Annotated in this window: 56 protein-coding genes and 1 riboswitch (2 of these 57 cut by a window edge); of the genes, 36 read left to right on the forward strand and 20 right to left on the reverse strand. The window is 67.5% G+C overall.

The window, feature by feature from the left end; genetic code table 11:
- On the forward strand, positions 1–811 hold the 3' end of the coding sequence (locus AC3ITW_RS02110; RefSeq protein ID WP_489390035.1) for a gluconolaconase. Its footprint begins 1,271 nt before the window's first position; the window shows 811 of its 2,082 coding nt (coding positions 1,272–2,082); its start codon lies beyond the left edge, outside the window; it ends in the stop codon at positions 809–811.
- Here AC3ITW_RS02110 and AC3ITW_RS02115 read toward each other — a convergent pair.
- Both AC3ITW_RS02115 and AC3ITW_RS02120 read right to left on the reverse strand, forming a co-directional pair.
- Positions 789–1,196, reverse strand: a complete 408-nt coding sequence (locus AC3ITW_RS02115) for a YciI family protein (protein ID WP_100437764.1) — start codon at positions 1,194–1,196, stop codon at positions 789–791. The two genes, AC3ITW_RS02110 and AC3ITW_RS02115, sit on opposite strands and share 23 nt — an antisense overlap.
- Before the next feature lie 208 nt (positions 1,197–1,404).
- Positions 1,405–1,632, reverse strand: a complete 228-nt coding sequence (locus AC3ITW_RS02120; RefSeq protein WP_350259815.1) for a hypothetical protein — start codon at positions 1,630–1,632, stop codon at positions 1,405–1,407.
- Positions 1,633–1,927: 295 nt separating this feature from the next.
- Here AC3ITW_RS02120 and AC3ITW_RS02125 point away from each other — a divergent pair, with 295 nt between their 5' ends.
- The 13 genes from AC3ITW_RS02125 to AC3ITW_RS02185 all read left to right on the forward strand — a co-directional run bounded on the left by AC3ITW_RS02125 (position 1,928) and on the right by AC3ITW_RS02185 (position 14,486).
- Complete coding sequence (locus AC3ITW_RS02125) at positions 1,928–2,341, forward strand: YciI family protein (protein WP_049424778.1); 414 nt, start codon at positions 1,928–1,930, stop codon at positions 2,339–2,341.
- A 68-nt stretch (positions 2,342–2,409) separates the two neighbouring features.
- Positions 2,410–2,832, forward strand: coding sequence for a VOC family protein (locus AC3ITW_RS02130; protein WP_005407887.1), 423 nt, complete (start codon positions 2,410–2,412; stop codon positions 2,830–2,832).
- 34 nt (positions 2,833–2,866) lie between these two features.
- Entirely contained in the window at positions 2,867–3,277 is a 411-nt protein-coding gene (locus tag AC3ITW_RS02135; RefSeq protein ID WP_489390036.1) for a VOC family protein, read from the forward strand.
- A gap of 24 nt (positions 3,278–3,301) precedes the next feature.
- Positions 3,302–3,658 carry a DUF1428 domain-containing protein gene (locus tag AC3ITW_RS02140; RefSeq protein WP_032128771.1) on the forward strand — a complete coding sequence of 119 codons (357 nt, stop codon included), beginning with the start codon at positions 3,302–3,304 and terminating at the stop codon, positions 3,656–3,658.
- Positions 3,659–3,703: 45 nt separating this feature from the next.
- On the forward strand, positions 3,704–4,966 hold the full coding sequence (locus AC3ITW_RS02145) for an RNA polymerase sigma factor (RefSeq protein WP_489390037.1): 1,263 nt from the start codon (positions 3,704–3,706) through the stop codon (positions 4,964–4,966).
- A 107-nt stretch (positions 4,967–5,073) separates the two neighbouring features.
- The gene (locus AC3ITW_RS02150; RefSeq protein WP_489390038.1) at positions 5,074–6,270 is read left to right on the forward strand and encodes a hypothetical protein; all 1,197 of its coding nucleotides are present in this window, start codon (positions 5,074–5,076) and stop codon (positions 6,268–6,270) included.
- Entirely contained in the window at positions 6,261–7,361 is a 1,101-nt protein-coding gene (locus tag AC3ITW_RS02155) for a hypothetical protein (RefSeq protein ID WP_489390039.1), read from the forward strand. Before AC3ITW_RS02150 ends, AC3ITW_RS02155 begins: the two co-directional genes overlap by 10 nt.
- A gap of 134 nt (positions 7,362–7,495) precedes the next feature.
- Complete coding sequence (locus AC3ITW_RS02160; protein ID WP_004140043.1) at positions 7,496–8,173, forward strand: hypothetical protein; 678 nt, start codon at positions 7,496–7,498, stop codon at positions 8,171–8,173.
- 16 nt (positions 8,174–8,189) lie between these two features.
- Positions 8,190–9,845, forward strand: coding sequence for a CsgG/HfaB family protein (locus AC3ITW_RS02165; RefSeq protein WP_004140044.1), 1,656 nt, complete (start codon positions 8,190–8,192; stop codon positions 9,843–9,845).
- A gap of 381 nt (positions 9,846–10,226) precedes the next feature.
- Positions 10,227–11,876, forward strand: coding sequence for a M28 family metallopeptidase (locus AC3ITW_RS02170; protein WP_012509917.1), 1,650 nt, complete (start codon positions 10,227–10,229; stop codon positions 11,874–11,876).
- Between the two features lie 212 nt (positions 11,877–12,088).
- The gene (locus AC3ITW_RS02175; protein ID WP_012509918.1) at positions 12,089–13,348 is read left to right on the forward strand and encodes a sensor histidine kinase; all 1,260 of its coding nucleotides are present in this window, start codon (positions 12,089–12,091) and stop codon (positions 13,346–13,348) included.
- On the forward strand, positions 13,338–14,108 hold the full coding sequence (locus tag AC3ITW_RS02180) for a LytR/AlgR family response regulator transcription factor (RefSeq protein ID WP_100433966.1): 771 nt from the start codon (positions 13,338–13,340) through the stop codon (positions 14,106–14,108). The genes AC3ITW_RS02175 and AC3ITW_RS02180 overlap by 11 nt, the downstream gene beginning before the upstream one ends.
- Before the next feature lie 33 nt (positions 14,109–14,141).
- Positions 14,142–14,486 (forward strand): hypothetical protein, encoded by a 345-nt coding sequence (locus tag AC3ITW_RS02185; protein WP_004140111.1) that lies wholly within the window; start codon positions 14,142–14,144, stop codon positions 14,484–14,486.
- 39 nt (positions 14,487–14,525) lie between these two features.
- On the opposite strand, the gene AC3ITW_RS02190 is transcribed toward AC3ITW_RS02185, so the two are convergent.
- On the reverse strand, positions 14,526–15,140 hold the full coding sequence (locus AC3ITW_RS02190) for a hypothetical protein (protein ID WP_489390040.1): 615 nt from the start codon (positions 15,138–15,140) through the stop codon (positions 14,526–14,528).
- 309 nt (positions 15,141–15,449) lie between these two features.
- Here AC3ITW_RS02190 and AC3ITW_RS02195 point away from each other — a divergent pair, with 309 nt between their 5' ends.
- A complete protein-coding gene (locus AC3ITW_RS02195; protein WP_100433967.1) occupies positions 15,450–16,379 on the forward strand; it encodes an oxygenase MpaB family protein in 930 nt (309 codons plus the stop codon).
- 143 nt (positions 16,380–16,522) lie between these two features.
- Here AC3ITW_RS02195 and AC3ITW_RS02200 read toward each other — a convergent pair whose 3' ends face one another.
- Complete coding sequence (locus AC3ITW_RS02200; protein WP_100433968.1) at positions 16,523–17,110, reverse strand: TetR/AcrR family transcriptional regulator; 588 nt, start codon at positions 17,108–17,110, stop codon at positions 16,523–16,525.
- Between the two features lie 133 nt (positions 17,111–17,243).
- Between AC3ITW_RS02200 and AC3ITW_RS02205 the strand changes: the two genes are divergently transcribed.
- Positions 17,244–18,458, forward strand: a complete 1,215-nt coding sequence (locus tag AC3ITW_RS02205; protein ID WP_065724770.1) for an MFS transporter — start codon at positions 17,244–17,246, stop codon at positions 18,456–18,458.
- On the forward strand, positions 18,455–19,627 hold the full coding sequence (locus AC3ITW_RS02210) for an MFS transporter (protein ID WP_100433969.1): 1,173 nt from the start codon (positions 18,455–18,457) through the stop codon (positions 19,625–19,627). Before AC3ITW_RS02205 ends, AC3ITW_RS02210 begins: the two co-directional genes overlap by 4 nt.
- A 132-nt stretch (positions 19,628–19,759) precedes the next feature.
- Here the strand turns inward: AC3ITW_RS02210 and AC3ITW_RS02215 are convergent, their stop codons facing one another.
- Positions 19,760–21,871 (reverse strand): M13 family metallopeptidase, encoded by a 2,112-nt coding sequence (locus tag AC3ITW_RS02215; protein WP_004140275.1) that lies wholly within the window; start codon positions 21,869–21,871, stop codon positions 19,760–19,762.
- 176 nt (positions 21,872–22,047) lie between these two features.
- On the opposite strand from AC3ITW_RS02215, the gene AC3ITW_RS02220 reads away from it, so the two are divergent.
- Positions 22,048–25,110 (forward strand): bifunctional diguanylate cyclase/phosphodiesterase, encoded by a 3,063-nt coding sequence (locus tag AC3ITW_RS02220; RefSeq protein WP_100433976.1) that lies wholly within the window; start codon positions 22,048–22,050, stop codon positions 25,108–25,110.
- An 87-nt stretch (positions 25,111–25,197) separates the two neighbouring features.
- Here AC3ITW_RS02220 and AC3ITW_RS02225 read toward each other — a convergent pair whose 3' ends face one another.
- Complete coding sequence (locus tag AC3ITW_RS02225) at positions 25,198–26,079, reverse strand: LysR family transcriptional regulator (protein WP_100433970.1); 882 nt, start codon at positions 26,077–26,079, stop codon at positions 25,198–25,200.
- 97 nt (positions 26,080–26,176) lie between these two features.
- Between AC3ITW_RS02225 and AC3ITW_RS02230 the strand changes: the two genes are divergently transcribed.
- The 3 genes from AC3ITW_RS02230 to AC3ITW_RS02240 all read left to right on the forward strand — a co-directional run bounded on the left by AC3ITW_RS02230 (position 26,177) and on the right by AC3ITW_RS02240 (position 29,175).
- On the forward strand, positions 26,177–26,587 hold the full coding sequence (locus tag AC3ITW_RS02230; protein ID WP_100433971.1) for a DoxX family protein: 411 nt from the start codon (positions 26,177–26,179) through the stop codon (positions 26,585–26,587).
- 31 nt (positions 26,588–26,618) lie between these two features.
- Complete coding sequence (locus AC3ITW_RS02235) at positions 26,619–27,407, forward strand: dioxygenase family protein (RefSeq protein ID WP_100433972.1); 789 nt, start codon at positions 26,619–26,621, stop codon at positions 27,405–27,407.
- A 118-nt stretch (positions 27,408–27,525) separates the two neighbouring features.
- Positions 27,526–29,175 (forward strand): Na+/H+ antiporter, encoded by a 1,650-nt coding sequence (locus AC3ITW_RS02240; protein ID WP_012509929.1) that lies wholly within the window; start codon positions 27,526–27,528, stop codon positions 29,173–29,175.
- A 67-nt stretch (positions 29,176–29,242) separates the two neighbouring features.
- Here the strand turns inward: AC3ITW_RS02240 and AC3ITW_RS02245 are convergent, their stop codons facing one another.
- Positions 29,243–29,491 (reverse strand): DUF3297 family protein, encoded by a 249-nt coding sequence (locus tag AC3ITW_RS02245; protein WP_012509930.1) that lies wholly within the window; start codon positions 29,489–29,491, stop codon positions 29,243–29,245.
- A gap of 89 nt (positions 29,492–29,580) precedes the next feature.
- On the opposite strand from AC3ITW_RS02245, the gene AC3ITW_RS02250 reads away from it, so the two are divergent.
- On the forward strand, positions 29,581–30,123 hold the full coding sequence (locus tag AC3ITW_RS02250) for a DUF6630 family protein (RefSeq protein ID WP_489390041.1): 543 nt from the start codon (positions 29,581–29,583) through the stop codon (positions 30,121–30,123).
- Positions 30,124–30,204: 81 nt separating this feature from the next.
- Here the strand turns inward: AC3ITW_RS02250 and AC3ITW_RS02255 are convergent, their stop codons facing one another.
- The 5 genes from AC3ITW_RS02255 to msrB all read right to left on the reverse strand — a co-directional run bounded on the left by AC3ITW_RS02255 (position 30,205) and on the right by msrB (position 33,511).
- Positions 30,205–30,480, reverse strand: coding sequence for a DUF4031 domain-containing protein (locus AC3ITW_RS02255; RefSeq protein ID WP_004140462.1), 276 nt, complete (start codon positions 30,478–30,480; stop codon positions 30,205–30,207).
- A 13-nt stretch (positions 30,481–30,493) separates the two neighbouring features.
- Complete coding sequence (locus AC3ITW_RS02260) at positions 30,494–31,006, reverse strand: hypothetical protein (RefSeq protein WP_004140466.1); 513 nt, start codon at positions 31,004–31,006, stop codon at positions 30,494–30,496.
- A 131-nt stretch (positions 31,007–31,137) separates the two neighbouring features.
- The gene (gene motB / locus AC3ITW_RS02265; RefSeq protein WP_004140525.1) at positions 31,138–32,094 is read right to left on the reverse strand and encodes a flagellar motor protein MotB; all 957 of its coding nucleotides are present in this window, start codon (positions 32,092–32,094) and stop codon (positions 31,138–31,140) included.
- 3 nt (positions 32,095–32,097) lie between these two features.
- A complete protein-coding gene (gene motA / locus AC3ITW_RS02270; protein ID WP_012509934.1) occupies positions 32,098–32,952 on the reverse strand; it encodes a flagellar motor stator protein MotA in 855 nt (284 codons plus the stop codon).
- Between the two features lie 91 nt (positions 32,953–33,043).
- Positions 33,044–33,511: a peptide-methionine (R)-S-oxide reductase MsrB gene (msrB, locus tag AC3ITW_RS02275; RefSeq protein WP_100433973.1), complete on the reverse strand. Its 468-nt coding sequence runs from the start codon at positions 33,509–33,511 to the stop codon at positions 33,044–33,046.
- Positions 33,512–33,651: 140 nt separating this feature from the next.
- Between msrB and AC3ITW_RS02280 the strand changes: the two genes are divergently transcribed.
- Positions 33,652–34,020 (forward strand): hypothetical protein, encoded by a 369-nt coding sequence (locus tag AC3ITW_RS02280; RefSeq protein WP_004140555.1) that lies wholly within the window; start codon positions 33,652–33,654, stop codon positions 34,018–34,020.
- A gap of 187 nt (positions 34,021–34,207) precedes the next feature.
- Entirely contained in the window at positions 34,208–34,360 is a 153-nt protein-coding gene (locus tag AC3ITW_RS02285) for a hypothetical protein (RefSeq protein ID WP_005407918.1), read from the forward strand.
- Positions 34,361–34,471: 111 nt separating this feature from the next.
- Here AC3ITW_RS02285 and AC3ITW_RS02290 read toward each other — a convergent pair whose 3' ends face one another.
- Positions 34,472–34,951, reverse strand: coding sequence for an Lrp/AsnC ligand binding domain-containing protein (locus tag AC3ITW_RS02290; protein WP_004140558.1), 480 nt, complete (start codon positions 34,949–34,951; stop codon positions 34,472–34,474).
- Positions 34,952–35,100: 149 nt separating this feature from the next.
- Between AC3ITW_RS02290 and AC3ITW_RS02295 the strand changes: the two genes are divergently transcribed.
- Positions 35,101–36,405, forward strand: coding sequence for a D-amino acid dehydrogenase (locus AC3ITW_RS02295; protein WP_004140565.1), 1,305 nt, complete (start codon positions 35,101–35,103; stop codon positions 36,403–36,405).
- On the forward strand, positions 36,384–37,451 hold the full coding sequence (gene alr / locus AC3ITW_RS02300; RefSeq protein WP_100433974.1) for an alanine racemase: 1,068 nt from the start codon (positions 36,384–36,386) through the stop codon (positions 37,449–37,451). Before AC3ITW_RS02295 ends, alr begins: the two co-directional genes overlap by 22 nt.
- Before the next feature lie 102 nt (positions 37,452–37,553).
- Here the strand turns inward: alr and AC3ITW_RS02305 are convergent, their stop codons facing one another.
- Positions 37,554–38,117: a DUF3016 domain-containing protein gene (locus AC3ITW_RS02305; RefSeq protein ID WP_012509937.1), complete on the reverse strand. Its 564-nt coding sequence runs from the start codon at positions 38,115–38,117 to the stop codon at positions 37,554–37,556.
- 244 nt (positions 38,118–38,361) lie between these two features.
- On the opposite strand from AC3ITW_RS02305, the gene AC3ITW_RS02310 reads away from it, so the two are divergent.
- Entirely contained in the window at positions 38,362–40,350 is a 1,989-nt protein-coding gene (locus AC3ITW_RS02310) for a hybrid sensor histidine kinase/response regulator (protein WP_153674967.1), read from the forward strand.
- Positions 40,351–40,393: 43 nt separating this feature from the next.
- Positions 40,394–40,687, forward strand: a complete 294-nt coding sequence (locus AC3ITW_RS02315) for a DUF3247 family protein (RefSeq protein ID WP_004140576.1) — start codon at positions 40,394–40,396, stop codon at positions 40,685–40,687.
- A 258-nt stretch (positions 40,688–40,945) separates the two neighbouring features.
- On the opposite strand, the gene AC3ITW_RS02320 is transcribed toward AC3ITW_RS02315, so the two are convergent.
- Positions 40,946–41,209, reverse strand: coding sequence for a hypothetical protein (locus AC3ITW_RS02320; protein WP_005407925.1), 264 nt, complete (start codon positions 41,207–41,209; stop codon positions 40,946–40,948).
- A 158-nt stretch (positions 41,210–41,367) separates the two neighbouring features.
- Here AC3ITW_RS02320 and AC3ITW_RS02325 point away from each other — a divergent pair, with 158 nt between their 5' ends.
- From AC3ITW_RS02325 to AC3ITW_RS02335, 3 genes are read left to right on the forward strand one after another with little or no spacing between them, the layout of a single operon-like run.
- Complete coding sequence (locus tag AC3ITW_RS02325; protein ID WP_032968446.1) at positions 41,368–42,438, forward strand: class I SAM-dependent methyltransferase; 1,071 nt, start codon at positions 41,368–41,370, stop codon at positions 42,436–42,438.
- On the forward strand, positions 42,435–43,136 hold the full coding sequence (locus tag AC3ITW_RS02330; RefSeq protein ID WP_004140604.1) for a pseudouridine synthase: 702 nt from the start codon (positions 42,435–42,437) through the stop codon (positions 43,134–43,136). Before AC3ITW_RS02325 ends, AC3ITW_RS02330 begins: the two co-directional genes overlap by 4 nt.
- Positions 43,133–43,816, forward strand: a complete 684-nt coding sequence (locus AC3ITW_RS02335; RefSeq protein WP_032968447.1) for an HAD family hydrolase — start codon at positions 43,133–43,135, stop codon at positions 43,814–43,816. The genes AC3ITW_RS02330 and AC3ITW_RS02335 overlap by 4 nt, the downstream gene beginning before the upstream one ends.
- Before the next feature lie 127 nt (positions 43,817–43,943).
- On the opposite strand, the gene fabB is transcribed toward AC3ITW_RS02335, so the two are convergent.
- The gene (fabB, locus tag AC3ITW_RS02340) at positions 43,944–45,152 is read right to left on the reverse strand and encodes a beta-ketoacyl-ACP synthase I (RefSeq protein ID WP_004140658.1); all 1,209 of its coding nucleotides are present in this window, start codon (positions 45,150–45,152) and stop codon (positions 43,944–43,946) included.
- Positions 45,152–45,667: a 3-hydroxyacyl-[acyl-carrier-protein] dehydratase FabA gene (gene fabA / locus AC3ITW_RS02345; protein WP_004140661.1), complete on the reverse strand. Its 516-nt coding sequence runs from the start codon at positions 45,665–45,667 to the stop codon at positions 45,152–45,154. Before fabA ends, fabB begins: the two co-directional genes overlap by 1 nt.
- Positions 45,668–45,857: 190 nt before the next feature.
- Between fabA and dinB the strand changes: the two genes are divergently transcribed.
- Complete coding sequence (dinB, locus tag AC3ITW_RS02350; protein WP_489390042.1) at positions 45,858–46,928, forward strand: DNA polymerase IV; 1,071 nt, start codon at positions 45,858–45,860, stop codon at positions 46,926–46,928.
- Positions 46,929–47,209: 281 nt separating this feature from the next.
- On the opposite strand, the gene AC3ITW_RS02355 is transcribed toward dinB, so the two are convergent.
- Together AC3ITW_RS02355 and AC3ITW_RS02360 are read right to left on the reverse strand one after the other, a co-directional pair.
- Positions 47,210–48,121, reverse strand: a complete 912-nt coding sequence (locus tag AC3ITW_RS02355; protein ID WP_448122521.1) for an MBL fold metallo-hydrolase — start codon at positions 48,119–48,121, stop codon at positions 47,210–47,212.
- Positions 48,122–48,206: 85 nt separating this feature from the next.
- The gene (locus AC3ITW_RS02360) at positions 48,207–48,845 is read right to left on the reverse strand and encodes an NAD(P)-dependent oxidoreductase (protein ID WP_012509942.1); all 639 of its coding nucleotides are present in this window, start codon (positions 48,843–48,845) and stop codon (positions 48,207–48,209) included.
- Positions 48,846–48,953: 108 nt separating this feature from the next.
- Between AC3ITW_RS02360 and AC3ITW_RS02365 the strand changes: the two genes are divergently transcribed.
- From AC3ITW_RS02365 to gph, 3 genes are all read left to right on the forward strand, one after another.
- On the forward strand, positions 48,954–49,883 hold the full coding sequence (locus AC3ITW_RS02365; protein WP_012509943.1) for a LysR family transcriptional regulator: 930 nt from the start codon (positions 48,954–48,956) through the stop codon (positions 49,881–49,883).
- Positions 49,880–50,671: a class I SAM-dependent methyltransferase gene (locus AC3ITW_RS02370; protein WP_019338001.1), complete on the forward strand. Its 792-nt coding sequence runs from the start codon at positions 49,880–49,882 to the stop codon at positions 50,669–50,671. The genes AC3ITW_RS02365 and AC3ITW_RS02370 overlap by 4 nt, the downstream gene beginning before the upstream one ends.
- 64 nt (positions 50,672–50,735) lie before the next feature.
- A complete protein-coding gene (gph, locus tag AC3ITW_RS02375) occupies positions 50,736–51,392 on the forward strand; it encodes a phosphoglycolate phosphatase (protein ID WP_153674970.1) in 657 nt (218 codons plus the stop codon).
- Positions 51,393–51,533: 141 nt separating this feature from the next.
- On the opposite strand, the gene btuB is transcribed toward gph, so the two are convergent.
- Complete coding sequence (gene btuB, locus AC3ITW_RS02380; RefSeq protein ID WP_012509945.1) at positions 51,534–53,375, reverse strand: TonB-dependent vitamin B12 receptor; 1,842 nt, start codon at positions 53,373–53,375, stop codon at positions 51,534–51,536.
- A 117-nt stretch (positions 53,376–53,492) separates the two neighbouring features.
- Positions 53,493–53,715, reverse strand: a riboswitch (cobalamin riboswitch).
- 131 nt (positions 53,716–53,846) lie between these two features.
- On the opposite strand from btuB, the gene AC3ITW_RS02385 reads away from it, so the two are divergent.
- A protein-coding gene (locus AC3ITW_RS02385) for a histidine phosphatase family protein (RefSeq protein WP_004140776.1) crosses the window boundary here: on the forward strand, positions 53,847–54,099 show its beginning. The gene runs 326 nt beyond the window's last position; 253 of the gene's 579 nt are visible here — the first part of the coding sequence; it begins with the start codon at positions 53,847–53,849; its stop codon lies beyond the right edge, outside the window.

The raw sequence follows: 54,099 nt of genomic DNA on the forward strand, positions 1-54,099 counted from the left end.
GATCAGCAGCCCGGTAGCGGCGTGGAGCCTGGGTGGGCAGGCCGAGGGCCTGGCCGTGGACCGTCTCAAGTACATCCACATGCGGGTCGGCCGCACACCGCGCGACCAGCCGTTCGATGCGCGCTGGCAGGCGCTGTACGACGAACAGGGCAAGCTGGAGCGGATGCGTGTGCGTCGCGGCACGCGCATCCACGTCGGCGATCGCCTGGGCAGCATCAACAACCAGGCGCACGTGCACCTGGCGGTGGGCACCGGCGGCTTCGAAACCAACGCCGTGGCGCTGGGCTTCCACAACTACGCCGACCACTTCGCACCGCGCATCACCGATGTGGCGCTGCTGGACGACAACGACCAACCGCTGGCGGCCGGCAGCGACGGCGTGGTGATGCTGGCGCGGCAGGGACGTGGCGTGCAGATCGTGGTCGAGGCCTGGGACCAGGTCGACAACAACCTGCCGCGGCGCCGGCTGGGCATGTACCAGGTGGGCTACCAGATCCTCGATGCTGCCGGGCAGCCGCTGCAGGGCTATGAGCAGCCGCGCTGGAACATCGTGTTCAACCGCATGCCGCCGCAGACCGAAGCGGTGCGCGTGGCCTATGCGCCGGACAGCGGCATCACCGTGCATGGCAGTGCGGTGACCCGCTTCCGCTACCTGGCCACCAACACCGTGCGTGATGGCCTGATGGAAACCGGGCGCTGGCAGCCGGCGGCATTGCCACCGGGCGAGTACACCGTGCGCGCCAGCGTGCGCGACTACAGCGGCAACGAAGGCGTGGGCCCGCGCGAGATCAGGGTACGGTTGCTGCCATAGCCGCAGCCGGGGCGCCGCAGCGTTCGCGCTCGGCGTCCATGTCTTCCAGCGGCCGCACCTCGATGCTGCCGAAGCGCGCCCACGGGAAATCGCGGGCGATGCGCATGGCTTCGTCGCGGTCGCGGGCGACGATCAGGTTGAAGCCGGCCAGCAGTTCGCGGGTTTCGGCGAACGGGCCATCCAATACACGGCTGTGGCCATCGCGTACGCGCAGGGTCTGCGCGGTGTCGACCGGCTGCAGCTTCTGCGCGGCCAGCAGCGTGCCTTCCGCCTGCAGTTTGTCGGCGTGGGCGAGGCAGTCGCGCATCAGCGCGTTGAATTCTTCGGTGGGCAGCGCCTGCAGCAGGGCAGGCTCGATGTAGATCAGAAGCAGGTACTGCTGCATGGCACGGTCCTGGCGGGGGCGGGGTGTCCATGATGGCGCAGGTTTGCCTGCCGGCATGCTGCAGCGCGAAAAGCCGCCTGCGGCGGGCGATCGGCGAACGGCGGAGCCCCTCCGTGGTGGGGTTGGGTTGGTCGCTGAAAGCTGGGTTTCAGAGGGTGGGTCGGGCGGGTGGGATTGGCGGGGACGCCGTGAATCCGTCCCTGGAGGCTTAGCCGCGCCATCCATGGCGCGGATACCCCGCCAATCCCACCCGCCCGACCCCTGACAGATTCCGGTCGCCGAACCACCACGGGAAATCAACAACAAGAGCGAAAGCGGGTCGCTTCGCTCGCAAAGCCGAGGCCGCCAGCCAACCGCCGTTGCTGTTGCTTTTGCTTTTGCTTTTGCTTTTTTTCTTGATCTTCCCGTGGTGGAACGGAGACAGGAACTTGTCCAAGGCCGGGTGGGTAGGCGGGGCGGGGGTGTCCGCGGCATGGATGCCGCGGCCAAGCCCCCAGGGACGGGTTTACGGCGTCCCCCGACCCGCCTACCCACCCGGCCAAACCCATGAACCCGAGCTTTTCAGCGACCAACCCAACCCCACCACGGAGGGGCTCCGCCGTTCGCCGACTCCCGCCGAAGGCGCGCTTTCCACGGAAGAAATAATTTTCAAAAGACGTGTCGATTCCCAGCCCCCTGGATCGTTGTACCCAGTGAAGGGCACGTACCACGCGTCCCCACGGGAGACCGCAATGAAAGTGATGGTGATCGTGAAGGCCAACGCCGACTCCGAAGCCGGCCGCATGCCCAGCGAACAGGAATTGTCCGAAATGGGCGCCTTCAACGAACAACTGGTGGCCGCCGGCATCATGCTGGCCGGTGAAGGCCTGCACGCCACCCAGCGCGGTCGCCGCATTCATTTCGGCAGTGGCGCGCCCAAGGTCGAGGCCGGTCCGTTTGGCCCCGCCAGCGAACAGATCGCCGGCTTCTGGCTGTGGGACGTGCGCTCGCTGGACGAGGCCGTTGAATGGGCCAGCCGCGCGCCGTTCAACAGTGGCGGCACGCTGGAGCTGCGCCCGCTGATTTCCGCCGAAGACTTCGGTGAAGCCTTCACCCCCGAATTACAGCAGCAGGAACAGCGTCTGCGTGCACAGCTGGAAGGTTGACCCGATTCATTTCCCCCGCCGGGCATGGCCCGGCGCCACCACCCTGAAACCCACGACGGAGCATTGCCATGAAATTGATTCCCTTCCTCGGCTTCAGCGGCCAGGCCCATGAGGCGATGGCGTTCTACGCCAAGGCACTCGGTGGCCAGGTCACCTCGGAAATGAAATACCGCGACATGCCGCCCTCCGATGGCTCGCCGGGCTGCAACGAGATGCCGCCGGAAACCCTGGACCACGTCGCGCACAGCCAGCTGGAAATCGGTAGCGCCATCGTGATGGCGGCCGACGGTCCCGGCGGCGGCGAGGGTGGCTCGACCACCATCAATGTCGACGTCGACAGCATCGAAGAAGCCGAACGCGTGTTCGCTGCACTGGCCGAGGGTGGCCAGGTGCAGATGCCGATTGCCGAAACGTTCTGGGCCCACCGCTGGGGCATGCTGATCGACCGCTACGGCAAGCCGTGGATGGTCAACTGCATGAAGCAGCCCTGATCCCTCTTCGTTTCATCCACAAGGAGCTTCACCGATGAGTACACCGCAACCGCAGATGATCTTCGTCAACCTGCCCGTGCAGGATCTGGAGAAGTCGAAGGCGTTCTTCACCGCGTTGGGCTACAGCTTCAATCCCACCTACACCAATGACGATGCGGCTGGCATGGTCATCAGCGAGAGCATCTACGTGATGCTGCTGACCCAACCTTTTTTCCAGCAGTTCACCAACAAGCCGATTGCCGATGCACACACTCACACGGAAGTGATCAATGCGCTCTCGGCCCCCAGTCGCAAGGCAGTTGACGAGTTGGTGGACAAGGCACTGGCTGCAGGTGCCAGCGAACCGCAGCCGGCGCGCGACTACGGCTTCATGTACCAGCGCGGCTTCCAGGACCTGGATGGCCATCTCTGGGAAATCGCACACATGGACGGCGAGCCGGGCTGATGGCCGCCGCAAGGGAGAACCCTCATGGCTTACGTGGATGCTTACGTGCTGCCGTGCCCACAGGACAAGGTGGCGGCCTACCGCCGCCTTGCCCGCAAGGCCGGTGCGGTGTGGAAGGACCATGGCGCGCTGCAGTACATGGAATGCGTGGCTGACGATGTGGAACCGGGAAAGAGCACGTCCTTCCCGCGTGCGGTCAAGGCAAAACCGGGCGAAACGGTGATCGTCGCCTTCGTGGTGTTCCGTTCACGCGCGGCGCGCGACCGTATCAACGCGAAAGTGATGGCGGACCCGCGGCTGGCGTCGCTGGGCCCGAAGGACATGCCGTTCGACACCAAACGCATGTTCTGGGGCGGCTTCAAGCCGATTGTTGAAGCATGAGCCACGGCGCTTGTGCGGGCCGGGCGTGCGTGCTGTGATCGGCGCATGCTCGAGCCCGCACTGACGCAGCGTCTGGAAACCCTCTGGCGGATGGAGTCGCCGGTGTTGATCGCGCGCCTGGCGCGGCTGCTCGGGGGCGATGTCGGCCGTGCCGAGGAGCTGGCCCAGGACACCTGGCTGGCCGCGCTGGAGCGCTGGCCGGAGCAGGGCATCCCGGACAACCCCGGAGCCTGGCTGATGACCACTGCGCGCAACCGTGCCATTGATGTGCTGCGCCAGCACCAGCGGGTGGCGCAGCAGCATGCGCAGTGGGGCGAGGAACTGCATCCGGCACCCTTGCCGGCACCGGATGACAGCCAGGCGCTGGAAGATGATCTGGGTGACGACCTGCTGCGGCTGATGTTCGTGGCCTGCCATCCGGTGTTGCCGGCCGATGCACGGGTGGCGTTGACCCTGCGCCTGCTTGGTGGCCTGACCACCGTGGAGATCGCACGCGCGTTCCTGCAGCCCGAGCCGACCATTGCGCAGCGCATCGTTCGTGCCAAGCGCACGCTGGCGCAGAAGCAGGTGCCCTATGAAGTGCCGCACGCGGAGGCGATGCCCGAGCGGCTGGGGTCGGTGCTGGAGGCGATCTATCTGGTATTCAACGAGGGCTATGCGGCCAGTGCCGGTGACGACTGGATGCGTCCGGCGCTGTGCGAGGAGGCACTGCGGCTTTCGCGCATTTTGGCGCATCGGCTGCCGGTGCCGCCGGTGCTGGGCCTGCTGGCGCTGATGGAGCTGCAGGCCTCGCGTGCTGCAGCGCGGACCGATGCGCAGGGCATGCCGGTGCTGCTGGATCAGCAGAACCGTGCGCGCTGGGACTGGCTGCAGATCGAGCGCGGACAGCAGGTGCTGGCGCGCGCGCTGGCCGCCGGTGGCGGCGATGATCCCTACGTGCTGCAAGCACGCATCGCGGCGTGCCATGCGGCTGCGCGCCGCGCCGAAGCCACTGATTGGCCGCGCATCGTGTCGCTCTATACACAGTTGCTGCAGGTGCAGCCTTCGCCAGTTGTCGCACTGAACCGGGTAGTGGCGGTGCTGCGCAGCGAAGGTGCCTTCGCTGCATGGGCACAGCTGCAGCCGTTGCTGGACGATGCGCGCTTGCGCGATTACGCGCCGTTGCAGGTAGTGCGGGGCGAGGTACTACAGACGTTGGGGCGAGAGCAGGACGCACGTCACGCTTTTGCCGAAGCCGCCAGGCTCAGCCAGAACCAGGCGGAGCGTGGCCTGCTGCGGCAACGGGCCGGTCTGCCCCCTTTGGAGTGACCCCGACGAAGGCAGCACTTGTCGGCGGGCCCGCGAGCCGTTATGTTTCGCGCCCAGTGGACGCATGCGCGTCTGCTTTCCGTGCGTATTGACCGAGGAGCGGTTGGATGTATTCAAGGACGAAGAGCGCATCGCGCGCTTTTGCGCGCCTGCTCGCCTGTGCCCTGTGCGTGGCCGTATGGCCGATGGCCGTGCAGGCCGCAGACAAATCGCAGCAGGCCTATTGGGCCGGGTTTGCCTACACCGCTGATGCCGCTGCCGTGCAGGCGACCACGCCGCATGCGCATGCGGTGCTGGAGAAGCGCGGCCTGATTCCGCTCAACCAGACCCTGGTGCAGGCGCTCAAGCGCCGTGCGCCGGCCCACCTGGAACTGATCGACCAGCCAGTGGCGATGCTTGACGGCACCACCAGTGCCACCGTGCTGGCTGCCGCGCTGGACCGCGAACTGGTGTCTGTCGAGCCGATCGGCAGCCAGTACAAGGTGCTGGTGGAAGTGGCGCTGCAGGCGCTGTTCTTCGACTTCCGCGAGCGCCAGGTGATCGCGTCCTATCCGCTGACCCTGCAGCGCATCGACGTGCAGGACTACCGTCCTGACAGCGACGATATCGACGCGATCGTCGCTGATCTGCTGTATGGCAACGCCAGCACCAGCCTGTCGCAGGTGCTGGCTGCCAGCCTCGCCCAGGCCAGGCTGCCCGATGCCGCCGTGCGTCGCCTGCAGGTCGGTGGCGTAACTCTGTCCGACGCGGTCCGCGCCAAGCTGCCCGACCCGAAGTGGGAAGCCCCGCTGCGCGCCACGCTGGCCCATGAGCTGTCCAAGACGCTGTCGTCCAATACCGGCGTCGGCCTGCTGCCGCCGGCCTCGGGCCAGGCGATCGGTGGTGCGATGGCGGCGCGCTTTGCCGACGGCAAGGTCTACCAGCTGAAGATTCCCGAGCCGGACTACGTCATCAACCTGCAGGTGGATGCGCTGAAGAACGGCGTGATCGAAGAAACCCCGGCGATGAAGACGATGCTGTTCGGCGCGTTCTTCACCGCCAAGGTGACCGAGCCGTTCTCCGGCAAGGTCTATTTCGAACAGCCGCTGCGCAAGGGTGCCACCAAGGTGGTGCCGGTCACGCAGTGGCAGGTCGACCAGTGGTCGGCCAGCTACGAAACCCTGCTGGCCGGCTTCGACGCCTTCGCCGGCGCCGCCGCCAAGCGCGCCGATTCGCGCGGCTGGCTGGACGAACAGAAGCCGGGCGGCCGCCCGTTGCAGCAGCAGACCCAAGCCCTCCAGGAGTTGATCAAGTCATGTCGTTGATGCGTACCATCCTGCTCATCCTCATCGCCCTGGTGGTGGCCTCCCCGGTCGCTGCGCAGACCGCCAGTTCGCGCGGTACCGGTTCGGCCAGCTACGGCCTGCGCCTGAGTGCCGACACCCGCGCCCAGGCCCTGAACAAGGCCAAGGTCAATGCACTGGAGGCGTACATCGCCGAAACCGGTGCGGCCAAGCTGCGCCTGTTCGAAGCGCGTCGCGCCGAGTTCATCGGCGAGATCGACCGCTACGTGCTCAGCGCCGTGCCGCTGTCGGACACCGAAGACAAGAAGGCCAAGACCTACACCGTCACCGTCCGCGCCGAGATCAACACCACGCTGCTGCAGACCAAGCTGGATGCCGGCTCGGCCGTGGCCGGTGCCACCGCCGCCCAGCGTTCGCTGCTGACCTTCCTGTTCATGGCGCGCTCGCAGGACACCGTGCAGTCGTTCCAGGACAAGGAATACCGCCGCGTCGACGCCAGCAGCAGCTACAGCGAGAATACCCGTGAAGGCGACAGCTTCCGCGGCAACTCGGTCAGCACCAACGGCAGCATCAACCAGAACGGTTCGATGTCGGTCACCAGCGGCGGCAGCACCACCCAGCGCAGCGACAACATCAGCTGGAAGGTGGCCAACGCCGCCGAAGTGAACACCGCGATGACCGGTGCCTTCAGCGCCGCCGGCTACGAAGTGGTTGAAGCCGAATACGTGGAAGGCGAATCGCGCGGCCTGCTCAGCATCGAGCGTATCCGCAAGGACTTCAGCACCGGCAACGACCTGTCTGCCGCCACCCTGCGCGATACCGCCAACGGCATCCGTGCGGCCAACATCCCCTACATCGCCGTCGGTACCCTCGACGTCGGCATGCGCGACCGCGATCCGGCCAGCGGCAACACCCGCGTGTTCGTCACGGTCACCGGCAAGGTGCTGGACGTGACCGGTCGCTTCCCGCGCACCGTGTCGTCGGTGGGCCCGGTGCAGTTCTCCGGTACCGGCCCGAACGAAACCGTCGCCCGTACCAACGCGCTGCAGCTGGCGGCTGAAAAGGCTGCCCAGCAGATGATCAACGAACTGAACGTCAAGGCGGTTCGTTGACGTTACCGCTGCGCTCGCCGGGCATGGCCCGGCGCTTCCGGCTCTGGTGGGTGCCGCGCTTGCTCGGCACTGACCCGCTGCCATACCCGATCTTGCGCGCCGCATCGCGGCCGTCTCTCCCAAAGGACTCTCACATGATCCGCAATACTGCTCTTGTCGTGGCCATCGCGGCCGCCACCCTGTCGATGCCGGCCCACGCCCAGTTCGGCAAGCTGAAGGACCTGGCTGGCGCCGCTACCGGCACCTCCAGCAGCAGCGCCTCCAGCGCCGCCGCTCCGGACGAAGCCGCGCAGGAAGCGCTGGTGCGTCGTTTCGTCAGCTCGCAGTCGCACTCTCTGCAGGCCCAGACCTCGTTCGCCCGCGCCTTCGGCCTGGCCGAGCAGGTGCAGCTGCTGGAAGCCGAGCGCCAGGCGCTGTCGTCCGGTTCGGTCAGCGTCGATGCCATGAAGAAGTCGGTGTCGGTCAGCGAAGCCGCCCAGGCGGCCATCAACGAGCGCCAGGCCGCACAGCCGGAACTGAACGCTGAATCCAAGCAGCACTACGCCGAAGGCCTGGTCTCGCTGCTGTCCTCGGCTGCCGAAGCGCAGAAGCTGGGCGGCGAAGCCAGCAGCTTCACCGCCGGCATGAAGAACCTGGGCGCGACCCAGCTGGCCACCGTCGGCCGCAAGCTGGCTGCCGGTGCGTGGGTGGCCAAGGAATCGCCGGGCTTCATCAAGGGCCTGTACGGTTCGACCAAGTCGGCCGTGACCTTTGCCAAGAAGAGCAAGGTGAAGGTGCCGTCCAACGCCGATTCGATGCTCGACTCGCTCTGATCCGAGGCGAATCTCCATGCGTATGACAACCCGTTTGATCGGCCTGGGCCTGGCCGCCGCGCTGCTCGCAGCCTGTGGCAAGCAGGACACCCCGGCTGCCGCGCCCACACCCGCCAAGGACAAGGCAACCAGTGCACTGGCCAGCAATGCGCCAGTGGAAGCAGCGCCCCTGCGTGGCACGCCGGATTTCGGCGGCACCACCCAGGTCGCGCGTGAAGCCGACGGTATCGGCAGCACCCCGGAACTGGCGGTGCTGGCGGCATTGCAGTCGGCGGTGGCGCAGGTCAACGGCGTACGCGTGGCCAGCCAGATGCAGAGCCTGCGTGCAGGCCTGCATGTGGATGTGGATGGCGAACACGTCGGCGATATCCGCGCCGACGCGTTCACCCAGCAGATGATCGCCGGCTCGCAGGGCGCGGTGCTGGGCTATGAAATCCTGTCGCAGGATGAAGTGCGTCAGCTTGACGAGGAAACCGTCGCCCGCGTGCGTGCCAGCGATGAAGGCTGGAGCTTCAAGGGCTCGGCCTCGGCCAGTGCCTCCGGCGAAGCATCGGCCAAGAGCGGTTCGGCCTCGGCCAGCGTCAGGGAAAGCTACGACGAGAAGGTCAACGTCGATGCCAAGCGTGGCGCAAGCTCGTTCGATTCCGATGTGACCCATCGCAGCATGCGCAGCTACTGGAAGGTGCGCGTGCGCGCGCAGATCGCCCAGTACCGGGCACCAGACGAGCAGGGCAAGCCGAAGATCGTGGTTGCCCTGCCGCGCACCAAGGCCGGCAGCTACGCCGTCGGCGACGGCCGCGTGGATGCCGATGAAGTGGCCGATGCGATCCGCGCACGCCTGTCCGACACGCTGACCCAGACCCAGCGCTTCATCGTGCTGGACCGCGAGTTCGGTGACGAACTGCAGGCCGAGATCGACCACATCAACAGTGGCAACGTGCGCCTGCAGGACACCGCACGCGTGGGCCAGCAGCTGGCTACCGACCTGATCCTGATCCCGACCATCGAACGCTTCGAGTACCCGCGCAGCGTGCGCAACCTGCGCATGTCCGACCGCCAGGTGACCTCGTACTCCGGTGGCGGCCGCATCACCCTGCGCCTGATCAACGCCACCACCGGCCAGGTGGTGATGTCCGACAGCTTCGACCACCAGCTGGCCTCGACCGGCCCGAGCACCCTGCCGCGCGTGGTCAATGGCCGCAACATGGCCGCGGCGATGATGGAATCGCTGTCCGGCCAGATCGGCACCACCATCGTCACCACGCTGTTCCCGGTGTCGGTGGTTTCGGTGGACGGAGACCAGGTGGTGCTGAGCCAGGGCGGTGACACCGTGCAGGCCGGCCAGCGCTGGCAGGCCGTGCGCCTGGGCGAAGAACTGAAGGACCCGCAGACCGGTCGCTCGCTGGGCCGCAGCGAACACCCGTGCTGCACCATCCGCATCGACCGCGTGGCCGCACAGACCTCTTACGGCACCATCGAAGACGGCGTCGACGCCATGCGCGGCGGCTTCCGTCCGGGCCAGATTGAACTGCGCCAGAAGCTGGGCAGCAAGCCGGCTGCCGCCGCTGCAGGCAGCGCGACTGCCTCGGCCGCACCCGCCGCCGCCGCGCGCCCAGCGGCCAAGCCGAAGCCCAAGCCCGCTGCCGCCCCGGCCGAAGACCCGAACTGGTAACACGCCAAGGCAGCACACAGATGGGGTCAGAGCCCTTTCCCACCGGGAAAGGGCTCTGACCCTTTCTTGTTTCCGTCCGTGTCGACCAAGGTCGACACCTACCAACAGCGGTGTGTCGACCAAGGTCGACACCCACCAACAGCAGCGGGAACCTGTCGAAGGCGGGGTGGGTCCGGTTGCGGGGGCGTGAGCCGCATGGATGCGGCGACCGAGCTTACATGGACGTACTTGCAGCGGCCCCCGCAACCGGACCCACCCCGCCATCCCACGGAATGCCGCTGTTGCTTCAGCTGTTGCTGTTGCCCTGGCTTCGGCAGGTGCAGGGCGCAGCCCTGCCGAATCCCATTACACTCCAGAAGGATTTCCCTGCTGGAGAGAGCGATGAAACGAGCAGTACTGGGCGTGCTGGCCCTGTCAGTGTCGAGCGCACTGATGGCGGCCACCCCGAAATTCGATGGCGCGCGGATCTCCGCCGACGTCAAGGAACTGGCCTCCGACGCCTACGAAGGCCGCTCCCCGGCCACCGCCGGCGAAGAGAAGACCGTCACCTATCTCAGCAAGCAGTTTGCCGACGCCGGCCTGCAGCCGGGCGGCGACCTCAAGGACGGCAAGCGCCTGTGGACCCAGGCCGTGCCGCTGCGCAAGGGCGACATCGTCGGCGCACCGCAGCTGGCGCTGCACCAGGGCGGGAAGACCGTCAGCCTCGAACAGGGCAAGCAGATTGCCGTGCGCGCCGCCATGAACGGCGCCAGCAACGTCGACATCAGCAAGGCCCCGCTGGTGTTCCTCGGCTACGGCGTCAAGGCACCGGAGCGCAACTGGGACGACTTCAAGGGCGTGGACCTGAAGGGCAAGATCGCCGTCGTGCTGATCAACGACCCGGATTTTGAAACCGGCCAGGGCGACTTCGACGGCAAGGGCATGACCTACTACGGCCGTTGGACTTACAAGTACGAAGAGGGCGCACGCCAGGGCGCGCTGGGTGTGCTGATCGTTCACGAGACCGCACCGGCCTCCTATGGCTGGGCCACCGTCGCCGGCTCCAACACCAACACCATGTTCGATGTGGTGCGTGACAACCCGGCCGAGAGCCATCCGCTGCTGGAAGGCTGGATCCAGCGCGACCTGGCCGTGGAGCTGTTCCGTTCGGCCGGGCAGGATTTCGAAGCGCTGAAGAAGAAGGCGCAGCAGCGTGACTTCACCCCGGTGCCGCTGACCGGTGCCAGCCTGGATGCGAAGTACGCGGTGAAGACCGAAGTGATCACCTCGCACAACGTGGCCGCGCGCCTGGAAGGCAGCAGCCACCCGGACGAGACTGTCATCTACAGTGCGCACTGGGACCACATCGGCGTGGGCGAGCCCGACGCACGCGGCGACCGCATCTTCAACGGCGCGCTGGACAACGCCAGCGGCACCGCATCGCTGATCGAACTTGCCCGCGGTTTCGCCAAGCAGAAGCGCCCGCAGCGCTCGGTGCTGTTCCTGGCGGTGACCGCCGAAGAGAAGGGCCTGCTGGGTTCGGAGTACTACGCCACCCATCCGCTGTATCCGCTGGAAAAGACCGTAGCGATGATCAACATGGACGGTATGGCGCCGTTCGGCCCGTCGCGTGACTTCGGCATCTACGGTGCCGCGCGCTTCGAACTGCTGGACCAGCTGAAGGACGTGGCCAAGGGCTGGGATATCCGCTACACGCCGGACCCGAAGCCGGAAGCCGGCCTGTTCTTCCGCTCCGATCACTTCCCGTTCGCCAAGCGCGGCGTGCCGGCGCTGTCGTGGTCGGCTGGCCAGGATTGGGTGGACGGCGGCGTGGCGGCAGGCAAAAAGGCCTCGGAGGACTACACCGCCAAGCGTTACCACCAGCAGGGCGACGAATGGCAGCCGGACTGGGTGTTCGCCGGTGCCGCCCGCGACCTGGAAGTGCTGTACACGCTGGGCAACCAGCTGGCCAACTCGCGCAGCTGGCCGAACTGGAGCAAGGACGAGTCGTTCCGCGCCGTGCGTGACGCCAGCGCCGACCAGCGCAAATAAGGCAACGCGCCGGGCTTGCCCGGCGCCTCCCTGGTAGTGCCGGCCGCTGGCCGGCAACCCTGTGATGCATGCGGAGATAATGGGGAACCGGCCAGCGGCCGGCACTACCAGATGGGCTTCCATCCCCGCTTTCCGGCCCTTCGTCGCAGGCCGCTTGCTTGCCGGATGGGCCGCCCTATGCTCGGCTCACCCCCTTCCACCAAGGCGCCGCCGTGATCGCCAGCCTCTCCCTCATCCTCCGTCACCTGCTGGCCTGGGCCGCGGCACTGTTCGTGGCCGGCATGGTCTGGAGCGGCATTTTCAGCGGCATGAACGACGGCCCCGGCTGGGTGTTCGGGCTGCTGGTGATGTTCCTGATGATCTCGGCGCTGGGCAGTGCGGTAACCCATGTGCGCCGGGTCTGGCTGGTGGCCGGCCGCCTCGATGGCGCCACCCTGTCCGGGCGCCAGCGTCGGCAGATCGAACTGCCGATGGATGCCGGCCACGCCTTCGCGGTGGTCGAGGCGGCGGTGGGCGAGCTGCCGCGGGTGGAGGAGGTGGAAAGCTCGGCGGGCAGCCTGCAGGTGCGCGCCTATGTACGCCGTGTCGATCTCTGGAACGGCCGCCAGCCGTCGCGCTGGAACCTGCCGGCACGGCTGGCGATCAAGCGCAACAGCGTGCTGGCCACGGTCACGCCGGGGCAGGGCACCAGCACCGTCACCCTGCTGTTCGAACCGGACGCAGGCTGGTGGGCCGACCTGTTGGCGCTGGATGAGGGCAGCAACTACGAGAATGCCGAAGCGGTCACTCGTGCGATCAGTCGACGCGTTGCCGACCAGCGTCGCGACGAGCAGGCCGCCGCCGAACAGACCCAGGTCGAGAAGGAGCTGTCGGTGGCGCGGCTGAACCTGCTGCATGCGCAGGTCGAACCGCATTTCCTGTACAACTCGCTGGCCAACGCACAGGTGCTGACCCGCACCGATCCTGCGCGCGCAGAACAGATGCTCGGCCATCTGATCCAGTACCTGCGCAGTTCGCTGCCGCAGGTGGACGAATCGGTATCCACCCTGGGTGTAGAGCTGGAGCGCACCCGCGCCTACCTGGAGATCCTGCGTATCCGCATGGGCGCGCGGCTGGCGGTGGAAGTGCAGGTGCCGACCGAACTGCATGAGGTGAAGCTGCCGGCGATGGCGCTGCAGACGCTGGTGGAAAACGCGATCAAGCACGGCCTGGAACCCAAGCCCGGCGGCGGCACGATCTGGATCCTGGCGCGTGGTTTCGATGACCATGTGACGGTGACGGTGGCCGACGACGGCCTCGGCTTCGGCCAGGGCACCAGTGGCACCGGCATCGGCCTGAAGAACCTGCGCGAGCGCCTGCGCCTGACCTGCGGCGAGCAGGCCGGTGTGGCGATCGTTGCCAACTTCCCCAGCGGCGTGGCCGCGACCATGACCCTGCCGCAGTCGGCCAAGGAACGCAGCCATGCCGCTTGAAGCGCTGATCGCCGAAGACGAAGAACTGCTGCGGCAGTCACTGGTGGAGCAGCTGGGCCGGCTGTGGCCGGAACTGAAACTGGTGGCCGAGTGCGAGGACGGCGCCAGTGCGCTGGAGCAGCTGGCCGAGAAGCAGCCGGATATCGCCTTCCTCGACATCCGCATGCCTGGCATCAGCGGCATCGAGGTGGCACGTTCGCTGTCCGAACTGAGCCCGCGTACCCAGGTGGTGTTCGTCACCGCCTATGACCAGTACGCCATCGATGCGTTCGAGCAGGGCGCAATGGATTATCTGCTGAAGCCGGTGAGCGACGAGCGCCTGCTGGCCACGCGCGAGCGCATCCTGTCGCGGCTGCCATCGGCGGGCCAGGACGACGCGGTGCTTGAACGCCTGCTGCAACGGCTGGGTCCATCGCAGGGCAGCGCCGATCACCCGCCGCTGGCCTGGATCACCGCCAGCAACGGCCGCGAGACGCAGCTGATCATGCTGGAGGACGTGGCCTACTTCCGCGCCGACAACAAGTACACCACGGTGGTCACCGCCGCCGGCGAAAGCCTGCTGCGCACGCCGCTGCGCGAGCTGCTGGAAGTACTCGACCCGCAGCACTTCCGCCAGATCCATCGTTCGACCATCGTCAACATGAAGGCGGTGGCGGCGGTGAGCCGCGACGATACAGGGCGCGGTGTACTGCGCCTGCGCCAGCGTGCGGAAACACTGGTGGTCAGCCAGCCCTTCATGAGTCTGTTCCGCGGCATGTAGCCGCGCCGCATCTTCCGATACCCGGAGCTTTCCATGCGTTCCTTCCTGCTTATGGGCCTCGCTGCTTTGGCGCTTGCCGGTTGCCAGAAGTCCACCGAGACCGCAATTACCCGCACCAACGCCAATGGCGTGGATACGCTGTACAGCAAGCGCACCGTGGTGGATGGGGTGGCACGCTTCGAGTGCATCGCCAGCCGCAGCGGCCAGTGCCACTACCTGGTGCTGGACCCGGCCTGCAGTCCCGATGCCGTCTGTGCGAAAGCGCCAATGCGGTCGTTCGCGGTGGCAGTGGGAGAGACGCGGGAGTTCAGTGACCTGCCGAAGGGCTTCAACCAATGCGTCAGCGAGGAACGGAAAGAACAATGCCACCGTGAGTGATCACGGTGGCATTGTGGGTCCCCCCGCTTCCCCGAAGGGTCAGTAGGCTGGCTGCAGCGTCAGTTCGTGGTGCTGCTCGGTTTCACCCACGTGGTTGAGGCGTCCCACCAGTTCCGAATGCTGCTTCATGCGCCCGATCTCGGTCATGATGCGGATGTCCTCATGGCGCAGTTCACGCCGGGCGGTGACCGCCTGCTTGTAGTCCAGCACTTCCGGATAATGCTCGGCCAGGTCCAGCGCCTCGGCCACGTGCTCGACGCTGTCGGCCTTGGAACTGATCCGCGCGCGGCTGTTGAACGCCTTCATCCAGCGCTCGAAACCGGCGGTACGGTCGAACATGTTGGCCATGAACCAGATTACGAACAGGATCGATACCCATGAGCCGAACACGATCACCACGCGGGTGAAGGTGATATGGAAATCGTCACGCCACAGGTAGTTGGCAATCAGGCCGAGGATCAGCAGCGACGCCGCCTGCCAGCCCACGATCGAGGCGATCAGCCATTGGCACTTGGCCTGGGCGAGCACAGCCACTTCGTCGCGGATCTGCTGCTCGCTGAGGTTGCGCCAGTGCGCGACCTGTTTATCGAACGGGCTGCTGTAGAGCTCGTTGTCGCGAAGCAGAATTCCCAAACCCTTGAACAAAGCAATCATGGCTGGCTCCTTGTGGAACGTGCGTCGATCAGCGTTGGACGGTGTGGCGGGTTCAGTTCTAGCACTTCCAGCGAGCCGTGCAATGGGGCCAAGGCCAAGCGGCGCAAGGCTTCTGTCTGAATGAGTGAATGTTGCTGCGTTGCAGCATCGCGGCTGCAGCCTGCGACAAGATGTCGCAGGGTGAAACGTGCTGCGGCCGCACATGAAACCGTGGCTGAGTGCGGAGACTCGCCGTTGGCGTCGTGATCGCCCAGAATCGGGGCCGACCGCGCAGCGCGCGGCCGTTCTTCCGCCTTTCCTGGACCTGTGATGCCGGCTCTGCTGCAGCGACTCTCCCGCCCCGTGACCGCGCCGATCCGGCGCTGGGTCCTGGAGGCCTTCCCGCGTGGCCAGAGCGGCATCGATTACGACCACCCACTGGGCGACCCGGGCTGGTTCGGCCCCGACAGCGTCACCTGGCGACTGCATGCCGAGTTCCCCTCGATGCTGGCCGGTGGCCTGTGTGCGCTGATGCTGCAGACCCTGCACCCGCGCGCGCTGGCCGGCGTGTACGACCACTCCAATTTCCGCCAGGACCTGGTGGGGCGCCTGCGCCGCACCACCGCCTTCGTTGCCGGCACCAGCTATGCGCCCAGCGGCGAGGTGGAGGCGCTGGTGGCCAAGGTACGCCGCATCCATGCGCAGATCCGCGGCCAGACCGCGCAGGGCGAGGGGTATGCCGCCGATGATCCGCAGTTGCTGACCTGGGTGCATGTGACCGAAGCATTCGGTTTCCTGCAGGGTTTCCGCCGCTACGGGCGCGAGGTGCCCGAACCCATTGCCGACCGCTATTACGACGAGTACCGCCGCGTGGCCGAAGCGCTGGGTGCGGTGGACGTACCGCGCAGCGAAGCGGAAGTGGCGGCGTACTTCTGTGCGCGGCAGCCGGAGCTGCGCGTGGACGAGCGCTCACGCGAGGTGCTGGAGGTGTTGTCCGGTGTGCGCCTGCCGGTACCGGTGCCGGGCCTGTCGCGCGAAGTGTTTCTGGGGGCCGGTGCCGCGCTGCTGCCGGACTGGGCCGAAGGCATGCTCGAGCGCAATGGCCGCCAACGGGCGCAGGCGGCGGCGTCGGCGAAATTGATGCGGGGCATGGCGCCGCTGTTCCGCCGCGCACTGCCCGATGGCCTGGCCAGCCGCGCCTGTACGCGCGTGGGCGTGCCGGTGGAAGTACTGCGCGAGTGGCCCACCGTTCCCAGGTAGGTGCCAACCTTGGTTGGCACGCGTTGCGCGCGGTGCCGCAGAAGCGCCAACCAAGGTTGGCATCTACCAAAGCGGGCCATGGGGTGGATCCATTCCATGCAAAACGGATTCCGCCGTAGATCCACGCCATGCGTGGATGGGCCTTACCCCGTCGACTTCAACCCACGCAACAGCATCTCCAGCGCCGCCGCCGCCTCACGAAACCGCGCGTCGCCCTGCTCGCCGTCGGCGATCCAGAACGCGGCCTCGGCCAGGCTGCCGTAGATCAGCGACGCCATCGCCTGCGCATCCACCGGCGCCACCGCACCCTCGGCAATCAGCTGCTCGATCAGGCGCTGCATCGAGTTCACGCAGTGCCGCTGCGATTCCGGTGAGGCGCCACCCAGCACCGCGCGCGCATCGCGCAGCACGATGCGCTGGATCTCCGGCTCCAGTGCCATCTCAAGATAGGCGCGGCAACGCTGCACGAAGCCGTCCCAGGCATCATCCGCGCCATCGCTGATCGCCTGCAGGCGCAGGTCGGTCTCGGCATCGAGCTGGGCGACGACAGCCGCCAGCAGACCCTTCTTGTCGCCGAAGTGGTGGTACAGCGCGCCGCGGGTCAGCCCGGCCTGGGCGGTCAGGTCGTCCATCGAGGTGGCGGCATAGCCGTGCTCGCTGAACACGCGGCGGGCGGTGGCCAGCAGGCTGGCGCGGGTTTCTTCCATCTCGGCGCGGGTGCGACGAACCATCCGGAGCTCCTTACATACACAGTGCATGATTATTTACATACGGCGCGTATGAATGTAGTCTCATATTCATACGCTCTGTATGTATTGTCGTGGCGCTTCCCGCGCCAGGCAAGTCGCTGCCTTGGAGAATGCGATGGCCACCCCTTACCGCGACCTGTTCGCCGCCCCCGGCACCGCCGGCCTTGCCCTGGCCGGGCTGCTGGCCCGCCTGCCGCTGCCAATGACCGGCATCGGCATCATCACCCTCCTGTCGCAGCTGCGCGGCAGCTATGCACTGGCCGGCACGGTGTCGGCCACCTTCGTGCTGACCTACGCGCTGCTGTCGCCACAGGTATCACGCTGGGTCGACCGCCATGGGCAGGGCAGGGTGCTGCCGTGGGCCACCGCGCTGAGCGCCAGCGGCCTGGTGGTGTTGTTGGCCTGCACCGTGCTGCAGGCACCGGACTGGACCCTGTTCGCCGCGGCGATGCTGGCCGGCTGCATGCCCAGCGTGTCGGCGATGGTGCGCGCGCGCTGGACCGCGATCCATCGCGGTCGCCCGCAACTGCAGACCGCCTACTCGCTGGAGACGGTGTTCGACGAGGTCACCTTCATTGCCGGGCCACCGTTGTCAGTCGGATTGTCGGTAGCGGCATGGCCACAGGCCGGCGTGCTGGCTGCAGCCCTGCTGCTGGTGCTCGGGGTGACCGCATTGGTTCTGCAGCGTGGTACCGAACCACCGCTGCAGCGATGCGAAGGCGCAACACCCTCGCGCTCGCTGCTGCGGCAACCGGAGATCCGCCTGCTGGCGTTGCTGATGCTGGCGATGGGAGTGATCGTCGGCACGGTCGACATCACCAGCGTGGCCTTCGCCGAACAGCGTGGCCAGCCCCTCGCAGCGAGCGTGGTGCTGTCGGCCTATGCGCTGGGCAGCTGTGCGGCAGGCCTGCTGTTCGGTGCGCTGAAGCTGCAGGTGCCGTTGCCGCGCCTGTTGCTGCTGGGCGCAGCGGCCACCGCGCTGACCACGTTGCCGTTGCTGTGGGTCGGCAACCTGCCTGCACTGGCCGTTGCCGTGCTGCTGGCCGGCGTGTTCTTCGCGCCGACGATGATCGTGGCGATGTCGCTGGTCGAACAGCGCGTGCCCGGAGCGCGGCTTACCGAGGGCATGACCTGGTTGCTGGCCGGGCTCAACATCGGCGTCGCGCTTGGCGCGGCGCTGTCCGGGCAGAGCGTCGATGCGGGGGGCGTGCGCAGTGGCTTCGTGGTCGCGCTGTGCGCGGGCGCCTTCGTGCTGCTGGTCGCCGTGTTCGTGCAGCGCGCGCTGCGTACCCCTTTCTCTTCCACCTCGCTTGAAGGAACCGTCCCATGAGCGCTTCTTCGCCTGCGCTTGCTGCACCTGCGGTCCGCTACCCGTGGTGGGCAGTGTCCGCCGTCGGCCTGGCCACGTTCTCGGTGGTCACCACTGAAATGCTGCCGGTCGGCCTGCTGACGCCGATCGCCGACAGCCTCGGTGCTTCCGAAGGCACCGCCGGCCTGATGATCTCGTTGCCGGCGCTGCTGGCGGCGTTGTTCGCGCCGCTGGTGGTGGTCGTCGCCGGTGGCATCGATCGCCGCCGCATCCTGTGTGGGCTGCTGGGCCTGTTGCTGGTGGCCAACATCGCCTCGGCTCTGGCACCCGGTATCGCCTGGCTGCTGGCCGCGCGCGTGCTGGTGGGGCTCTGCATGGGCGGCATCTGGGCCGTCGCCGGGGGCCTCGCGGCGCGCCTGGTGCCAGCACAGCGGATCGGACTGGCCACCTCGATCATCTTCGGTGGCGTGGCCGCCGCCTCGGTCCTTGGCGTGCCGCTGGGCGCGCTGATCGGCGATGCACTGGGCTGGCGCTGCGCATTCGCGGCAATGGCGCTGTTCAGTGCGGCGGTCCTGCTGCTGCATGTGGTGGTGGTTCCCGCGTTGCCGGTGGCAACGTCGGTGCGGCCGCGGCAGTTCGTGCAGCTGCTCGGCCATCGCGGCCTGCAGCGTGGCCTGTGCTTGACCCTGCTGCTGGTGGCCGGGCACTTCATCGCCTTCACCTACGTGCGGCCGCTGCTGACGACAGTGTCGGGCGTGGATGCGAAGTGGATCGGCGCCCTGCTGTTCGCCTATGGCCTGGCCGGCATCGCCGGCAACTTCATCGCCGGTCCGATGGCCGCACGGCATCCGCGTGGAATGCTGCTGGCGATTGCCTTGGGCCTGCTGCTGACGCCGCTGTTGCTGCTGTGGGTGGGCAGTACGCCGACCGGCGGCATTGCGGTGCTGCTGTTGTGGGGCCTGGCCTACGGCGGTGTGTCAGTGGGCCTGATGAGCTGGATGATGAAGGCGGTGCCGCGTGCGCTGGAGATCGCCACCGCGTTGTACGTGGGCGTGTTCAACATCGGCATCGCGCTCGGGGCGTGGGGCGGTGGACGGCTGCTGGACGGCATCGGGTTGCACGCCAACCTGTGGGCCGCGGTGGTGTTGGCTGCGAGCGCTCTGCTGATGGTTGCCACCAGCCGCAGGTAGATCCACGCGATGCGTGGATTCCCACCCCGTGCCGACCAAGGTTGGCACCCACCAAAGCGAGGGATGCGCCAACCAGGGTTGGCAGCTACCGGGAAATGAAACGGGCGCCTTGCGGCGCCCGTTCCAGTTACATCACCACACCTTGACCCGCTTGTCCGGGGCCAGGTACAGCTTCTGGCCTTCCTTCACTTCGAACGCCGGGTACCAGGCGTCGATGTTGCGCACGGTCAGTGCGCGGAACTGGCCCGGTGCATGCACATCGGTCAGCAGCGAGTTGCGCAGCGCCTGCTCGCGGCTCTTGCTGCGCCAGGCCTGGGCAAAGCCGAGGAAGAAGCGCTGGTCGGGTGTGAAGCCTTCCAGGGTCTGGCCCGGCTTGCCCTGCAGCGACAGCTGGTAGGCGTCATAGGCGGTGCCCAGGCCGGCCACGTCGGCGATGTTCTCGCCCAGGCTCAGCTTGCCGTTGACGTGCACGCCGGGGAACGGCTCATAGCTGCTGAACTGCGCGGCCAGCGCATCACCGGCGGCGTTGAACTGCTTGAGGTCCTCGGCGGTCCACCAGTTGTGCAGCTTGCCGGTTTCGTCGAACAGCGCACCGGCGTTGTCGAAGCCATGGCTGATCTCGTGGCCGATCACCGCGCCGATCGCACCGTAGTTCACCGCATCGTCGGCCGCACCGTCGAAGAACGGCGGCTGCAGGATCGCGGCCGGGAACACCAGGCGGTTCTCCAGCGGTACGTTCATCGCGTTGATGGTCTGCGGCAGCATCGCCCACTCGCTGTGGTCGACCGGCTTGCCCAGCTTGGCAATGTTGCGCTGGTACTCGAACAGTTCGGCGCGCTGCGCATTGCCCAGCGCATCATCGCGGCGGATCTCCAGGCCGCTGTAATCACGCCACTTCTCCGGGTAACCCATGCCCACGGTCAGGCCGGCGACCTTGGCCTTGGCGCTGGCCTTGGTCTGCGGTGACATCCAGGCCAGCGCATCGATGCGCTTGGCGAAGGCAGCGATGATGTTCTTCGCCATCTCGTCGGCACGTTCCTTGGTCTTCGCGTCGAAGTGCTTCTCGACGTAGCGCTTGCCAATGGCCTCGCCCACTGCGCGGTTGGCGTCATCCACTGCGCGCTTCCAGCGGTCGCTCTGCTGCGGGGTGCCGCTCAGCGCGGTGCCATGGAAGGCGAAGCGGGCATCGGCGAACTTCTTCGGCAGGTACGCCGCGGCACGGTCCAGCGCGTGGAAGGCCAGGTAGTCCTTCCAGGCGTCCAGCGGCTCGGTGGCGACCAGCTTGGACAGCCCGGCCACGGCCTTGGGCTGCCACACGATGAAGTCCTGCTGCTTGCCCAGCGCCGCTGCATCGAGGAAGGCGTTCCAGTCCATGCCCGGTGCCTTGGCATTGAAGTCGGCCTGGGTCCAGGGGTTGGCACCCTTGGTCACGTCGTTGGTTTCTTCCTGGGTGGCGTGTGCCTGCGCGATCTTTGTCTCCAGCGCGAGGATGCGCTGCGCCTTGCCGGCCGGGTCGGCAACGCCGGCCAGCTGCAGCATCTGTGCGATGTAGGCCTGGTACTGCTTGCGCAGTTCGGCCATGCGGCCACCCCCCAGGTAGAAATCGCGGTCGGGCATGCCCAGCCCGCCCTGCACCAGGTACGGCGCGGTGCGGTCCGGCTGCAGCATGTCCACCGACACCCACAGGCCGAACAGGCGGTCGGTGTAGAAGTTGGTGGCGTTGAGCAGGTCGACATCGGCGCGCATGTCGCCGCCGAGCGTGCGCGCCAGGCCGGCCTTGTCTGCGATGGCTTCGATCGCCTTCAGCTGCGGCTGCACCGGCGCGAGGCCGTGCTGCTCGATGCCGGCTTCATCCATGAAGGCGGCGTAGTAGTCGCCGATCAGCTTGTCGTCACCGTTGGCCTGGGCGTTGCCGGCAGCGCCTTCGAGGATGGCGCGGGTATCGGCCAGGGTCTTTTCGGCGATGACGTTGAAGCTGCCGAAGCGCGAGCGGTCGGCGGGGATCTCGGTGTTCTTGACCCAGGTGCCGTTGGCGAAGCCGAAGAAGTCGTCGCCGGCGGCAATGCTGCGGTCCATGCCGCTGGCATCGAAGCCGAAGCTGCCCAGCATCGGCTTGGCCGCTGCGGGTGCGGCATCGGCCGGCGCGGCGGTGCCGGCGGCCGGTTCGGCCGGGCGGTCGCAGGCGGCCAGGGACAGGCTGGCAACGATGGCCAGTGCCAGGGTGGGACGGCGCAGCTTGGACATGGACTTCTCTTGCAGCGGAAAACCCCAAGTCTAATCCGCCCCGGCCCGGCTGGCCGTTCCGTTGCACCGCAGCGCCTGTGCAGGATCTGGCTGAACGCGCGGATGCGATCTTCACGGCGCCAGCCGCGTGGTGCATGCTGGCCGCTGGAACCCTGCGCGGACACGGGGAGGTGGCCATGCGGGGCGGTGCCAGGCGTCAAGAATGGCGTCCGCCGGCCGTTGAGGTCGGGGACGTGGAGGATTCGTTCGCGCATGAAGCCAGCCGACTGCACAAGGAAGACCGACCGATGCCCGCGCTGAAGCGGGCGTTGGCTCGGCCGTTGCGCGCCATTACCTGGGGCGGCGTGCTGCTGGGCGTGTTGCTGGTGGCTGGCTTGACCACCATGCTGGCCAACGACCACCACCGCCGGCTGGAGGCTGCGCAGCGCCAGAGCCGCGCGCTGGCGGTGGGCAGCGAGCGCCTGCTGGCGCTGGAACTGCGCAACCTGGAACGGGCGATGTCCGGCGTCGCCGCCGACGCCGCCGAACTGTTCCGCCGCGTGCCGGTCCAGGCGCCGGCACTGCTGGATGCCGCCATCGGCGGCGTGCTGAGCCGCCATGCCGAGCTGCACAGCATCGTGGTGCTGGACCGCCACGGCCGCGCGATCACCGCCGGCAAGGGCGATCTGAACCTGCCGCTGTGGACCGACCCGCAGCGGCGCGGGCAGGGCAGCGCGCTGTACATCGGTCCGCCGCAGCAGGCCGGCGACGATGGATGGGTGGTGCCGCTGGCGCTGTCGATGGCCGACGATCGCTGGCTGCTGGCGCGGCTGCGCTGCGGCGAGCTGCAGCGCATCATCGGCGGGCTGGACGTGGGCCCGAACGGACTGGTCTCGATCAGCGATGCCGAGGGTTACATGCTGGCGCGGGTGCCGGATCCGCATGGCACGGTCGGCCGTCGCTTCGACCTGCCACGGCGTGACCTGCTCGGCAAGCAGGCGGTGGTCGAGCTGGGCAGCGTGCCGGGCGCGGTCGATGGCGTGCCACGGATCATCACCGTCAGCACGCTCGAGCGCAGCCCGCTGGCGGTGCAGGTCGGGTTGGCCGATGAGGACGTGCTGGCGCCCTGGTGGCCGTACCTGCAGGCGTCAGTGGCGATCGTGCTGGCTTACATCGGGGTGCTGCTGGTACTGCTGTACGCGGTGCGCCGCAGCACCCGCCGCCAGCAGTCGATGGCGGAGGAACTGAAGACCGGCCACGCCGAACTGCGGCTGGCGCACCAGGTGGGCCGTGTCTGCACCTGGTATGTGGACGAGGATGCGGCACTGCTGCGCTGGTCGCCGCTGGCCCGAGAGATTTTCGGGGTGCAGACCGATGCGCTGCCGGTGGCTGATTTCTTTGCGCGCGTGCACCGTGATGACGCCGCGCGCCTGCAGCACGCCTTCGACCAGGCGTTTGCCGGTAGTGCGGTGCTCGACCAGGTGTTCCGGCTGGTGCTGCCCGGTGGCGAGGTGCGCTGGGTCGGTGCGCGTGGCCAGCGGGTGGAGGTGGCTGACAGTGAGCGGCGCATGATCGGTGCACTGACCGACCTGAGCGAGCGCTACCAGGCGCGTGAGCAGATGGGCGAAGCGGAGCGTCGCTTCCGCCTGCTGTTCGACCGCAACCCGGCGCCGTTCTGGGTGTTCGATCCAGACACGCTGCGCTTCATCGAGGTCAACGACGCCGCTGTGCGCCAGTATGGCTACAGCCGCGAGGAATTCCTGGCGATGAGCATCCTCGACATCCGCCCGCGCGAAGGCTGGGACGAGGTGAAGGGCGCGATCGCCAAGGCCCGCGTCGGCGAGCTGCAGGACGCCACCGTGCGCCTGCACCGGCGCAAGGATGGCAGCGTGTTCGAAGTACGCGCACACCTGTCCCGGCTCGACTTCGATGGACAACCGGCGTGCCTGGTGCTGGCCGAGGACGTCAGTGAACGGCTGGCTTACGAGCGCGACCTGGCCTACCAGGCGCGGCACAACCCGGCCACCGGCCTGCTCAACGTGCGCGCGCTGACCGAACAGCTGGACGAGCACGATGCCGGCTACACCATTGCGTTCGTGCAGCTGCGCGGCCTGCAGCTGGTGGCCGATACGCTGGGACGCGAGATCGGCGATGCGGTGCTGCAGTCGATGGCCACCCGGCTGGGCGGGCTGGGCGCACGCTGCGGCACGCTGGCCTTCCAGCCGGCAGAGGATTTCGTGTTCGCCATCGGCGCCGGGCAGGATGTCCAGCGCGTGCTGGACGACCTGTTGCAGATCGTGTCGGCGCCGATGCGCGGCAAGGATTCGCTGCACCAGTTCGAGCCGCGTATCGGCGTGGCTACGCACGTGGCCGGTGACGGGCACAGCGCCGAGCAGGTGATCGGCATGGCGGCACAGGCCGCGCATGCAGCGCGCGCCGAGGGCAATGTGGTGGTCTGGTTCGACGCGTCGGTGACCACGCGGCTGGCCGACCGCCTGCGCCTGGCCGGGCGCATCCATGCAGCCATCGACAACGAATTCCAGCTGTACTTCCAGCCGATCCGGCACGCCGGCGATGGCAGCCCGGCAGCGCTGGAGGCGCTGCTGCGCTGGCCGCAGGCTGACGGTAGTTTCATTCCGCCCAACGAGTTCATCCCGTTGTGCGAAGACACCGGACTGATCCTGGCGCTGGGGCGCTGGGTGATCCGCGCGGCGGCGAAGGCGCAGCGGCGGCTGGTCGATGCCGGTTGGGGCGAGCTTCCGATCGCGGTCAACGTGTCGGCGGTGCAGTTCTTCAACAGTGACCTGGTAACCGAGTTCACGCGCGCGCAGCAGGACTTCGGCCTGGCCCGCGGCGCGCTGCACGTGGAGCTGACCGAGAGCAGCCTGATGCGCAAGCCGGCGCAGGCGATGCAGACCATGCAGCGCCTGCACGAGCAGGGCATCAGCGTGTCGCTGGATGATTTCGGTACCGGCTACTCGAGCATGTCCTACCTGCAGCACCTGCCGCTGGACATCCTGAAGATCGACCGCAGCTTCGTTGCCGACGTGGAAACCAACCCACGCAATGCCTCGATCTGCCGCGCGCTGCTGTCGCTGGGCCACAGCATGGGGCTGACCATCATCGCCGAGGGCGTGGAAACGCCGGGGCAGCTGGACTGGCTGGCCGCGCACGGCTGTGACCAGGTACAGGGCTATCTGCTGGGCCGGCCGGCGCCGCTGGAGCAGATCATTGATGCGCTGGACGAGGTTCCCGCCTGATCGGGTTTCGCATCTGCCGGTCAGCGGCCCGGCGCTACCCCGTGACGGACCTCTGGTAGCGCCGGGCCATGCCCGGCGGATGCGTCATCAGACTCCGACGTCCACCAGATGGTCGATGAAGCTGCGCACCTTTGGCGCCAGGTGGCTGCGGCTGGTGTAGACCGCGAAGATGCCGATCGGCGAGGCCTCCCATTCGGGCAGGATGCGCACCAGGCGGCCATCAGCCAGCGCGTCTTCCAGCAGGAAATCCGGTTGCAGGATCACGCCCATGCCGGCGATTGCTGCTTCGCGCAGCACGTCGCCGTTGTTGGCGTGCAGCAGGCTGCTTACTCCCACCTTCACTTCGCCACCGGGGCCCTGCAACGGCCAATGGTCGCCGGCGGACCAGTAGCTGTAGCTCAGGCATGCATGTGCCTGCAGCTCCTGCGGGGTCTTTGGCGCACCGTGCGCGGCCAGGTAGGAAGGTGCGGCGCACAGGCTCACCCGCGATTCGCCGAGGCGGCGCGCGATCAAGGTAGGGCTGGGCTCGCGGGTGATGCGAATGGCCACGTCGTAGCCTTCTTCGACCATGTCCACCAGGCGGTCGGACAGTGCCAGGTCCAGTTCCACCTGTGGAAAGCGCTCGCGGTAGCTGGCCAGTAGTGGCCCGAGGCGGGCGATGCCCCAGCTGACCGGCGCGTTGATCCGCAGCGTGCCCGAGGGCTCCAGCGCCTGCGCACCGATGCTGGCCTCCAGCGCATCGAACTCGGCCAGCAGGCGCACGCACTGGGCGTAGTAGGCGGCACCGGCACTGGTCGGGCTGACTCGGCGCGTGGTGCGGTGGAGCAGGCGCGTGGCCAGGCGCTTCTCCAGCGCGGCGACGTGGCGGGTGACGCCGGCGGTGGACAGGTCCAGGGCCTGCGCGGCAGCACTGAAGCCGTTGCGCTCGACCACTGCCACGAACACGCGCATCGCCTCGAGGGTGTCCATTGTTGCGCCTTTTGAAATAAATACGGTCGAAAGATCGTATTTATCGATTCGTGAAGGCGCAATAACCTGTGTCCACTCCCTTCAAGGTGTTTCCCCCATGCACACCACGACTGCTCCTGTTTCGCCGCTGGCCCCGTATGGCGCCACCCTGCTGCGCCTGGCCCTGGGCGTGCTGTTCCTGGTCCATGCGCTGACCAAGCTGCTGGTGTTCACCCCGGCCGGTACCGCCGCGTTCTTCGAATCGCTGGGCCTGCCCGGCGTGCTCGGTTACCTCACCATCGGCGTCGAGCTGGTGATCACCGCCGCATTGCTGCTGGGCATCTACGCACGCTGGGTGGGCCTGATCGGCGTGCCGCTGCTGCTGGGCACCATCGTCACCGTGCATGGCGCCAATGGCTTCGGTTTCGCCAACGCTGGCGGCGGCTGGGAATACCCGGCGTTCTGGGCACTGGCGCTGGTAGTGCTGTTCCTGGTCGGCGATGGCAAGTGGACCCTGCGTTCGCGCTGATCGCCGCCTGATCCTGCAACTGGAGAATTCCATGTCCCGCCTGCCTTCGCTGTACATCTCGCATGGTTCGCCGATGACCGCCCTGCATCCGGGCCAGGTCGGCGTGCGCCTGGCCGAGCTGGCGCGCGACCTGCCGGCGTCACGTGCCATCGTGATGGCCTCGGCGCACTGGCTGGGCCGGCAGCCGCTGGTCGGCGCGCACCCGCAGCCGCCGACCATCCATGACTTCGGCGGCTTCCCGCGCGCGCTGTTCGAACTGCAGTACCCGGCGCCGGGTGATCCGGCGCTGGCCGAAGAGGTGGCCGGCCGTATCGCCGCCGCTGGCCTGCCGGTGGCGCTCGACCCGCAACGTGGCCTCGACCACGGTGCGTGGGTGCCGCTGCGGCTGTTGCGCCCGCAGGCCGACATTCCGGTGGTGCCGCTGTCGATCCAGCCGCTGCTCGGGCCCGAGCACCAGTTCGCGCTGGGCCGTGCGCTGGCGCCGCTGCGCGATCAGGGCGTGCTGCTGGTCGGCTCGGGCAGCATCACCCACAACCTGCACGACTGGGGGGACTACCAGGACGGCAAGGAAGCGCCGTACGTGCGGCCCTTCATTGAGTGGGTGGAGCAGCGCCTGGCCGCCAATGACCGCCAGGCCCTGTTGGATTACCGCCGGCAGGCGCCATTCGCCGAACGCGCGCACCCGACCGACGAGCACCTGCTGCCGCTGTTCTTCGCGATGGGCGCGGCCGGCGAGGGCGGCTTCGGTGCACGCCGCATCGACGCTGGTATCGATGCCGGCTTCCTCGCCATGGATCTGTACCGCTTCGACGGGGCATGAGCCGGGGCTGACGCGCGGCGGCCGTGGTCGCCGCGGTCGTGGCCGCGTGTGGTAATTTTTTCCGGGTTTCCGGCGCTGGCCCCCCGTGCCTCCCCGCGCGCCGCTTCCTGGAAGAAGCATGCATACCATCGAAGTCGTCCTGGCGATGCTGGTGGCCGTTGTCGCCAGCGGCTACCTGGTTCGCGTCCTGCCGTTCTCATTGCCGCTGCCGCTGGTGCAGATCGGCCTGGGTGCGGTGATCGCCGGGGTGTTCAACCGCGGGCACGCGTTGGAGCCGGAAGTGTTCTTCCTGCTGTTCCTGCCGCCGCTGCTGTTCCTCGACGGCTGGCGCATCCCCAAGCAGGGCCTGTTCCGCGATAAAGGCGCGATCCTCGAGCTGGCGTTTGGCCTGGTGGTGTTCACCGTGATCGGTGCCGGCCTGCTGATCCACTGGATGATTCCGGTGATGCCGCTGGCGGTGTGCTTCGCGCTGGCGGCGATCGTGTCGCCGACCGACCCGGTGGCGGTCGGGGCGATCGCCTCCAAGGCGCCGATTCCCAAGCGCCTGATGCACATCCTGGAAGGTGAGTCGCTGCTCAACGATGCGTCCGGCCTGGTCTGCTTCCGCTTCGCGGTGGCGGCGGTGATGACCGGTACCTTTTCGCTGGCCACGGCCTCGCTGACCTTCCTGTGGGTGGCGGTGGCTGGCCTGGCGGTGGGCGTGGCGGTCACCCTCGGTGTTTCCACCTTCCAGCGCTGGCTGTGGCGCCGCTTCGGCGAGGAGCCGGGTGCGGCGATGCTGGTCAACCTGCTGATCCCGTTCGCGGCCTACCTGCTGGCCGAAGAGATCAATGCCTCGGGCATCCTGGCTGCGGTCGCGGCCGGCATCTCGATGAGCTACGTGGAAATGACCGGCCGTGTCTCCGGCAGCATGCGCGTGCAGCGTGCCGGGGTCTGGAACATGCTGCAGTTCAGCTTCAACGGCATCATGTTCGTGCTGCTGGGCGAGCAGCTGCCGGGCATTGTCGAACGTGCCACCACCACCATGAACGAAAGCGGCCACCAGAGCGCCTGGTGGTTGCTGGTCTACGTGCTGGTGATCAATGCCACGTTGATCACGCTGCGCCTGCTGTGGGTATGGCTGTCGCTGCGCTGGAACCTGCTGCGCGCGCGGCGTCGCGGGCTGGAGCGTGGCGAGGCACCGAACTGGCGCATCGTGGTGGCCACCTCGGTGGCCGGTGTGCGCGGTGCGATCACCCTGGCCGGCGTGCTGACGCTGCCGTTGTTCCTGCCTGATGGCAGTCCGTTCCCGGCGCGCGACCTGGTGATCTTCCTGGCCGCAGCGGTGATCCTGTTCTCGCTGGTCGGCGCCAGCGTGGCGCTGCCGCAGTTGCTGAAGGGCCTGCAGCTGCCGGCCGATTCGGGCGAACGCAAGGAAGAAGACCTGGCACGCAGGCTGTCATCGAAGGCCGCGCTGGCGGGGGTGGAGCGCATGCGCCAGCAGATGGTGATGAACCAGAACACCGAGAACGTGCAGCTTTACAACGACGCCGCCTCGCGGGTGAGCCTGCTGTACCAGCGGCACCTGGAGAAGGACAGCGACGGGCCCGACGTGGACCCGGAGAAGGTGCAGCGCATGGAACTGGGCTATCGCCAGCTGCGCAGCGCCGGCCTCAATGCCGAGCGCGAGGAACTGTTCCGGCTGACCCGGCGCGGGGTGATCTCCGACGAGATCTCGCGGCGCCTGATCCGCAACCTGGACCTGCTGGAATCGCGCAAGCGCGAATGACCCGGCCCCGGTAGCGCCGGGCCATGCCCGGCGGTCCCAGGTGGGTGCGGACCGTAGTCCGCACGCCTTATTCCGGCTTCGTTTCCAGGAAATACGCCTCGACCTTGCCCTTGACCTTGATCGTCATCGGGTTGCCACGGCGGTCGCGGGCCTTGCCGGCCTGCACGCGGATCCAGCCTTCGCTGACCGAATATTCTTCGACGTTGTCGCGCTCGACGTCGTTGAAACGCACGCCGACGCCGCGCTCCAGCGCCTGCGCATCATGGAAGGGGCTGGCCGGGTTGATCGCCAGGTGGTCGGGAGGGGTATCGCTCATCGCTTCATTCAGGGTGACGGCCACCAAGGCCGGCTTCAGCGCTACAGGATAAACCGTAGAATGCCCGCCTGCCCCAAGGAGTGCCCGCCATGCCCGACAACAGCGATTATTTCGACTTCGAAGAAGACGTCCAGGATTTCGACGAGGCCGATTTCGAGGCGCGTGTCTGGAACCTGCTGGTGCTGATCAATCCGGGTGATGACGAGCAGGCCCTGCAGCAGTTCAACCGCTGGCGCGAGCAGCTGGCCGAGCAGGGGCAGCCGCTGGAGGCTGACAGCGACTGGCTGCCGGCCCTGTTCACGGCCATCGCCTGGCAGTCGGGCTTCGAGGTGGAGCGCGACGACCTGGATTCGCTGCAGTCGGCGGTCAATGAGCTGTCGGCGCGCTTCAACGTACAGGTGGACTGGGGCGGCGACCTGGATGACGAGGACTTCGCCGAGGAGCTGGATGGTGTGCAGCTGATGTCCACCGCTTTTGATCGCCTGCGCGAACACAACTACACGCTGTGGAGCGTGGATGCCGGCAGCGATGGCTTCACCGGCGTGATGGCACTGACCCGCGATGACGACGCGATGCTGGCGCTGTGCTCGCTGCTGAACGTGGAAATCCGCCTGGGCAGCGACCCGTTCTGAGAGTGATCGGTAGCGCCGGGCCATGCCCGGCGGCTTCTCACCGCACTGCGCGCTCGCCGGGCATGGCCCGGCGCTACCCATCTACGGCCGGTACTGCGCCCTGGCGGTGGCGATCACGGCTTTTACCAGCGCGCGGTCGGTATGCCGGGAAATCGCCCGGGCACCCAGCGCGATTGCCTGCGCACGCAGGTCTGCAGTGACATCGTAATGCGCGCCACTGGCCTTGTTCTGGAAGGCCCGCGGTGGAATGCCGAGCTGCGCCGCCATCGCGTGCAGCTCGGTCAGGGTGTCGGCCATCAGGTGCGCCCAGCGCTGACCGCGCCAGGGATGCACCGCGTCATCGACGTAGACCGACACCGCCGCGGCCGGATCAGGCCTGCGGCTTGCCGTCGGCGTCGGCGGCCGGGGTGGCCTCGGCGTCGGCAGCGCCTTCGGCGCCGGTGGTCTCTGCAGCAGCGTCATCGGCAGCCGCTTCGCCTTCTGCGGCTGCGTCTTCGGCCTGCTCGCTGGCGAACTCGGCTACCAGCTTGTCCAGGTACTCCTCGGCGGTCTGGCCGGCTTCAGCGGCCAGGGTGTCCAGCAGCTTCTGCATCAGCTCGGAGTATTCCAGGGTGACCGTGCGGCCTTCTGCTTCCTGCATGTTCGACAGGTGCTTGAGCATGGCCAGCATCGGCACCGGGTTGTCGGCGTTGCCCATGGTCTGGCCACCGATGGCCAGCAGCCACTCACGGCCCTGCAGGCCGATGGCGGCCACGGCCTGGCCGTCTTCGCTGAGCAGCACGGCATGGTTCTGCACCTGCTCGCGCGCGTTCAGACGGAGGAACGGACGCTTGGCCTGCTGCTTCTTGCGCTTGTCGCGCTTGGCCTTGGAGTTCTGGGACATGGGGTGGAATCACCTGAAAAGGAAAGACCGCCATTGTAGCGGGTGCCGCGCAGCGCGCCCGCCGGCCATGGCCCGGCGCTACCCGGGTTCGTCGTCATCCGGTAGCGCCGGGCCATGCCCGGCGGCGGGCTTCAGGGGGTCACGGCCGAGGTTGCGGCCTCACCCTGCGCCGCCTGCACATCCGGGTCGGCGGTGGTGGCCGACAGCCCCACCTGCGGGCCGGCACCGGCCAGTGCGGCCTGCTCGGCGGCCTGGGTCATCACCACGATGCTGATGCGGCGGTTGATCGGGTTCTGCGGGTCGGCCTTGTCGAACAGCACCGACGAGGACAGGCCGACCACGCGGGTGATCTTGCTGTCTTCCAGGCCGCCATCGATCAGCGCACGTCGTGCGGCGTTGGCGCGGTCGGCACTCAGTTCCCAGTTGCCGTAGCCGCGCGCGGCCGAATAGGCGGTGATGTCGGTGTGGCCGGTCAGGCTGATCCGGTTCGGCACGTGGTTCAGGTATTCGGCCAGCTCGTGCAGGATCTGCTGGGTGTAGGGCTTCAGCGTGGCGCTGCCGAGGTCGAACATCGGCCGGTTCTGCTTGTCCACGATCTGGATGCGAAGGCCTTCCGGGGTCAGGTCCAGCAGCAGCTGGTCCTTGAACGGTTCCAGTGCCTGGCTCCGGCTGATCGCCTCCTGCAGCTCCTTCATCAGTGCTTCCAGCTGCTGCTTGTCGCGCTGCTGCTCATCCACCGGCTGTGGTACGGACTTCTGCTGGTTCTGGAAGGGATCGCTGCTGTTGCCACGCGAGATGTCGGTGGCACCACCGAGCTTGATCATCGACGTGCTGGCACCGCCCGGGCCGGCCATGCCCGGTGCGGGGGTGGCACTGGAACCGACCAAGGGGCTGGGGTTGCGGAAGTATTCGGAAATAGCTGCCCGTTCCGGCTTGCTGGTGCTGGCCATCAGCCACAGCACCAGGAAGAAGGCCATCATCGCGGTCACGAAGTCGGCGTAGGCGACCTTCCACGAACCGCCATGGTGGGCGGCGTGGCCGGCCTTCCTGACCCGGCGGACGATGACGGTGGGCTTGGTTTCGGCCATGGCTTACTTGACCGTCTTCAGGTGCTGCTCGAAATCGGAGAAGGCCGGGCGCACGTTCGACGGCAGCGTCTTGCGGGCGAATTCCAGCGCGATCTTCGGGTTGTAGCCACGCAGGCAGGCCAGCAGCGCGGTTTTCACCGACTCGTAGATGCGGCTGTCCTGCTCGGCGCGGGCTTCCATCGCCGAGGCCATCGGGCCGACGAAGCCATAGCCCAGCAGGATGCCGAGGAAGGTGCCGACCAGTGCGCCGGCCACGTGGCCGCCGACCTCGACGATGTCGCCGCCGATCGAGCCCATGGTGATGACGATGCCCAGCACCGCCGCGACGATGCCGAAACCGGGAAGTCCGTCGGCGACCTTGGTCAGAACCTGCGACGGCGCCATCGCCTCGGCGTGGTGCTTTTCCAGCTCCAGTTCCAGCAGCGGCTCCAGCTCGTGCGGCTCGATGTTGCTGCCGATCATCAGGCGCAGGCAATCGGTGATGAAGTCGATCAGGTGATGGTCGGCCTGCACCTTCGGGTAGTTGCCGAACAGCGCGCTTTCAGCCGGGCGCTCGACATGGTCTTCCAGCGCCATGAAGCCCTCGCGGCGGGCCTTGTTGAGCAGTTCGTACACCAGGCTGAGGACATCGATGTAGTCCTGCTGCTTGTAACGCGGGCCCTTGAACACGCCGACCATGGCCTGCAGGGTCTGCTTGACCGTCTTGGCCGGGGTGCCGACCAGGAACGCGCCCAGTGCGGCACCGCCGATGATGACCAGTTCGTAGGGCTGCCAGAGGGCACCCAGGCGTCCGTGGGCCCCGAGGTAGCCCCCGAGCACGCTGATGATGACGACCAGGAATCCAACGATGATGAGCATGGGGCGACGCAGGGAGGGGGGATATCTCCTTGTCGGCCCGTCGCCCGGATTTCTGAAGAGGGAATTCTGTGAAATCGGTCAGCGGGGTGTTTCAGCCCGCCACGCCGCTTTCCGCGCCGCCACGCTGCAACGGGTCGGGCCAGGGCTCGCCGTTGCCGGTGAACGAAAGTGAGACGGAGTTCAGGCAGTGGCGCTCGTAGGTCGGCGGCGGGCCGTCCGGGAACACATGGCCCAGATGGCTGCCGCAGCGCGCGCAGGTGATCTCGGTGCGGACCATGCCGTGGCTGGTATCGCGGATCTCGCGCACGTGCGCCGGGTCGAACGGCGCGAAGAAGCTGGGCCAGCCGGTGCCGGAATCGAACTTGGTGCTGGAGCGGAACAGCGGCAGCGCACACAGCCGGCAGCAGTAGACGCCCTCGCGCTTGTTGTCGAGGAACACACCGCAGAAGGGCGCTTCGGTGCCGTGCTGCAGCAGCACGCGGCGCTCCTCACTGCTGAGACCGGCAACCAGCGCTTCGGTCTGGGGGGGGGTCGGGGGCGTCAGGTCGAAGGCGGTCATGGCGGCGCTCCGTGGGGTCGATGGCCTGGGGATGCCGACAAACGTGGGGCTGCCGGCGCGACCTTGCAAGTGTGATGGCCGTTCATGGGCGGCACACAGGCGCAGGCGCAAGGTGAATGCGATCCATACCGGAGCGTGCCATGAAACTGTCCCTTTCCCTGCTGCTGGCCCTGCTGCCCGCGCTGGCGCTGGCCCAGGTGCCGACCGGTAATCCGACCGCCACCCGCAGCACCACCACCGTGGCCCCCCAGCCGGTGGTGCCGCCCGTGCAGCCAGCGCGCCCGCAGCCACAGGTGCTGCCTTCGCCGCAGCCAGTGCAGCCGATCAAGTCCACTGGTCCGGCCCAGGTTGCGCCGTTTCCGGCGCCGAAGCCATCCAGCAAGGTCTACGACCGCAACGGCCGCATCATCCCGGGTGTGCGTCCGGCCGGTCCGAACCGCGTGTTCGATTCGCGCACCGGCCGCTATTACGACAGCGTGCCCAGTGGTGACGGTCAGCAGATCCGGTAGCGCCGGGCCATGCCCGGCGGCCGGGCAGTACGGTGCCAACCCGGGTTGGCCGCTGCCTGGCCTGAACGCACGAAAACAACATCCTGCCGATCACTGCTTTTTCGCCTGCGATTAACCGTTCCGGGACCACCGTAGCCCTGCGTCGGCACTCCGCCGCCGCGTGTCCTTCGTCCACTGGATCGCGATCATGAAAAACCAGCAGAACCGTCATCCCGGCAAGGAACCGCAGGGCCGTAACCCGCAGCAACAACAGCAACAGCAGCAGATGGACCCGCAGCAGCCGCACAAGGGCGGAAAGCAGCAGGAGCAGCGCTCGCAGAAGCACCCGCAGCAGCGTTGACTGTTGCCATGACCGGGGTCAGAGCCCGCTGCGCGGGATCCGACCCCTTGCCGAATCCTGACCGGGGTCGGATCCCGCACCGCGGGCTCTGACCCCAACCGCAGCCGCGGCTCAATCCGGAATCGGCAGGCTCAGCGTCTCCTTCACCTCTTCCATCACGATGTAGCTCTTCGACTCACGTACGTGCGGCAGTGTCAGCAGCGTGCTGCCGAGCAGCTTGCGGTAGGACGCCATCTCGCTGATCCGCGCCTTCAGCAGGTAATCGAAGTCGCCCGATACCAGATGGCACTCCAGCACGTTGGGCAGCTTCAGGGCCGCGCGCCGGAACTCCTCGAAGATGTCGCCGGACTTGTAGGCCAGGCTGATCTCTACGAACACCAGCAGGCTGGCTTTCACCGCCGCCGGATCGAGGTGGGCGTGGTAGCCGGTGATCACTGCTTCGCGTTCGAGCCGACGCACCCGTTCGGTGCACGGGGTGGTCGACAGCCCGACCCGTTCCCCCAGTTCGGTGAAGGAGATACGGCCCTCGGCCTGCAGGATGCGCAGGATCTTGCGGTCTATCTTGTCCAGTTCACGGGTACGTGTGGCCATGGCCGTCAACCTTGGGGAATGAATTGCAGGAGAACATCCTGCCGGTTGATCGCAAATCAGGCAAATCAACTGGTATTGGCTGTCTATACTTCCCCAATTATGGTCCCGGCACGCTCCAGTGCAGGGAATGATCGGGTTGGAGAAGTCCCATGCGAGTCCTAGTCCTCGGCAGCGGCGTGATCGGCACCACCAGTGCCTGGTACCTGCGACAGGCCGGGTTTGAAGTCACGGTCATCGACCGTCAGCCCGGCCCGGCGCTGGAAACCAGCTTCGCCAATGCCGGCCAGCTGTCGTTCGGCTACACCTCGCCGTGGGCCGCCCCGGGCGTGCCGAAGAAGGCGATCGGCTGGCTGTTCGAAAAGCACGCGCCGCTGGCGATCAAGCCGGGCATGGACCTGGCCCAGTACCGCTGGCTGTGGCAGATGCTGCGCAACTGCACCCACGAGCGCTACGCGATCAACAAGGCGCGCATGGTGCGCATGTCCGAGTACAGCCGCGACTGCCTCAATGAGCTGCGCGCGCAGATCGGCATCGAATTCGAAGGCCGCGACCTGGGCACCACCCAGTTGTTCCGCACCCAGCAGCAGCTGGACGCCTCGGCGCAGGACATCGAGATCCTGGCCCAGTACGGCGTGCCGTACGAGGTACTGGACCGCGCCGGCATCATCCAGGCCGAACCGGCCCTGGCCCACGTCGACGGCCTGGTCGGCGCGCTGCGCCTGCCGCGTGACCAGACCGGTGACTGCCAGCTGTTCACCCGCCGCCTGGCGCAGATGTGCGTGGACGCCGGCGTCGAGTTCCGCTTCGACCAGGACATCACCGGCCTGGTCTCCGATGGCGAGCGCATCACCGGCGTGCACGTCAACGGCACCCTGGAAACCGCTGACCGCTTCGTGGTCGCGCTCGGCAGTTACTCGCCGGCGCTGGTCGCACCGCTGGGCATGCGCCTGCCGGTGTACCCGCTGAAGGGTTACTCGCTGACCCTGCCGATCACCGATCCGGCGATGGCACCGACCTCGACCATCCTCGATGAGAGCTACAAGGTGGCGGTCACCCGTTTCGACGACCGCATCCGCGTCGGTGGCATGGCCGAAGTGGCCGGCTTCGACCTGTCGCTGTCGCAGCGCCGCCGCGAGACCCTGGAACTGGTGGTCAGCGACCTGTACCCGAAGGGCGGCGACCTGTCGCGCGCGCAGTTCTGGACCGGCCTGCGCCCGGCCACGCCGGATGGCACGCCGGTGATCGGCGCCACGCCGTTCCGCAACCTGTACCTCAACACCGGCCACGGCACGCTGGGCTGGACCATGGCGTGCGGCTCGGGCCGCTACCTGGCCGACCTGATGAGCGCGCGCCAGCCGCAGATCAGCACCGAAGGCCTGGATGTTTTCCGCTATGGCCAGTACGGTCACGCCCCGCAACATGAGAACCGCACATGCGTCCTGCCCGCGCGCTGATTGATCTGGGCGCCCTGCGCAGCAACTACCGCCTCGCCCGCGAACTGGGCGGTGGCAAGGCCCTGGCGATCATCAAGGCCGATGCCTACGGCCATGGCGCCGTGCGCTGTGCGCAGGCACTGGAAGGCGAGGCCGATGGCTTCGGCGTGGCCACCATCGAAGAGGCGCTGGAACTGCGCCAGGCCGGCATCGGTGCGCCGATCCTGCTGCTGGAAGGCATCTTCGAAGCCAGTGACATGGCGCTGGTGGCCGAGCACGATTTCTGGTTCGCCGTCGGTTCGCCGTGGCAGCTGGAGGCGCTGGCCGCCTTCGACAGCCCGCGTCCGTTGACGGTGTGGCTGAAGCTGGACAGCGGCATGCATCGCCTCGGCCTGGACGTGGACAGCTTCCGCGCTGCGCATGCGCGCCTGTCGGCGTTGCCGCAGGTCGAACGCATCGTGCTGATGACCCATCTGGCACGTGCCGACGAGCTGGACAGCGAACGCACCCACGAGCAGGCGGCGACGTTCGCACGCGCCACTGATGGGCTGGAAGGCGAGACCAGTGTATGCAACTCGCCGGCGCTGCTGGGCTGGCCGGATGTACGCAGTGACTGGGTGCGCCCGGGCCTGATGCTGTACGGTGCCAACCCGCTTCCGGACAACACCGCACTGACCGAGCGCCTGCGCCCGGTGATGACGATGCAGTCCAAGGTGATTGCCGAGCGCTGGATCGAGTCGGGGGAGCCGGTGGGCTATGGCGCCCGCTTCGTTTCCAAGGCACGCACCCGCGTCGGCGTGGTCGCGCTGGGGTATGCCGATGGCTATCCGCAGTTCGCGCCGAACGGCACCCCGGTGCTGATCGATGGCCAGCCCGGCGCGCTGATCGGCCGCGTATCGATGGACATGCTGACCGTGGACCTGACTGCGCATCCGCAGGCGGGCGTTGGCAGCGTGGTGGAGCTGTGGGGCAATGCGCCGACGCTGTCCGAGCTGGCGCCGCGCTGTGGCGTGAGTGCGTACCAGCTGCCGTGTGGCGTCAAGCGCGTGGCCAGGGTGTACATGTAGAGCCGAGCCCATGCTCGGCGCTGTGAATGCGTGTCGACCAAGGTCGACACCTACCGATGGGCCTAACAGGCAGCGGTCGCCTGGTACGGGTCGCCGTGGGGCTTACCGCGCCGCGGTGGCCTGGCTGGTCAGCTGCCGCTTCACCCAGTCATCGATCAGGCGCTTCTCGTAGCGCAGCGGATCACTGTCGCTCTTCAGCCCCACGTTGTGCAGATAGCCGGTGTCGCTCAGGCGCGCATCGCCTTCGCTGATGATGCGGCCGCTGGCATCCTTCAGCGTGTACTGCAGGCTGATCCGCGGCGGGTAGATGTCACGCATGATCCGGATGTCGCGCCCACGCGGGCCGTGCCACGGCTCGTAATCACCGGCGCGCTTGACGTCGACCAGGGTCACATCGAGGGTCTGACCGGGCTGCAGCGGCTTGGCTGCCGTGGTCTGCAGGTAGCGCGCCAGCTGCTGCACCCAGTCGCCGCGCTCGGCTTCGAAGCGGTTGCTGCTCTGGCGGATCTCGGTGAACTTGGCCGGATCATCCCATTTCACGTTGACCGGGCCATCGGCCTGCAGGGTGCGTGGTGCCTGCGCATCGGTCACGGTGCGCGGGGCCGCATTTGCGCCACCCGCCACCAGGGCGCCTGCCAGCAGGGCAATCGCGAGTGAGCGTTTCATGACGGTCTCCTGCGTCCCGCCGATGGGGACGATGTTGATCACAGATCGAGTGTGATCCTGCTTCCAGGCAACGGCAATGGCCGATTGCGTCATGCGCAAGAGTGGTTGCCGCCAATTCATTGTCGTCAAGCATGACTGACGGCGCTTGACGCTGTGAATACGCCCTTTGGAAGATGCTGTGCCTCCAACCCGGCCTGTCCAAACGCCCTTGTCCACACTGCCGCCCCTAGTGGAGCGCCCACCGATGATGGTGCCGGCGCCCGAACCCGACCTGCATCATGGCGTGCTTGAGCGCATCAACGCCGGTTTCTGCGTGATCCAGGTGCTGTTCGATGGTGACCGCGCGGTGGACTACCGTTTCATCGAGGTCAACGATGCCTTCGAGCGGCATACCGGCCTGAAGGACGCACGCGGACAGCGCATGAGCGCGCTGGAACCGCATCACGAGGAAGACTGGTTCCGCATCTACGGTGAAGTGGCCCGCAGCGGCCGGCCGGCGCAGTTCGAGATGGAAGCGCGGGCGCTGGGCCGCTCGTTCGCGGTCGATGCGGTGCGCGTGGGGCGCCCGGGTGAGGACAAGGTCGGCATCCTGTTCTTCGACATCACCGCGCGCAAGCAGATGGAAGTTGAGCTGGGCGAAAGCGAAGCGCGCTTCAGTGCGCTGGCCGATGGCCTGCCGATGCCGGTCTGGGTGCTGGACGAGCGCGGCCATGCACGCTTCGTCAACAGCGCCTTCAGTGAGTTTTTCGGTGGCGACGAGACGCGCGTTCCCGAGGATGTGTGGCGTGGGCTGGTGCATCCGGACGATGCCTCGGTGTTCGAGTACGAGCTGCAGGAGGCCTTGAAGGCGCAGCGCTCGATGCACGCGCTGGTGCGTGCGCGGCGTGCCGATGGCCAATGGCGCTGGCTGGAGATGAACGCACGCCCACGCTTTTCGCGGATGGGCCGCTTCATCGGCCTTGCCGGCAGCAGCCCGGACGTGACCGAGCGCCGCGAAATCGAACTGGCCCGCGAGGAGCTGCTGCAGTCCGAACGTGCCGCGCGCAGTGCGGCCGAGAACATGGCACGGCTGAAGGACGAATTCCTGGCCACGTTGTCGCATGAGCTGCGCACGCCGCTGACCACCATCCTGGGCTGGAGCGAACTGTTGCTGCAGCGGGTGGACAACACCAGCCCGCTGTACAAGGGCCTGGGCGTGATCGCCAACAGCGCTGGCGCGCAGAAACGACTGATCTCGGACATGCTCGACCTCAGCAGCATGCTGCTGGGCAAGGTGCAGCTGGAAGTGGAAGTGCTGGACCTGTGCGGCGTGCTGGGCGAAGCGATCGGTGCGCAGGAGCTGGTGGCCGAAGGCAAGGCGCTGGATGTGCACCTGCAGCTGCCCGACCGGCCCAGCCTGGTGCTGGGCGATGCCACCCGCCTGCAGCAGGTGTTCTGGAACCTGCTCTCCAATGCGATCAAGTTCACCCCGGCCGAAGGCCGCATCGACGTAGCCCTGCAGGCCGATGGCAATCACTGGGTGATCACCGTGCGCGACACCGGCGACGGCATCGCGCCTGAGTTCCTCAACCACCTGTTCAGCCGCTTCCGCCAGGCCGATGGCACCACCACCCGCCGCCATGGCGGCCTGGGCCTGGGTCTGGCGATCGTGCAGCAGCTGGTCGAGCTGCACGGCGGCACGGTCACCGCCGCCAGCGAAGGCCATGGCCACGGCGCCACCTTCAGCGTGCGCCTGCCGCAGCACCTTCCGGATGCCGAGCGGCGGCCGCTGCGCGAAGTAATCAGCGGGCCGATCCTGGAGCCGGTGATCGTTGAACCGTATCCGCTGCGCGGCATGCACGTGCTGGCGGTGGAAGATCAGCCGGAAGTGCTGGAGTACCTGCGGCGCATGCTGGAAGAACAGGGCGCGAGCGTGTCCGCGGCAAGTTCGGCAGGCGAGGCATTGGCGCTGCTGGCCGACACCGGCCATCTGCAGTACCACGTGATGCTGACCGACATCGGCATGCCCGGCATGGATGGCTACGGCCTGGTGCGTACGCTGCGCGAGGACATGGGCGTGGATGCGCTGACCCTGCCAGCGGTGGCGGTGACAGCACTGGCGCGCGCTGACGATCGCCGTCGTGCGTTGGCGTCAGGCTTCCAGGAGCATGTGGCCAAGCCCTATTCGGTGGCGCAGCTGGTGTCAGCGGTACGCAAGGTGCAGGTGCCGCGCGCCGACAGCGCGCTGCACTGAGCATTCACGGCTGATCGGCGACCCTGCATGCAGGAGGTCGCCGATGTCCCGTATAGCTCCCCGTATCCATACCGATCCGGCGCAGATCGCGCGCCTGGAAGCCCTGCTGCCGCAGCTGGAAGGCGAAACGCAGGTGGAACTGACCCTGCAGGACGGTCGCCGGCTGCTCGGCACCATTGCCGTGAAGCCGACCGTGCAGCAGTACCGCAACGATGCCGGCGACGAAGGCAGCAACGGCCAGCTGCGCCTGGACGACTACGACACGCCGGTGCAGCAGCATCATGTGTGGCTGGATGAGATCGCCAGCATCCGCAGGTTGCCGCCAAAGGCACCTTGAGCCGATGTAGAGCCGAGCCCACGCTCGGCTGCCGCCCGTGCGGCTGCGCCGCCGCCCGAGCATGGGCTCGGGCGCTACAACCGCACGCGTTGCTCAATGCTCGAACAACGTCGGCGTCGTCTGGCTGGACGAGATCGCCCAGCATCCGCCGGTTGCCGCCAAGGGCACCTTGAGCCGATGTAGAGCCGAGCCTACGCTCAGCTGCCGCCCGTGCGGCTGCGTCGCCGCCCGAGCATGGGCTCGGGGGCTGCAGGGATGTCAATGCTCGAACAACGTCGGCGTCGCTTCGAACCTGCGCGCATAGGCGCGTTCTTCCGCCACCCTGGCCACCTCGTCGTCGGCCAGGTCCGGCGCGCCGTAGACCGCGTAGGCCACGCTGCCATCGGCGCCGTGGCCGACCTGGTGCAGGCGGTAGCGTGAGTGGCCGCCGCCGGTGTCTTCGGGGTAATGCACGGGCGGATGGCTGCCTTCCAGGTCCATTTCGCTGTTGTCGACCACGCCACCGACGAACAAGGCTCGCATGCAGGTTCTCCTGGGTTTCCGGGGGGAGCCTCTACCCTGAACGTTCCAATGTTTCTGGCAGATCAAGGCCCCGTTCGGGTTTCGCAAAGTGGCCGCCGGGGCCGGCCCGGCCAAGCCGGTACAATGGACGGCCCTCACGCTTTGAAGTAACCGCGCCGATGGCCTCCAGCGACGACGCCCCCCTGCAGACCCTGCTCCTGCCGTTCTCCCAAGGCGCCCTGCGCTGGCCGGAGGGCCCGGTGGCCTTCCTGCGTGCCCGCGATGGCTGGCCGCTGCGCGAAGTGGCCGGTGGCCGTGAAGTGCACTGCGAGCAGAGCTTCGCCCCGTTCGCGCAGCCACTGCAGCAGGCCGCCGGCTGGACCGTCAGCGGCCAGCTGGATGATGAAGCCGGCAAGGGCCGCTATCCGCTGGTGCTGGTGCTGCCGCCGCGCCAGCGCGAGGAAGCCCGTGCGCTGTTCGCCCGCGCCCTGGCGCTGGTCGCTGAAGGCGGTCGCATCGTCGCCTGCCAGTCCAACAACGAAGGCGCGCGTTCCGGCGAGGGCGACCTCAAGCAGCTGACCGGCCTCGGCGGCAGCCTGACCAAGAACCACTGCCGGGCGTACTGGACCGCGCCGATGCAGGGCCAGCACGATGCCGACCTGGCCAAGCGCTGGTCCGCCCTGGACGCGGTCCGCCCGATTGTCGGTGGCCGCTTCCTCAGCCGGCCGGGCGTGTTCGCCTGGGACCGGATCGACCCGGCCTCGGCGCTGCTGGCCGAGCACCTGCCGGCCGACCTGGCCGGTCGCGCCGCCGACCTCGGTGCCGGATACGGCTACCTGTCGCGCGAGCTGCTGGAACGCTGCCCGAAGATCACCGCGCTGGACCTGTACGAGGCTGAGCAGCGTGCGCTGGCGCTGGCCGAGCTGAACCTGTCGCCGCCGCCGCGCCCGCTGCCGCTGCGTTTCCTGTGGCGCGACGTCACCGCCGGCATCGAGCCGGACTACGACGTCATCATCAGCAACCCGCCGTTCCACACCCCCTCGCGTGCCGACCGTCCGGACATCGGCCAGCGCTTCATCGCCGTGGCCGCGCAGGCGCTGCGCCCGGGCGGGCGCCTGTACGTGGTGGCCAACCGCCACCTGCCGTACGAATACACGCTCAATGAGAGTTTCGGTGCGGTGCGCGTGGTTGCCGAGCGCGATGGCTTCAAGCTGGTCGAGGCGGTGAAGGGCAGGGGGAAGGGCAAGTGAAGCTGGTCAAGCTCATCGCCAACCTGGGCTATGGCAGCCGCAAGCAGGTGCAGTGGATGTTCCGCGAAGGTCGCGTCACCGACGCCGATGGCGAGGTGCTGTACGCCGACGACCAGGTGCCGCATGAAGCGGTGCGCGTCGATGGCGAGCCGCTGGACCCGCCGGTGGGCCTGTCGATCGCGCTGCACAAGCCGGCCGGCTACACCTGTTCGACCAAGGACAAAGGTCGCCTGATCTACGACCTGCTGCCGCCGCGCTACCGCGACCGCGACCCGGTGCTGTCCACGGTCGGCCGGCTGGACCGCGACACCAGTGGCCTGTTGCTGCTGACCGACGACGGCGGCCTGCTGCACCGGATCATCTCGCCGAAGTCGAAGCTGCCCAAGGTCTACGAAGTCGAACTGAGCGACGACCTGCGCGGCGATGAAGTGGCGCTGTTCGCCAGTGGCACGCTGATGCTGGAGTCCGAGAAGACGCCCTTGCTGCCGGCTGAACTTGAAGTGCTGGATGCGCGTCGCGCACGCCTGGTGCTGCATGAAGGCCGCTACCATCAGGTACGCCGCATGTTCGCCGCCACCGGCAACCATGTGCAGGCCCTGCACCGCAGCCGAGTCGGCGGGCTGGACCTGCAGGGACTGGACGAAGGGCAATGGCGGCAGCTCACTCCTACCGACCTGGATACGCTTTTCGCTCCATGACCACCATCGCTGCGCTGCCGTTCCTGCCCGACGCCGTCATCTTCGACATGGACGGCCTGATGATCGACAGCGAGCGGGTCTCGCTTGCCTGCTGGAGCCAGGCCGCCAATGAGTTCGGCCTGGGCCTGGACGAAACGGTGTTCCTGCGCATGGTCGGTCTCGGCGACCGCGATACGCACGCGTTGCTGCGTGCGCAGGGTGTCGAAGACAGCGTGATCGAAGCCGTGGCCGCACGCTGCCACGATCTCTACGAGGAACGCACGCAGACCGGCCTGCCGCTGCGGCCGGGCATCCTGGAGTTGCTGGAGCTGCTGGAGGCGCACGCGATACCGCGTGCGGTCGCGACGACCACGCGGCAGCCGCGGGCCAACCGCAAGCTGTCCGCCGCCGGCCTGCTGCCGTATTTCGATGCGGTGATCACCAGCGGCGACGTGGCACGGCCGAAGCCGGCGCCGGACATCTACCTGCTGGCCGCGCAGCGGCTGGGCCAGGTGCCCGAGCGCTGCCTGGCGCTGGAAGACTCACCGGCCGGCACGCGCGCAGCGCTGGCTGCCGGCATGACCGTGATCCAGGTGCCGGACCTGGTGCATCCGGACGAAGAGCTGCGCGCATTCGGACACCGCATCGTCGGCTCGCTGCTGGACGCGCACGCGCTGCTGGTGCCGTTGCTGCCGAAATAACCGGTAGGTACCGACCACCGCCCTGGTGGGTGCCGACCGTTGGTCGGCACGCTTCACCGCTCTCGCTGGGCATGGCCCGGCGCTACCGCTCTGGTGGGTGCCGACCGTTGGTCGGCACGCCTTCCCATCACACCCGGCCGAACACCAGCGCCGCGTTGGTGCCACCGAAGCCGAAGCTGTTGGACATCACCGTATCCAGCGTCTGCTCGCGGCTCTCGCGCAGGATCGGGAAGCTTTCCACCTTCGGGTCCAGCTCGCCGATGTTGGCCGAACCGGCGACGAAGCCGTCGCGCATCATCAGCAGGCAGTAGATCGCCTCGTGCACGCTGGCCGCACCCAGCGAATGGCCGGACAGCGCCTTGGTCGAGGACAGCGGCGGCACCGCATCGCCGAACACTTCGCGGATCGCGTTGAGCTCGGTGACGTCGCCCAGCGGCGTGGAGGTGCCGTGGGTGTTGAGGTAGTCCAGCGGACGATCCACGCCCTGCAGCGCCATCTTCATGCAGCGCACCGCGCCTTCACCGGACGGCGCCACCATGTCGGCGCCGTCGGAGGTCACGCCATAGCCGATCAGCTCGGCATGGATGTGCGCGCCGCGCGCAACGGCGTGGTCGTAGTCTTCCAGCACCAGCATGCCGCCGCCACCGGCGATGACGAAGCCGTCGCGGTCCTTGTCGTACGGCCGCGAGGCGCTGGCCGGGGTTTCGTTGAAGCTGGTCGACAGCGCGCCCATCGCATCGAACATCACGCTCATCGACCAGTGCAGGTCTTCGCCACCACCGGCGAACATGATGTCCTGCGCACCGTGGCGGATCATGTCCGCGGCGGCGCCGATGCAGTGCGCCGATGTCGCGCAGGCGGCCGACAGCGAGTAGCTGACGCCCTTGATCTGGTAGGCGGTGGCCAGGCAGGCCGAGACCGTCGAGCACATCGTGCGCGGCACCATGTACGGGCCGACCTTGCGCACACCGCGTTCGCGCAGCAGGTCGACCGCGCCGATCTGCCATTCGCTGGAGCCGCCACCGGAACCGGCGATCAGGCCGGTACGCAGGTTGCTGACCTGCTCGGGGCTGAGCCCGGCATCGGCGATGGCATCGCGCATGGACAGGTAGGCGAAGGCCGCCGCATCGCTCATGAAGCGCTTCTGCTTGCGGTCGATCAGCGCGTCCAGGTCGAGGTCGACACGGCCGCCGACCTGGCTGCGCAGGCCCGCGTCGGCGTGGTCGGACAATGCCGTGATGCCGGAGCGCCCTTCGCGCAGCGCATTCGAAACGGTATCCAGATCATTGCCGAGGCAGGACGTGATGCCCATGCCGGTGATGACGACGCGACGCATCAGAAGCTCCCGGTTTCAGTGAACAGGCCGACGCGCAGATCGCGCGCGCTGTAGATTTCGCGGTCATCCACGTACATGCGGGCGTCCGACTGAGCCATCACCAGCTTGCGGTTGATGACCCGGCTGATGTCGATCTCGTAACGCACCAGCTTCGCATCCGGCAGCACCTGGCCGGTGAACTTCACCTCGCCGCAGCCCAGAGCACGGCCCTTGCCGGGGGCACCCAGCCAGGTCAGGAAGAAGCCGGTCAGCTGCCACATGGCATCCAGGCCCAGGCAACCAGGCATCACCGGGTCGCCGATGAAGTGGCAGCCGAAGAACCAGAGGTCGGGGCGGATATCCAGTTCGGCGCGTACCATGCCCTTTCCATGCGGTCCGCCGTCCTCGCGGATTTCGGTGATGCGGTCGAACATCAGCATCGGATCGTTGGGCAAACGGCCGGCAGCGGCGCCGAACAGTTCACCGCGTGCGCTGGCCAGCAGCTGTTCGCGGTTGAACGCGTGGAGACGGGTCATGAAGCACAATCCTGGAAGCGAAGAACAGGGAAACAAGCGCCCGAGAATGCCCGTGGAAACTGCGCCGATCAAACATTTCAACCGTACGCAACCGTAGTGTTTTCAAGGGAATACGCGCATCCTGTTGATGTGCAACGACCATACCTGTGCGTGTGGTCGGTTCAGCCTGCCCCCGCCCTTTCCGCCTGACATGACCCGACTGCGCAAGATCATCCACGTCGACATGGACGCCTTCTACGCGTCGGTGGAGCAGCGCGACGATCCGTCACTGCGCGGCAAGCCGGTGGTTGTGGCATGGCGTGGCGCGCGTTCGGTGGTGTGCGCGGCGTCCTACGAGGCGCGCGTGTTCGGCGTGCGCTCGGCGATGCCGGCCGTGCGTGCCGAGCGCCTGTGCCCGGATGCGATCTTCGTACCGCCGGACTTCGCACGTTACAAGGCGGTGTCACAGCAGGTGCGCGAGATCTTCCTGCGCCACACCGACCTGGTCGAGCCGCTGTCGCTGGATGAGGCCTACCTGGACGTGACCGAGCCCAAGAGCGGCATGGAACTGGCCACCGACATCGCGCGCACCATCCGCGCGCAGATCCGCGAGGAAACCCAGCTGACTGCTTCAGCCGGCATTGCGCCGAACAAATTCCTGGCCAAGATCGCCTCTGACTGGCGCAAGCCCGATGGCCAATTCGTGATTCCGCCGCAGCGGGTGGACGCCTTCCTGCTGCCGTTGCCGGTGAACCGGGTGCCCGGCGTCGGCAAGGTGATGGAAGGCAAGCTGGCCGCGCGCGGCATCGTCACCTGCGGCGACCTGCGGCAGTGGGCACTGATCGATCTGGAAGAGGCGTTCGGCAGCTTCGGCCGCAGCCTGTACAACCGCGCACGCGGTGTCGATGAACGGCCGGTGGAGCCGGACCAGCAGGTGCAGTCGATCTCCTCCGAAGACACCTTCGCCGAGGACCTGCCGCTGGAAGATCTGGGTGAGGCCATCGTGCAGCTGGCGGAGAAAACCTGGAACGCCACCCGCAAGACCGAACGCGTCGGCCACACCGTGGTACTGAAACTGAAGACCGCGCAGTTCCGCATCCTCACCCGCAGCTTCACCCCGGACCGCCCGCCGGAATCGATGCAGGAGCTGCGCGACATCGCGTTGGCACTGCGTGCGCGGGTGGATCTGCCCGCCGACACCCGCTACCGCCTCGTTGGCGTCGGCCTCAGTGGTTTCCGCGACAAGGAACCTGTGGTGCAGGGCGAACTGTTCGAGCACTGATCATTGCCGTGCCGACCAACGGTCGGCACCCACCAACAGCAGCAGGTTCCACCAACAGCAGCAGGTTCCATCAGCAGCAGGAAACTGTCGAAGGCGAGGTGGGTCCGGTTGCGGGGGCGTGAGCGCCATGGATGGCGCGACCGAGCCTCCATGGACGGATTCACGGCGTCCCCCGCAACCGGACCCACCTCGCCATCCCACGGATAGCCAGCTGTTGCTTCGGCTGTTGCCGTTGCATTGAGCAGGTGCAGGGCGCAGCCCTGCAAAAGACCCCCCCTACCTCATGGCCACTGCATCTCGCCCTTGGCCACCTTCGCACTCAGCTCCAGCGACGCCACGCCTGCCAGCTTCGGATAGCGCGACTGCATCGCCTTCACCAGCGCCGCACTGTCCTTCGCCTTTGCCGCCTCAACATCGAACGCACGGATGTAGTCTGCGGTGAAGCGCAGCGCACTGGCATCCAGTGCCGCACCCGGCGCGTAATGCCCCGGCACCACCACCTTCGGCTTCAGTGCCTGCAGCCGCTGCAGGGTCTGCAGCCAGTCGGTGTGCGACTTCGGCGTCTGCGTGTCTGCCATCCACACGTGCTCGCCCGCCACCACCGGAATGCCACCGACGATCGCGCGCAGCGACGGCACCCACAGCACCGTGCGATCCGGGGTCGGGCCATCCAGGCCGATCAGCGGCAGGCGCTGGCCTTCCAGCTGCAGGGCATCGCCGTCCAGCACCTGCGGCACCACGATGCGCGCGGGCACGTCGCTGCCCATCTTCGGCCCCCAGTAGGCCAGCTTGCCGGCCTGGGTCTGCTGGAGGTGGGCGACGGTCTGCGCAGTGGCGACGATGCGTGCCTGCGGGAACGCGTCCTGCAGCGTGGCCAGGCCGAAGTAGTAATCCGGATCGCCGTGGCTGATGTAGATCGTGGTCAGCTGCTTGCCGCTGGCGCGGATCAGATCCACCAGCTTGCGCGCATCGCTGGCGCCGAACTGCGCGTTGACCAGGATCGCATCGTGGCGGCCTTCGATCAGCACCGAGGACACCGAGAACATCGCCTGCGGGCCGGGATGGAAGGTCTGCAGGTGCAGCTGGGATTTCGTCGCCGTGGCCGGCGCCGCGGTGGCCGGTGCGGCCAGCAGCGGCGCACTGGTGAAGGTGGCGGCCAGGGCGAGGGGAAGCAGCAGGGCAGCGGTACGCATGGGAATTCCTTGTGGCGGATGGCGAGCCGAGCGTGGGCGCGGCTCTACAGGTGGGTAGCGCCGGGCCATGCCCGGCGGCCTGGCATCAGTACGCCGCGGTGATGATCTGCTTCGGGTAGCGGTGCGCTTCCAGCTCGGCGACGAACGCCGCGCCGTAGTCGGCGTAGCTGATGCGGCTGTGGCCGCTGGCGTCGGCCAGGAACGCCTTGGGCTGCACGCGGTACTGGCCGCGCTCTTCGCCCGGGCCGATTTCGGCGGCCGGCGAGAAGAAGGTCCAGTCCAGGTCATCCACCGCCTGCAGGCGGTTGAACGCCTCACGGTGGGCCAGTGCGTACGGCTTGTAGGCCTCCGGGAAGGTGGGGGTATCGACCAGCTGCACGCCGGGCGCGACTTCCAGGCTGCCGGCGCCACCGACCACGACCAGGCGCGGCACGCCGGCCTTGCGTGCGGCGGCAGCCAGCTGCGCGGCGACCTCGCCGACGCGGCCGATGTCATCGCCCGGGCGCGGGCCGTAGGCACTGGCCAGCACGTCGTGGCCGGCGATGGCGGCGACCAGCGCGTCCGGGTCATCCAGCGAGGCGATCACCGGATGGGCACCGGCCAGTTCAGCCGGAAGGTCCTGTGCGCTGCGCACGATGACGGTGAGTTCGTGGCCGCGGGCCAGCGCGTGGCGGGCGATCTGGCGGCCGATGTTGCCGGTGGAACCAACGAGGGCGATCTTCATGGCAGGACTCCGTGGGGCGGTGTGGGGTGGGAATGGGGCCACTCTAGGCCGCTGCAGTCGCTCGAAAAACAGCGTATAACGCGCTTGTTTGTTGCATGGATCGAGCATATGGACCGATTGACCGCCATGACCGTGTTCGTCGAGGTCGCCGAGCGCGGCAGCCTGACCGCGGCCGCCGAGGTGCTGGACATGTCACGGGCGATGGTCAGCCGCTACCTGGCCGAGGTCGAGGGCTGGCTGGGGGCGCGCCTGCTGCACCGGACCACGCGCCGGGTCAGCCTGACCGGGCCGGGCGAGGCAGCGCTGGCGCGCTTCCGGCAGATGCTGGCGATCGGCGAGGAACTGCGGGGCGAACTGGCCAGCGATGACCCCGAGCCGCATGGCACGCTGCGGGTAACCGCCAGCGTCTCGTTCGGGCAAAGCCACCTGGCGCGGGCGGTGGCCGGCTTCGTCGCACGCCACCCGGCAGCGCGCATCGAACTGCTGCTGGTCGACCGCACGGTGAACCTGGTGGAAGAGCGCGTGGATCTGGCGGTGCGCATCGCCCGCCAGATCGACCCGAGCCTGATCGCGCGGCGGCTGGCCACCTGCCGTTCGGTGCTGTGCGCGACGCCGTCCTACCTGCAGGCGCGTGGCACACCGACCGCGCCCGAGCATCTGGCCGCACACAACTGCCTGACCCATCACTACGTCGGCAAGAGCCTGTGGCAGCTGCACCGTGAAGGCCGTTCGCTGTCGGTGGCGGTGGGCGGCAACATCAGCGCCAACGAAGCGTCACTGCTGCTGGAGGCAGTACGCGCCGGTGCCGGCATCGCCATGCTGCCGACCTACCAGGTGGCGCCGTTCCTGCGCAGTGGCGAACTGATCGAACTGCTGCCCGAATTCAGTCTGGACGAACTGGGCATTCATGCGGTGTACGCGTCACGGCGCCAGCAGCCCGCTATCATGCGGCGATTCCTGGACTTCCTGGCCGAGTGCTTCGCCAGCCCGGCCTTCCAGGATCTGGATTGGCGCCCACCGGGCAAGGAGAACACATGAACCATGGACAGGCCTTGATCGACCACAACCGTGCTGCCTGGGACCGCCAGGCCAGCGAAGTGCGCGAATGGTCGCGCCCGGTGGAAAGCTCAACGATTGCCGCCGCGCGCGAGGGCCGCTGGCAGGTACATCTGACCCCGCGCGCGTTGCCACTGGACTGGATGGGTGATGTGCGCGGCCGCCGCATCCTGTGCCTGGCGTCGGGCGGTGGACAGCAGGCGCCGGTGCTGGCGGCGGCCGGGGCAGACGTCACCGTGTTCGACCTGTCCGACGGACAGCTGGAACAGGACCGCAGGGTCGCTGCGCGCGATGGCCTGCAGCTGCGCACCGTGCAGGGTGACATGCGCGATCTGCACGTATTCGCCAACGACAGTTTCGATGTGGTGTTCCACCCGATCTCGAACCTGTACGTGCCTGATGTGCGCCCGGTGTGGACCGAATGCCGCCGCGTGCTGGCACGCGATGGCATGCTGATGGCCAGCTTCTACAACCCGGTGCTGTTCGTTGGCGCGCGCGATCCGCAGCTGGATGCACAGGGCCTGATCCGGCCGCAGTACGCCATTCCCTATTCGGACCTGGAAGACCTGCCGCCGGCCGAGCGCGAGGCGAAGCTGGCACGGGGCGACGCACTGACCTTCGGCCACAGCCTGACCGAACTGATCGGGGGCCAGCTGGATGCCGGCTTCATCATCGATCGCTTCATGGAAGACTGGCAGCCGCAGCCGCGCTTCCTGATCGATCGCTATCTGCCCACCTTCCTGGCTACCCGCGCGCGCCGGATCGGCTGAGGCGGATCGGCGCAAAAACCAGCGGCGTACAATGGACGGCCCCACGTCATGCAGGTGCCGTCCCTTGTCGTATCCCTATCCGCTGGTCGTGTTCGACCTTGATGGCACGCTGGTCGACAGCGCAGCTGATATCGCCGAAGCACTGAACCGCACGCTGGAGGACATCGGTGTGGCACGCGTGCCGGAAACCACGGTGCTCGGTTGGATCGGCGACGGTGTGCGCCGCCTGGTCGAACAGGCCGTGCATGCGGCCGGCCGCGAGGTGGACCTGGCCGAAGTGATGCCGGTATTCATGGTGCACTACCGTGAGTGCCTGCTGCGCAGCCCGCGTCTGTTCGATGGCGTGGCTGAAGCACTGGCGCGACTGCGTGCGCGCAACGTGCCGCTGGCGATCTGCACCAACAAGCCCGAAGCGCTGGTGCCACCGCTGCTGCAGCACCTGGGTATCGGTGATGCGTTCGCGCTGGTGCTGGGTGGCGACTCCCTGCCGCAGCGCAAGCCCAGTGGTGAACCGCTGCGGCATATCGCCGCGCACTTCGGGCTGCCTGTAGAGGCGTGCCTGATGGTCGGTGATTCGTTGACCGACTACCGCGCCGCCGAAGATGCAGGCATGCCGATCGCGCTGGTGCGTTACGGCTATCCGCGCGGCCTGGACCTGGCCACCGCGCATGCGGTGGCGGTGATCGACGACCTGCGTGAGTTGCCGGGGTTGAAGGGCTGATGCAACGGATAACGCCGGTCACCGGGCGGTAACCGGGGCCGACGCAATGGGTAGTGCCGGCCGCTGGCCGGCAAGCCGGAACGCGTTGCCGAAGGTCATGATGTTGCCGGCCAGCGGCCGGCACTACCATGACCGTCGCGGTCACTTCGGCTGGTAACGCACGCTCAGCTGGTACTCGCGACCAGGCTGGTTGAACCACGCCACCGTCTCGTAGCGGCGGTCGAACACGTTGGCGGCACGCGCCAGCAGCGACCACTCCGGCGTCAGCGCGTACTCGGCGCGCAGGTCCAGCGTGCCGTAGCCGCCGACCTTCACTGCGTTGGCGGCATCGTCATAGCGCTTGCCCGCACCCTGCACGGTCAGGCCGGCGCGGAAATCACCGAAGCGGCGGTCAATGTCCAGGCGCGCGGTCTGCTGCGCGCGGCGCGGCAGCCAGTTGTCGAACTGGGTGCTGCCGTGGGTGCGGTTGCGTGGATCGGTGTAGCTCAGCTGCGCATTGATGTCGAAACCGGCCAGCAGCACGCCACCGGTCAGCTCGGCGCCACGGATGCGTGCCTTCTCCACCTGCTGCATTTTCATCGTGGACGCATCGTAGGTGATCAGGTCATCAATGCGGGTCTCGTATACGTCCAGGCCCCAGTGCCAACCTTTGCCGTGCTGCGAAACGCCGAGGTTTGCGCTCTTGGACTTTTCCGGGTTCAACGTTGGCACGCCGCTCCACGGGTCATACAGGTCACTGAAGGTCGGTGCCTTGAACGCCGTGCCGTAGCTGGCATTGACGCGCAGGCCGTGCTCCAGTTCCATCGCCCAGCCCACGCTGCCGGTGGCATGGTTGCCGAACTGCTGGTTGTCGTCGTTGCGCGCGCTGACCTGCAGCTGATGGCGGCCGAAGCGGCCCTGGTACTGCACGAACACGCCGGTGTTGCGGCGGCTGTCGACCAGATATCCGGCGCTGCTGCCATCCAGGTTGTCCTCACTCCAGTCCACGCCGGTGCTCAGCAGCTGACCTTCGGCCAGCGTGATGTCACCCTGCAGCGAGGCGCTGTCACGATGGGTCTGCGCGCTGCCAAACACCCCCGGTGCACCGAAGTTGTCGGATTCATTGTCGCTGCGGCCGACGTTGGCAGTGAATGCCAGGCGTTCGGACGGGGTGTAGCGCACCTTGCCGGCCAGCACCTGCTGGCGGGTTTCCGAGTAGTTGTAGTAACCGTCGTAGTGGTTCTTGCCGTCGGCGCGCAGCGCGCTGCCTTCCACGTTCCACTGGTCGTTGAAGCTGTAGCCGCCACGCAGGCTCTTGGACAGGTTGCGGTAGCCGTCGCGGTCGGGTTCGTCGGCGAAGCAGCCGGCGAACAGCGTGGCCGAGCCGCGGCAGGCATCGATGCCGTCGGAGTGCTGGTAGGCGATGTCGGCGCCGAACCAGCCGCGCTCGGTACCACCGCCGATGCCGCCGCTGGCTTCGCGCAGGCCATTGCTGCCGCCACCGAGCTGGAAGTGCGGGGCGAAGTCGCCCTGGTTGCGGCGGGTGAAGATCTGGATCACGCCGCCGATGGCATCGGCACCGTACAGGCTCGACTGCGGGCCGCGTACGATTTCGACGCGCTCGATCTGCGCCAGCGGCAGGTCCTGGTACATGGCCAGGCCGAGATCGGCGCTGTTGATGCGCACGCCATCCACCAGCACCACGGTGTGGCCGGAGTTGGTGCCGCGCAGGAACAGCGAGCTCTGCTTGCCGAGGCCGCCAGCATTGGTCAGGTTGATGCCTGCGCGGCCGCGCAGCAGCTCCTGCAGCGAGGTGGCCTGGCTGGATTCGATCTGCGCGCGGTCGATTACCTGCGCCGGCGCGATGCTGTACTGCAGGGCGATCGGGGTGCGGGTGGCGGTGACCAGGATCTGGTCAAGCGCGGTGGTGTCATCGGCGGCCTGGGCCAGCGCGGGAAGGGCGGCGAGCACGGCCAGGGACAGCATTCGGGACTGCAGCTTCATCGGGGGAACTCCGGGTGCCACGCACGCCCGCGTGGCGAAGGGGAGGAGCCGCGAAGGCAGGCACGCGCCGATGCCGCAGCACAGGCCGCGATCATCCAGCGCCATGCCCACCGCATCGCGACCTGAGGCTTCCGGGCCGGTCTCCGGGCTTGCCGCCGGGTGGCGCGAGGCCACCGTCCAGGCGCCTTCCCATGCCTGCGGCACAGTGGCGGTGTTGCCTGGAACTGACGTGCTTACCGTTGCGGGGGCAGCGCCGGCATGGCGTGGAAACGCGCGTCACCGGCTTCCCGTTTCAACCTGCCGGCCATGGCCGCAGGTCACCTGGAAGTGCGCGCAGTCTACGGCATCGCAGGCAGCCCGTAGCGTCGAGCTTGCTCGACTGCCCTTAGAATGGCCCCTTGATCCCGTGGTGCCGTTGCCGATGTCCGCCCGTTTTCCGTTGTACCTGCGTCGCCCGCATGGGATGCTCGCATGATCCTCGACCTGGTCCGCCACGCCGGCAATGGTCGCGATGAATTCCTCGATGGCCGCAGCGATCCGCCGCAGCTGGCCCGCCTGCCACAGGAACTGGTCGAGGCCTACGCCGCGCATCCCTGGGAGCGGGTGATCAGCTCGCCGCGCCTGCGCTCGCTGCACACCGCCATGGCACTGGCCACCCCACGCGGGCTGGACGTGGACGCGGACGAGGAATGGGAAGAACTGGACTTCGGTGATTGGGACGGGC

It is taken from the genome of Stenotrophomonas sp. KH_052, from assembly GCF_057838755.1.

Bases quoted from the DNA above. Each gene is read 5' to 3' on its own strand.
- AC3ITW_RS02325 (WP_032968446.1), top strand. From the start codon at position 41,368: ATGGCCTCCAGCGACGACGCCCCCCTGCAGACCCTGCTCCTGCCGTTC.
- AC3ITW_RS02360 (WP_012509942.1), bottom strand. From the start codon at position 48,845: ATGAAGATCGCCCTCGTTGGTTCCACCGGCAACATCGGCCGCCAGATC.
- AC3ITW_RS02220 (WP_100433976.1), top strand. From the start codon at position 22,048: ATGCGGGGCGGTGCCAGGCGTCAAGAATGGCGTCCGCCGGCCGTTGAG.
- AC3ITW_RS02140 (WP_032128771.1), top strand. From the start codon at position 3,302: ATGGCTTACGTGGATGCTTACGTGCTGCCGTGCCCACAGGACAAGGTG.
- AC3ITW_RS02215 (WP_004140275.1), bottom strand. From the start codon at position 21,871: ATGTCCAAGCTGCGCCGTCCCACCCTGGCACTGGCCATCGTTGCCAGC.
- AC3ITW_RS02165 (WP_004140044.1), top strand. From the start codon at position 8,190: ATGCGTATGACAACCCGTTTGATCGGCCTGGGCCTGGCCGCCGCGCTG.
- AC3ITW_RS02200 (WP_100433968.1), bottom strand. From the start codon at position 17,110: ATGGTTCGTCGCACCCGCGCCGAGATGGAAGAAACCCGCGCCAGCCTG.
- AC3ITW_RS02355 (WP_448122521.1), bottom strand. From the start codon at position 48,121: ATGCGTACCGCTGCCCTGCTGCTTCCCCTCGCCCTGGCCGCCACCTTC.
- AC3ITW_RS02240 (WP_012509929.1), top strand. From the start codon at position 27,526: ATGCATACCATCGAAGTCGTCCTGGCGATGCTGGTGGCCGTTGTCGCC.
- AC3ITW_RS02365 (WP_012509943.1), top strand. From the start codon at position 48,954: ATGGACCGATTGACCGCCATGACCGTGTTCGTCGAGGTCGCCGAGCGC.
- AC3ITW_RS02150 (WP_489390038.1), top strand. From the start codon at position 5,074: ATGTATTCAAGGACGAAGAGCGCATCGCGCGCTTTTGCGCGCCTGCTC.
- motA (WP_012509934.1), bottom strand. From the start codon at position 32,952: ATGCTCATCATCGTTGGATTCCTGGTCGTCATCATCAGCGTGCTCGGG.
- AC3ITW_RS02320 (WP_005407925.1), bottom strand. From the start codon at position 41,209: ATGCGAGCCTTGTTCGTCGGTGGCGTGGTCGACAACAGCGAAATGGAC.
- AC3ITW_RS02225 (WP_100433970.1), bottom strand. From the start codon at position 26,079: ATGGACACCCTCGAGGCGATGCGCGTGTTCGTGGCAGTGGTCGAGCGC.
- AC3ITW_RS02205 (WP_065724770.1), top strand. From the start codon at position 17,244: ATGGCCACCCCTTACCGCGACCTGTTCGCCGCCCCCGGCACCGCCGGC.
- alr (WP_100433974.1), top strand. From the start codon at position 36,384: ATGCGTCCTGCCCGCGCGCTGATTGATCTGGGCGCCCTGCGCAGCAAC.
- AC3ITW_RS02160 (WP_004140043.1), top strand. From the start codon at position 7,496: ATGATCCGCAATACTGCTCTTGTCGTGGCCATCGCGGCCGCCACCCTG.
- AC3ITW_RS02310 (WP_153674967.1), top strand. From the start codon at position 38,362: ATGATGGTGCCGGCGCCCGAACCCGACCTGCATCATGGCGTGCTTGAG.
- AC3ITW_RS02130 (WP_005407887.1), top strand. From the start codon at position 2,410: ATGAAATTGATTCCCTTCCTCGGCTTCAGCGGCCAGGCCCATGAGGCG.
- msrB (WP_100433973.1), bottom strand. From the start codon at position 33,511: ATGACCGCCTTCGACCTGACGCCCCCGACCCCCCCCCAGACCGAAGCG.
- AC3ITW_RS02180 (WP_100433966.1), top strand. From the start codon at position 13,338: ATGCCGCTTGAAGCGCTGATCGCCGAAGACGAAGAACTGCTGCGGCAG.
- fabB (WP_004140658.1), bottom strand. From the start codon at position 45,152: ATGCGTCGCGTCGTCATCACCGGCATGGGCATCACGTCCTGCCTCGGC.
- AC3ITW_RS02185 (WP_004140111.1), top strand. From the start codon at position 14,142: ATGCGTTCCTTCCTGCTTATGGGCCTCGCTGCTTTGGCGCTTGCCGGT.
- AC3ITW_RS02315 (WP_004140576.1), top strand. From the start codon at position 40,394: ATGTCCCGTATAGCTCCCCGTATCCATACCGATCCGGCGCAGATCGCG.
- AC3ITW_RS02195 (WP_100433967.1), top strand. From the start codon at position 15,450: ATGCCGGCTCTGCTGCAGCGACTCTCCCGCCCCGTGACCGCGCCGATC.
- AC3ITW_RS02370 (WP_019338001.1), top strand. From the start codon at position 49,880: ATGAACCATGGACAGGCCTTGATCGACCACAACCGTGCTGCCTGGGAC.
- dinB (WP_489390042.1), top strand. From the start codon at position 45,858: ATGACCCGACTGCGCAAGATCATCCACGTCGACATGGACGCCTTCTAC.
- AC3ITW_RS02280 (WP_004140555.1), top strand. From the start codon at position 33,652: ATGAAACTGTCCCTTTCCCTGCTGCTGGCCCTGCTGCCCGCGCTGGCG.
- AC3ITW_RS02235 (WP_100433972.1), top strand. From the start codon at position 26,619: ATGTCCCGCCTGCCTTCGCTGTACATCTCGCATGGTTCGCCGATGACC.
- AC3ITW_RS02260 (WP_004140466.1), bottom strand. From the start codon at position 31,006: ATGTCCCAGAACTCCAAGGCCAAGCGCGACAAGCGCAAGAAGCAGCAG.
- AC3ITW_RS02190 (WP_489390040.1), bottom strand. From the start codon at position 15,140: ATGATTGCTTTGTTCAAGGGTTTGGGAATTCTGCTTCGCGACAACGAG.
- fabA (WP_004140661.1), bottom strand. From the start codon at position 45,667: ATGACCCGTCTCCACGCGTTCAACCGCGAACAGCTGCTGGCCAGCGCA.
- AC3ITW_RS02245 (WP_012509930.1), bottom strand. From the start codon at position 29,491: ATGAGCGATACCCCTCCCGACCACCTGGCGATCAACCCGGCCAGCCCC.
- AC3ITW_RS02170 (WP_012509917.1), top strand. From the start codon at position 10,227: ATGAAACGAGCAGTACTGGGCGTGCTGGCCCTGTCAGTGTCGAGCGCA.
- AC3ITW_RS02335 (WP_032968447.1), top strand. From the start codon at position 43,133: ATGACCACCATCGCTGCGCTGCCGTTCCTGCCCGACGCCGTCATCTTC.
- AC3ITW_RS02115 (WP_100437764.1), bottom strand. From the start codon at position 1,196: ATGCAGCAGTACCTGCTTCTGATCTACATCGAGCCTGCCCTGCTGCAG.
- AC3ITW_RS02250 (WP_489390041.1), top strand. From the start codon at position 29,581: ATGCCCGACAACAGCGATTATTTCGACTTCGAAGAAGACGTCCAGGAT.
- AC3ITW_RS02305 (WP_012509937.1), bottom strand. From the start codon at position 38,117: ATGAAACGCTCACTCGCGATTGCCCTGCTGGCAGGCGCCCTGGTGGCG.
- AC3ITW_RS02145 (WP_489390037.1), top strand. From the start codon at position 3,704: ATGCTCGAGCCCGCACTGACGCAGCGTCTGGAAACCCTCTGGCGGATG.
- AC3ITW_RS02230 (WP_100433971.1), top strand. From the start codon at position 26,177: ATGCACACCACGACTGCTCCTGTTTCGCCGCTGGCCCCGTATGGCGCC.
- AC3ITW_RS02285 (WP_005407918.1), top strand. From the start codon at position 34,208: ATGAAAAACCAGCAGAACCGTCATCCCGGCAAGGAACCGCAGGGCCGT.
- motB (WP_004140525.1), bottom strand. From the start codon at position 32,094: ATGGCCGAAACCAAGCCCACCGTCATCGTCCGCCGGGTCAGGAAGGCC.
- btuB (WP_012509945.1), bottom strand. From the start codon at position 53,375: ATGAAGCTGCAGTCCCGAATGCTGTCCCTGGCCGTGCTCGCCGCCCTT.
- AC3ITW_RS02210 (WP_100433969.1), top strand. From the start codon at position 18,455: ATGAGCGCTTCTTCGCCTGCGCTTGCTGCACCTGCGGTCCGCTACCCG.
- AC3ITW_RS02290 (WP_004140558.1), bottom strand. From the start codon at position 34,951: ATGGCCACACGTACCCGTGAACTGGACAAGATAGACCGCAAGATCCTG.
- AC3ITW_RS02125 (WP_049424778.1), top strand. From the start codon at position 1,928: ATGAAAGTGATGGTGATCGTGAAGGCCAACGCCGACTCCGAAGCCGGC.
- AC3ITW_RS02155 (WP_489390039.1), top strand. From the start codon at position 6,261: ATGTCGTTGATGCGTACCATCCTGCTCATCCTCATCGCCCTGGTGGTG.
- AC3ITW_RS02135 (WP_489390036.1), top strand. From the start codon at position 2,867: ATGAGTACACCGCAACCGCAGATGATCTTCGTCAACCTGCCCGTGCAG.
- AC3ITW_RS02295 (WP_004140565.1), top strand. From the start codon at position 35,101: ATGCGAGTCCTAGTCCTCGGCAGCGGCGTGATCGGCACCACCAGTGCC.